Genomic DNA, 57671 nt, shown 5'->3' on the forward strand with positions numbered 1-57671 from the left:
CTCGGGCCGAGATGGATACCATCGCCGCTCGACTCGAGAAACAATATCCCCGGACCAACACGGGCAACCGGGTGACCATGAGCCCTTTGCTCGAGGTGTTTGTAAAGGAGATTCGCCCCCTCTTGTTGGTTCTTCTGGGAGCGGTCGGTTTTGTACTGTTGATTGCCTGCGCCAATGTCGCCAATCTTCAGCTCACGCGCGCGGCTGCACGGCAGAAAGAAATTGCTATTCGCATGGCACTCGGTGAGCCCTGATTACTTTCGGACGATGGGTATCCCGCTGTTGCGCGGACGCACTTTTACGGTTCAAGACACGAAGGATGCCCCCAAGGTGGTTGTCATCGACGAGAGTTTTGCAAAACAATACTGGCCCGGCGAGGATGCCATTGGACGGCATTTGACATTTGGCGGACATGATTCCAAGAGTGTTATGAACACCGTCGTGGGGATTGTAGGCAGGGTCAAAATGGAGGGATTGGATACCGACTCCAACCGCGTCCAGGCCTATCAACCCCTTACTCAAAACACATGGAATGGAATGACCTTTGTCTTGCGGACCACGGCGGACCCTCTGGGGTTGGTCTCTGCGGCGCGAAAGCAAGTCCTCGCGGTCGACCCCGACGAACCCATGTACAATGTAAGGAGCATCGAACAAGTCTGGGAAGAGTCGGTGGCACCACAGCGTTTGAACCGGTTGTTGTTTGGCCTCTTTGCAGGATTGGCCCTACTGCTCTCCGCCGTCGGGATCTATGGGGTGATGGCCTACGCGGTAACGCAACGGACGCATGAGATCGGGATACGAATTGCCCTCGGCGCGGGAGCTGGACAAGTGGTTCGATTGGTCGTCGGGCATGGAATGTTGCTGGCGCTGACTGGAATTGCGATCGGATTGACAGCAGCATTGGCGCTGACCCGCCTCATGTCGACCTTTCTTTTTGGGGTCAGAGCCTTCGACCCGTTGACCTTTGTGGTTATTTCATTCTTGCTGGGAACTGTGGGCCTCGTCTCGAGCTATATTCCGGCGCGCAAGGCCACGAAAGTCGATCCCATCATTGCGCTCAGGTATGAGTAAGTGTCGGGTGTCAGGTGTCGGGTGTCAGAAAGACCCACTCGATTACTTTGAAACTGAAGGCGAGGCCAGAAATCGGAAGCCAGAAATCAGAAAATACATTCTTATTCCTCCTGGCATCGCTGGGGTGCCCTTTCCCTGACACCCGGCACCTGACACCCGACACCTCAAATCCAATGGAGGAAAGCACATGAAACAAAGTACTCGCTGGTATTCAATCTTTGTTGTGACGCTACTGCTCCTCGCCGTGGCTCCTTTGCTGGCCCGAGACAGTGCCGAAGGTTCATTCAACCGCACTTTGAAGGTCGAGGGGCCAGTGGACCTCACTGTGGAGACCGGTTCGGGCCACATCAATATTCGGGCCGGGGGCGGGACCGCCGTCGTAGTTACCGGCACAATCAAGGCGCAGGACTCGGCTGGAAGCCGCGCCGAGGAGCGGGTTCGGCAATTGGAATCGAATCCCCCCATCGAACAGACCGGAAATATCATCCACATCGGCCGCATCACGGACCACGACTTGCGGCAGAACATCTCCATTAGCTACGAGGTGGTGGTTCCGGCTGACACCCGCGTCCATGCCTCCACGGGTTCCGGCAGTCAGACCATCGAAGGAATCCGCGGACCCTTAAGTGTAAGCTCGGGTTCGGGCAGCCTCAAGATCCTGAATATCGGAGGCGAGGTGCGGGCAGAAGCGGGTTCTGGAAGTATCGGACTGGATGCGATCAAGGGCAGCGTCCATGCCCGTGCCGGCAGCGGCTCAATTCACGCCTCGGACATTGCAGGCGGATTCACGGCAAACACCGGCAGTGGGAGCGTGGTCGTCAGTTTGAGCGCCATAGGCGATGTAAATGTGGAAACAGGCTCCGGCAGTGTGGAGGTCAATGGAATTCGCGGCTTGCTGGGGGCACGCACCGGCAGCGGGCGGATCCGGGTTGAGGGGGCCCCCACGGGAAACTGGAAGTTGCATACCGGGTCCGGAGGCATCGACGTGAAGCTGCCTCCGGACGCGGCGTTTGATCTGTACGCCCATACCGGCTCGGGCCGTGTTACTACCAGCCACCCCATCACCGTCCAGGGTACCCTTCGCCCCAGCGAGATCCAGGGCAAGGTGCGCGGGGGAGGCTTTCTGCTGGATGTTCACACTGGCTCAGGCAACATTCAGATCAATTGACCCCACCCACAGCGGTTTTCAGGCAGGGCGATCCACCGTGACCGATCGCCCTGCAAGCGGCACCTCCCCTGACCCCCTTCTTTTCCATTGAAAACAAAAACTTTCTTCCTTGAAGTTCGTACTATAATCTTGAGTGCGCGACCATTCACAATGAAAACTCCCGACTCAGCCACGCCTCGCATCCTTATTGCAGACGACCAGCCCGATGTGCGTGAAGCGCTTCGTCTCATGCTCAAGGGTGAGGAATATGCAATTGAAGCGGTTCCTTCACCGGAGCGGGTTCTCGCCGCTCTGGAAGAACAGGATTTCGATGTCCTATTGATGGATCTCAATTACACGCGCGACACCACTTCAGGAGAGGAGGGCCTCGAGTTGTTGTCGCAAGTCCAGAAACTGGACAGCATGCTCCCGGTGGTCGTGATGACGGCGTGGGGAAGTGTTGAGTTGGCCGTGCAGGCAATGCGACGGGGGGCGCGGGACTTTATTCAGAAGCCTTGGGAGAATGCCCGCCTGCTAACGATTCTACGAACGCAGATCGAGTTGGGTCAGGCGCTTCGCCGAGAGCAGCGGCTGGAAGCAGAGAACCGTCTCCTGCGGGCCCAGGGCAGCCCCACCTTAATCGCTAAGTCCGCAGTCATGCAGCCCATCCTCCAGCTTATTGCGCGGGTGGGTCCCTCGGACGCCAATGTGCTTATTACCGGTGAGCACGGGACGGGAAAGGAGGTCATCGCCCGAACACTGCATGCCCTCTCCCCCCGCGCCTCCACCCCAATGGTCATCGTCAACGCAGGTGGACTCTCCGAAGGAGTGTTTGAGAGTGAACTCTTCGGCCATGTCAAAGGGGCCTTCACGGATGCCAAAATGGACCGGGTCGGCCGCTTTGAGTTGGCGGACAAAGGGACCCTCTTTCTGGATGAGATTGCCAATGTCCCTCTCAACCAGCAGGCGAAACTTTTGCGCGTGCTGGAAACCGGCGAAATGGAGCGGGTGGGATCTTCGAAGACCCGTCGTGTGGATGTCCGTCTCATTTCGGCGACGAATGCAGATATCGTCGCGGAGGTTTCCTCAGGCCGATTTCGTGAAGACTTGCTCTTCCGATTGAATACGGTCGAGATCCATCTCCCACCTCTCCGGGAGCGCCGCGAGGACATTCCTTTGTTAGCCATGCATTTTCTCCGGCAGTATTCCGAGCGTTACCGCAAGACCGTCAATGGTTTTGATGGAGCAGCCCTGCAAGTCATCAAGGACCACCCTTGGCCGGGAAATGTGAGGGAGATGGATCATGCGGTGGAACGGTCAGTGCTGCTCGCCCAGGGAAATCTGGTCAAAGCGAGTGATCTGGGCCTCCGCCAAATCCGCGAAAGCACCTCTCGCCTGGAGGAAATGAGTTTGGAAGAAGTGGAGTGTCTGCTGATCCGGAAGGCCCTGAGCCGATTCGACGGGAACGTGAGTCAGGCCGCACAGGCATTGGGTTTGAGCCGGAGCGGATTGTACCGGAGACTCCAGAAGTATGGATTGTGAAGAGAGGAGTTGTCGGTTGCCAGTTCCCAGTTTCCAGTGAACACGGATTCCTCGGATGGTCTTTTATTGCAGGCCCGGGCACGGCTATTTCGCAAATGCCCTCGATCGGCATGGGTATCCGAATCTGGTGAAAATCGAAAGTCCGGTGTCATCCACTGGCAACTGGGAACTGGCAACTGAGAACTGACAACTCTTTTCTGAAAGCTGATAGCTGCTTTTCAGGTACCTCCATGAGTTCACCCCCACGATTCCGCGATCGATTCCGATTGAGCCTGGAACAGCGCCTCTTCGTCATGGCGTTGATGGCCGGATTCCCGGCGGCCCTGGTCTCGCTCATCCTCCTCTGGAAGGGAGATTACACCTCGAAGGTCCAATGGACTCTGATGGTGGTAATCCTCGGATTCTGGTGGGGCTTCGCCTATGCGCTCCGGGGGCGTGTTGTCATTCCATTGCAGACTCTTTCAAATTTACTGGCAGCCCTGCGTGAAGGAGATTACTCCATTCGGGCGCGCAGCTCGAAGCACGAGGACAGCCTGGGAGAAGTCATCCTGGAAGTAAATTCTCTCGGTGAAACCTTGCGAGAGCAACGTCTCGGGGCTTTGGAGGCCACCACGCTGCTTCGAACCGTGATGGCGGAAATCGACGTCTCCATTTTTGCTTTTGACGAAAGGCAGAGACTGAAGTTGGTGAACCGGGCGGGAGAGCGGCTTCTGGCACAGCCGGCGGAAAGACTCCTGGATCGTACGGCCGAGGAGTTGGGACTGGCCGACTGCCTCCAGGGCGAGGACATTCAAACGCTTCAAAAGTCGTTCCCGGGTGGCGAAGGCCGATGGGGAGTCCGTCGTAACGCCATCCGTGAGAAAGGGCTGCCCAATCACCTGCTGGTGATTTCGGATTTAAGCCGTGCCTTGCGCGAGGAAGAGCGGCAGGCGTGGCAACGCCTTGTGCGGGTCCTGGGTCATGAACTGAATAACTCCCTGGCGCCCATTAAGTCAATGGCTGGAACGCTTGAGAATCTGATCCTTCGGGATCCACTCCCGCAGGACTGGCAGGAAGACACACGGAGAGGCCTCAGCGTGATCGGCTCGCGAGCCGAGGCGTTGAGCCGCTTCATGGGAAGCTATGCCCGTCTGGCCCGGCTTCCTCCACCGAAGTTTCAGCCGGTGGAGGTAGGCCCCTGGATACGAAGGGTCGTCGGGCTGGAAACCCGCCTCAATGTCACCCTTCAACCCGGGCCCGAATTGACCATCCAGGCTGACAGCGATCAACTGGAGCAGTTGATGATCAATCTCGTCCGGAATGCCGTTGACGCATCCCTGGAAACAGGGGGAGGAGTCCAGGCGGGCTGGAAGAAGAAGGGGAATTACATCGAGGTGTGGGTCGTCGATGAAGGCCCTGGCCTCTCGAATACGGCGAATCTGTTCGTCCCCTTCTTTACAACCAAGCCCGGAGGTTCAGGAATCGGACTGGTTTTGAGCCGTCAGATCGCTGAGGCTCACGACGGCAGCCTTACTCTCCGGAACCGCCCCGCGAGTCGTGGTTGCGAGGCTCGGCTTCTTTTGCCACGATGATGTCCATAGTACGTTATAATGGCTCGACTAATCATGGAGGTTCAGGATGAAAAAGGCCCTGGTGGCTGGTGTTGTGTTGTGTCTGGGAATTGCCGTGGCTGTGCCGGCTGTGGCGAAAGAAGGTGAAAAGGAAGAGGATCGACTGGAGGAATGCGGTCAGGTGTTGAAGGAGGTTTTAGATGTCCCTGAGGATATCCCCCAGGATCTTCTCGACAAGGCGGAATGCGTGGTGATTGTCCCTTCCACCAAGAAGTTGGCAATTGGAATTGGCGGCAGCTACGGTCGCGGGGCCATGTCATGCCGCACCGGATCGAATTTCACGGGCCCTTGGAGTCCGCCGGCCCTCTATGCGTTGGAGGGTGGGAGCATCGGCTTCCAGCTGGGCGGGCAGGAAACTGACTTTGTACTGCTGATCATGAACCCTCGCGGCGTGTCGTCCCTTTTGAGAAGCAAGGTGAAAATCGGCGCGGACGCCTCTGCAGCGGCAGGTCCAAAAGGACGCAACGCGACCGCCGATACCGACGTCGCCCTGCGTGCGGAAATTCTGACGTATTCGCGTTCACGCGGCCTGTTCGCGGGTATCTCACTCGCGGGCTCCACATTGAGGCAGGATAGCACCGCCAACCTCCGGGTCTATCAAAAAGACGTCAGCGCGCGGGACATCGTTCGCAAGGGAGTCGTCAAGACGCCTCAGGCCGGGCAATTGATGGTCGATGTGTTGAACAAGCGCTCTCCCAAGAACCTATCTGACCCGAATTCGCTCAAAGAATAATGGCGGGATAAGTGTTCCAGAGGGGAAGGCGTAATCCCGGGCGTGAAAAGTTATCAGGCCGGATTAACCTTCCTTTTTTGGAGATCCGGGGCGCTGCTTCGACGCGTTGCTTCATGGCCGATGCCACAGGAAGACCCTGATCCCGATCGGAGATGTTTTACTGAACCTTTCTGGTTCCCCATCGTAGTATTAGAGGTACATAACGGGAGAGGGTGAACTTATGATCAAGTTCTTGCTCTGGTGCATTCTGCTGGTGCTGTGCTGGCCCCTTGCCCTACTTGCCTTGATTCTGTATCCCTTGGTGTGGCTGTTGCTGCTTCCCTTCCGGCTTCTGGGCATCGCTGTCGAAGGGGTCCTCGATTTGATTTGGGCCCTATTTACATTTCCCGCACGGGTCCTGGGTGGCTCTCCCCACCGGTAGCCTGTCCTCTTATCCAAACGTCGCCTGGTATTGAGGGTGACGTTTATCCTGCCATCAATTTTCGCCGACAAATCAAATTCAATTCACGGGGTCAAGAGTCAAAACTCACCACCGGAAGGTAGTGGATCGTTCAGATCCTGCCTACCCACCGACGCATCCTGAACTGAGAATCCCCCCAGCAGGAGCTGGTGGATTGTTCAGGTCCTGTCTCCCGTCAAGGTAAGACTTGAACCATCCCCTCCGCCCGGGCGGACCGTCGGGGGGATTCGAATATGAATAGGGAAGTGCTGGGTAGGTCGAACCTGAAGGATCCCCCAACTCCCGTTAGGGGAATTGACTTAACGTGAGCTGCTCCCACCCTGTCGTCAGAACCTTACGGTATCCGCTTAACCGATGTGGGGGGGTGGCTCAATCCCCCATCACCTGCACAACGATGTTGCGCTGCCTTCTTCGATTGTCAAAATCGATGAAAACCACTTGCTGCCAGGTTCCCAACGCGAGACTCCCTTGGCTCAACGGAATTGAAAGCGAAGGCTTCATCAGGGCCGCCCTGACATGGGAAAAACCGTTGTCGTCGCCCCATCGTTTGTTGTGGTCATAGGGAATATCGGAAGGGACGATCCGCTCCAGGGCACGCTTTAAGTCCTCCAGGACCCCCGATTCGAATTCAATGGTAGTGATGGAACCCGTGGAGCCAGGGCAAAAGACCGTGACCAGCCCCTCTTTCATCGCCGACCGGTTCACAATCGCGACCACCTGGCCGGTGATATCCAGGATATCGTTAAGTCCTTTGGTATTCAGCGAAAGAGTCTCGGAGTAGATCATAGGGATTCCATGGAGGAGACTGACGTAAACTGGCGCGGGCCTCCCGATCGTCGGATCCCGAGCTTTTGCATGCGGGAGTTCAGGGTCGTCCGGTTGATCCCCAGGCGTCGAGCGGCTCCGTGGGGCCCGCCGATCACTCCACCGGTCTCCTCCAGGGTACGGAGAATGTGCTCGCGTTCGAAATCCTCCAGTGTTCTCGCCTTCGTGGGTACCCCCTCGGCAATGGACAGGGCCGTGGCGACATGCTTCAATTCCAGGGTATCCCCCTCGCACAAGATCACTCCCCGTTCAATGACGTTTTCCAACTCGCGGATATTTCCTGGCCAAGGATATTGCTGGAGGGCCTCGATGGCTTTCGCCGAGATCTTTGTGATGTCTTTGTTGAATCTCAACGAGTGCCGATGTACAAAGTAGTGAACCAGGGGAACGATGTCATCCCGGCGATCTCTGAGGGGCGGCAGGTGCAGCGGAAAGATGTTCAAACGGTAGTACAGGTCCTGGCGGAATTCGCCGCTTTGAACCATGGCCGTCAAATCCCGGTTTGTGGCCGCGACGATGCGTACATCCACCTTGAGGGTCTTTATGCCCCCGACGCGTTCGAACTCGTGCTCCTGCAAAACTCGCAGCAGCTTGGACTGAACGTCCTTGGGAACTTCCCCGATCTCATCCAGAAAAATTGACCCCCCGTCCGCTAACTCGAAGCGGCCATTCTTGCGGGTGATGGCGCCCGTAAAGGCCCCTTTCTCATGTCCGAACAGCTCGCTCTCGATCAATCCCATCGGGATGGCGGCGCAATTGACCCGCACAAAGGCACGCTCCTTCCGCGGGCTGAGGTCATGGATCGCCCGCGCAATGAGTTCCTTGCCGGTTCCCGTTTCCCCTGTGATCAGGACGGTGGAATCCGTCTTCGCGACGCGTTCGACGCCGCGGAGGATCTTGCGAAGCTGGCGGCTTTGCCCCACAATTTCTTCAAAATTCTGCTCCGTCTTGATCTCCTCCTGCAAATATACATTTTCCTCTTTGAGCTGATTCTTCAACCGCGTGATTTCCTCGTAAGCCAACACGTTGCGGAGGGCGACGGCGACCTGCTTGGCCACCTGCCTTAAGAAGCCCCGATCCGTATTGTCAAAATGGTGGGCCTCCCGACTGGCAAGATTGAATCCCCCGAGTAGTTTTTCCTGGACAATCAGCGGGACAATGAGAACGGAGAGAAACCCTTCCTTCAAATAGATGTCCGTAAACCACTTGAATCGTGGGCCGGTCCGCAGGTCACTGATCAGGACAATGTCCTTGTGCTGCATCAGGTATTGACCCAGGGTATCATCTTCTAAAGGGAATTCCAGTTGAGGTTCAAACACATTGAAGTCATCCGCCTCGGTAGGCGGGTGGTGGACTCCCCCCAACTGGATGTGCCTGGGCTCGTCAGCGGAAAGCACCACAAACAACCGGACCACTTGTTTGGCCTCCTCCACCAGCACTACCGAAGCGGCATCAAACGAGACATAGCGGTGCAAGGCACGAAACAGGGAGCGAAACAACTCTTCCCGGTTGAGGTGTGACGCGATCGCATTGTTGACCTCGAGAATCAGCTGGTGCTGTCGTTCGAGGCGCACTTTTTCCTGCAAGGCAAAATTGTCTTGCTCGAGTTTTCGTGACACCCGTTTCAACTGCTCATAAGTGGTCGCGTTGTCGTAGGCCAGGGCCACGATCCGAGACACCTCTTCAAACAACGTCCGGTCTTCAGGGGAATACGCATTCACACGACGGCTGGCAATCGAAAGGATGCCCGCGACACGGTCCCTGACCACCAGGGGGACCGCACATCCCGAACGCAATCCGCCCTGCATCAGCTTCGTTGCACTCAGCGTGAACTGCTCGGCTTTCCCAAAATCGGGGATCACTATGGATTCGCGGTGGTCATAAACCCAGCCGGCAATGCTCCCCTTGCGCGGGACCTTCACGTATCTGGTCAACACCGCGCTAGGGGCATCGATCTCCAACATCTGAATCTGAAAGCCGTCTTCATCGGGATCCGGGATGAGCACCGCCGCATAATTGAGATCCACGAGGCGACGCAGCGATTTGACCGCAGCATGAAACACGCCGTCCGGATCAAGTTTTGACACGGTGGCCGTTGTCATTTCGAGAAAAGCCCGGTATTTTTGTTCTACTGAACTCATATCATTCTGGTGACTGAAGATTGTTTCCCTGATTAAACCTGAAGGCAATCTCCACAAGCTTCCTTTGCGATCCTTGCACCTTCGTTGCGGCCTTTGCGGTTACCTTTTCGTCCTCGGAAAATTCCCGAGCACCCTCAATCGAGAATCCTCTCCCCTATTTTCTGCTCCAGTGCCCTCTCATAGACTGTCGCGCCGACGGCAAGATCTTCCAGCGCGATCCCGAGGGACTTAAAGAATGTAATCTCACCATTCGTTTCCCGGCCCTTTGATCTCCCGGTCACGACCCAGCCCAGTTCCCCCACCTTCTCCCAGTACATCAGACCGCGTTCCACGCATCTTTGGAATTCTCCTGCTTCCATTTTGGCCTGATCGAGGGAATCAACGACAATCCGGTCCGATCGCAGGACCGTGGTTGTATCCACCTCAGCGCGAAGCGGGGAATTTCCCCCGATCACATTGAGATGCGCCCCCTCGCCGAGCCAGTCCCCGTCGAAGAGCGGTTCTGTTGCCATTGTGGCAGTAATGATGATGTCCGAACCCTCGACGACAGACCTCGCCTCAGTAACAGGCTGGACTTCAATTTTCAGCGCTGCCTCCATCGTCTTGCAGAAAGCCTGCCTTCGATCGGTCTTTCGGGAGAACGCCCTGACACGTCTGATTTTTCTTACAGCACATACGGCCTGCAATTGGGTTTGGGCCTGGTATCCCGTCCCGAAAATCCCGACGTTGGCGGCCTCTTCCCGTGCCATCCATTTCGTGGCAATCCCGCTGGCCGCGCCGGTCCGCATCTGCCCCATGCGGTCTGCCTCGATAATCGCCAGCAACTCACCGGTTTCTGAATGGTAGAGGTTGACCAGGAACTTTGAACCAGAAGTGAACCAGGTGTATGCCTTGAAACCGATGACTCCGAACGCGGGAAGTCCAGCCACCATCAGATTCAACCCGCCATGTTTTTGATGGATGCGGGCGCGGGGCAGATTCATGGCGCGGCCATGCCCCAACTCCACAAAGGCACGCTCCACCGAGGCCAGGGCCGTCGGCATGTCCAGCAATCGCTCCACATCGGATTCCCGCAAAAGCAGCGCCACAGTTTACCTGTCCCTGAAAATTGTTAAACTTGATACAACCACAGTGGTATAAAATGTGTCAATGCGAAACGAGCTTCGGCTCGTACTACGAAAATTCACGATTGATGGGAAGGTCAGGGAGAGACACCTTTTCTTAGAACCTCTCGCGGGAATGTTAACAAAGCAGGTGTCTGTCCCTTTTTCCCGAAAATTCACAGTTAATGGGAGATCCTATGGGAGAAGGCTTATTTCAGCCGATGCATTTGCTGGTTATCCTGGTCATTGCGATCTTCGTCTTTGGCCCCAAGAAATTACCGGAGTTGGGAAAGAGCCTGGGAGAAGGGATTAAGGGCTTCAAAGATGCAATGAACGGAGGGCTTTCCGCTGAAGATACGAAATACAAGGAAGCCCCCAAGCAGATTGAAGAGAAGTCGTCGGCGGAGAAATAGGGATTCGGGTGTCGGGTCCCATCTCCCCGAAGGATGTTGAAGGTTGCAATCTTATAGCTCCGCTAGGAGTGGCATATTTATAGGGGAAGGGGTCCTAAACGGCATTTGTCGAGCTCCAGCGGAGCGACATCGTACCTGGGGGAAATCGGGATAGAGGCCTTGGCTATAAGCATATCGCTCCTCTCGGAGACTTACTGAGAAATACGTGACTCTCACTATATTTCATTTGCCGATAAGGCGTCCAAAGTCTCGAATCATCATGTCGATAGTATCTTCGCCAACAAGGATAAATCGCTCTGGAGATCGAAATGTGCACGTGCGACGGATGAATGGAGGAAGGAGTTTGCCCAAAAAAAACATAAATGAAAATCCCAAAAATATGAACTTGTAGCGCCAGTAATTGCTGAGCTTCCCACCGTACGGAATGAAAACTGACGTCCAAAACTTTTCGGCTGGGACGATGCTCACCCAAACAGCCGCATCACTTGGAAAGTTGACCTCGCCGAGAAGATACAAGCGCAGTTCCTCTTCATACCGCGATCCAAGGCTTGGGGTGAGAAGCAGATCTTTTCCTGACTTCCAAGCATGCGCTGAACCCCGCCACAAAACACTCGCCACGAAGTAAGTGAGCTTCCCGACGTCTATTTCAGCGATATTCGCCGAGGAATAAACCTTGAGCCGATTGCTAAGCAGAGGCTGAGTTCGATCGATCAGAGCTTTCAACTTGAACCCTTCGCCAACTCTGGAACAATAATCGAGAACCCATCGCTCCCCGTTCACATCGAATCGTTCTTCGCATTCCATGCAGAGCACGTAGTCTGTAATCTGCTCATTCTTTTGTATGATAACCGCTGGCTTGATAACCACAGGTGGGGCACCTTCGGATTGCTGTATGAGCTTGTACGCTGCCTTTGGTATAAAGTGGCTCCTGCATAGATCGCGATTCAAGTGACAGAGTTTGCATCTTCGGACTGGACCCATTGTTAATCCTGCATCCTTAGGTAACTTAGAGGATTTTATTCAACATGGCTCCGCAACTTGCCTTTCCTCTTCATCCTCCTCGCGGGCATACTGGACAAGATCTCAATCGTTGCGCCGAAATTCAATTGTCACAAAAGTTCCCCCTGAAGCGGGGATGTGATTACCCCATCTTAAACCATCAATCGATGGTGCCTGGTCTCAACAATCAACGAATCACCTTGTTGAATTTTGAAACCTACCCCCTATTTCTTTCTGCCCTAATTCTTTCGGTAATATAATAGTGAAGTGAAGCCAATCAACTTCGCCCGATACTCTCCGTATGATTGATCCAGGCGGTCAGCGCATCAAGGCAGAACCACCTTCTGAAAGAACTTGTCGGCCGTCTTGGGATCGAGGGTTTTCAGCTTCTCGTAAACCTTGACGACATCCGATCGCTGGCCATTCTGATTGTAATAGAGGCCCAAGTTGTACCACGCCTCTGCATCGTCCGGTTTCAGCCGGATGGCGTCCTGAGTTGCGCTGATCGCCTTGTCGAATTGTCCAAGGCGGCGGTAGGCGGTACCCAAGTTCACCCATGCGTCTGCATGGTCTGGTTTCAACCGGATGGCTTCCCGCAAGGCGCTAACCTCCTTGTCGTATTGTCCATGGCTGCCGTAGGCAGTGCCCAAGTTGTACCACGTGTCTGCATGGTCCGGTTTCAACCGGATGGCTTCCTGCAAGGCGCTAACCTCCTCGTCGTATTGTCCAAGACTGCTGTAGAAAGTGCCCAGGTTGACCCACGGGTCTGCATCGTCCGGTTTCAGCCGGATGGCTTCCTGCAAGGCGCTGATCGCCTTCTCATATTGTCCAAGACTGCCGTAGAAAGTGCCCAGGTTGTACCACGCCTCTGCATGGTCCGATTTTAACCGGATGGCTTCCTGCAAGGCATCAATTGCCTTGTCGTATTGTCTAAGGCGGCCGTAGGTAGTGCCCAAGTTGTACCACGCGTCTGCATCGCCCGGTCTCAGGCGAATGGCTTCCTGCAAGGCGCTAATCGCCTTCTCATATTGTCCAAGGTTAAAGTAAGATACTCCCAAGTTATACCATTCCACTGCAAAGTCCGGTTTCAGTCGGATGGCTTCTCGGTAAGCGCTGACCGCCTCCTCGTATTTGCCCGCCTTTTGGGCTTCGTACCCCTTCACGAGCCACACGAAGCACTGGAAGGCGGGACTGTTACCGCGAGCGGCGGGCGCGGCGGTTGCAGGTTGGCGGTCGAGCGCCAGCGTCCACTCGCCCGGCAGGGCAAAATTCAAGCTCTGGCCCTCTTTAAGATAAAACGTGGTAATGCCTACCAGCTGTCCTTCAGCGTCAAACAGTCCGCCGCCACTTGATCCGGGGGAAATGGCGGCTGAAGTCTGAATCACCCGGTCTTTATCGAAATCTCGCAAGCCGGAAATCAGACCTTCTGAAATGGTCAGCTCCAGACCCTGCGGCGCGCCAATAGCATAAACCTTCTCACCCACAGCGAGCGTAGAAGAATCACGAACTTGAACAGCAGGGGCAGCGAGCCCAGCGACGGAAAGCTCCGCCAGGTCATGGTCGGCATCAACCTTCACGAGCCGGGCAGGCCACGTCTTTCCGGCATGACCGACCCTGAAGCTCACGCCATTCTCGATAACATGGCGGTTCGTCACAACGCGCCCCGTCGCGATAATCACTCCGCTGCCGAAGGCCGCGACTGAACCCTTCGCTTCGAGCGACTCAACCACCATCACGGAAGGGGAGACACGCTTGAAGATTTCCTGCGGCGAGAGCGGCACAAGAGGACGCTGGCCTAGAGGCGTCTTAATACCTCGCACTTCGGGGACGTCTTGGTTGCGAACCTCCTGTGCTTGGAGAAAAACGACAAAAAGGAAGGATAAAATTGAGACTGTTACCAAAGAAGGTGAGAATCGACGCATCATAATAGCCTCCATCGTGATGACTTCAAAAACGATGGTGCCTAGTCTCAACAATCAACGAGTCAGCTTGTTGAATTGTGAAACCTGCCCGTCAGAAAATTTGATCAAGTGTCAAGAAAGTCGCTTGGAAAATTTGTCAATCCACGAAGGGCGAAGCCCTATAAATCTTCCGGGCTCGAACCGGTTGCCTTTGCCAACCGTGTCAGCAGACGAGGAACTATCTCTTTAATTCAGGGGAAATTTCATCACGCTCAAGCCGGTCAGCCACCACGCGAAGGGCCAGGGCTTGCACTTTCGCACGAGCCTCTTGTGGAGTCCCACCATAGGCCAAGACGCCAGGGAGTTCTGCAACCTCTGCTATCCAGCGTCCATCTTCCTCTTGTTCCAGCTCAACCAAAAAAGTCATGCAATACTCCGCTTGTCCTATCTCCTGCGAATCGATTCTATCATAGTCCCTCCGAGTGAAAGAATTCCGCCTCAGACCTTACTAATTTCCAATCCAGGAAAAGAGCGGGTGCCGCAGACATGTCCGCCTGGGCGGACATGTCTGCGAAGAGTGATCCATGACGCCTCTACTCTCCCCGGCAAGGCCACCGGCAAATCCCCCAAGGGCCACGACCAGCCGCGGCCTTCAGGATTCTGGCAGACGCAGGCATGCACACAACGCATGCCTGCGGCACCCCGGCAACCCTATTCTTTTTCCTCAGGATTAGGCCGTGAATCACCCCTAACGCCAGAATTCTCATCCCACTACCGGGAGGTGGTGGATCATTCAGATTCAGCCTACCTACGGACCGCGTCCGACTGGAAAATCCCTCCCGCGGAAGCTGGTGGATCGTTCAAATCCCGACTTTCACTAGGGCGGGGACTGACAACTTCCCCTGCTTTCCTGCCGTCGACTCAGAAATGGCCGTGATCCCTGGCAATGGAGTCACCAAGCTACTTCAGAAAGCATGGTGGTTTTGTTTTGATGGTAGGACTTGAATCATCCCCCAACCCCCGTTGGGGGAATTAAGATTTTCAGGTCCGACCTCTCCCACGGTAAAATGCTCGCCATTTTTTCATCGGCGCCTTCGCACTTCCTCGAGAGTGCGGCGCAGGAGGCCTAAAACTGCCTTGTCCTTGTCGCGGGCAAATTCGGCTTTCATCTCGATCAGTTTCTCGAGGGTCAGAACGCGCACCTTCAGCCCGTTTGGGAGATTCAGTTCAGACGTGGCATTCAGCAGTTCTGCATACCCACGATCCAGATTCTTTCCAATCGCCCCGAGAAGGTCGAGTGGCCCATACTGCGTCATCAAAAGTTGATGTCCCGGGGACGACAGATGAGATCGGACGGGTTTGCTTCGACGAATCCCCTGTTCGCGGAAGTATGCTTTAAGGGATTTCAAGGCGGCCATAAGCCGTTCAACGTTTTCGGGGTCCCGCGAATGCACCAGATCCAAATCAAAGGTGGAGATCGGCGCGCCATGCAAAACAGCACAAACACCCCCGACGATGATGAAATCAACCTTGTGCTTTCGAAGGGTCTGGAGAATGGAAAGGAAATCAGCCTTTGAAATTGTTTTCACTGCGCAACCTCATCATTGCGCGCACATGATTTTGTAGAGTCTCGAGACGCTCGGCAGGGGTCAATGAAAGCATCCATCGAATGAGTGACACGTCGATCCCATCTTCGTTGTATGTCTCCCTCTTCCCGAAGGACTGGATCAGATCTTTCCCTGTTTTTCGACTGGCCACTGGTGTCATTCGCCGCTTCATTTCAACTCCCCCACATGATGCAGTCTACCCGAAGGAATCAATAGAGGCCCACGGTCTGCCTCTTGACAGGCAGTAAGTTTTCAGCTGTTCAGGATCACATATTATTCTTTTTCCAGGTGGCAGGTAAGAAAATCTACCCCTGTGTGAGTCCCCCTGCGCCTTTTCATGCCCGGAACGCTCAGGCATGTTCCGCTGTTCTTAAAGATTCAGATCGGCACTCCTGATGCGTTCACAATTTTCGTATCAGACCCTTCCAATCGGATGACATCCCTCATTGGTGAACGTTCGACAGCGGTTGAATGCGCCGCACATGGATTTGGTTCTCGCGTTTACGGGTTTGAGCGATGTCGTAAGAGGCTTGCATTCGCATGAGCGTGTCCATCTTCACTCCAAAGGCTTTCTCGATACGGAGTGCCATGTTCCCGGAAAGGTCAGCCTTGGCGTTGAGCAGGCTGGAGAGCGCGGGCCGGGAAACATGAAGCGCGGCCGCCGCCGCCGTCACCGAAAGCCCCGCGGGCTCGATAATCTCCGTCCGAATGAAATCTCCGGGATGGGGCGGGTTCTTCATAGGCATGGCGTTTACTCCTCTTATCTTAGTGATAGTCTTCCAAATTCAAGTCGCAGATTTCGCGTTCTGCAATGTCGATCCGGAACGTTAAGCGGCGATTGCGGGTGACGCTGAGGCTCCATGTGTCCTTGCGGTCACCAGTAAGAGTGTGCACCTTCCACGCCGGCAGCGAGCGTAATTCCTGGGGGTCTTGCATGTCATCGAGAAACGCCAGCATCTTGCGAAGCTTTTCCACCGTATCGGTTGGAACGCTCCTGGCGCTGTCTTCCGCGTAGAGCCTCTTCAGGCCCTTATGGACAAAGTTCCGTATTTTCACCAGACCGACTGTAGCCCGTCGCTTAACACTTGTCAAGTGGGGTCCCTGAGTGCGCTGCACACCCCCCGGTGCAGCCACCCGCAAATTCCCCTAGGATAACGCCGTCGGCGGTCTTCAGGACTCTGGCAGACGCAGGCATGCACAAGACGCATGCCTGCGGCACCCGGGAAAAACAGTGAGTCTTGGGACCCTTTCGATTGCCACTCAAGGACGGTCACGAATGCCGCAGACATGGGCTTTTTGCATTGCTGCGAAGGGCGGTACCTGGAGCCGCTACTCCCCCGAAGGAGGGCGCCCGCAGATCTTCAAAGGGGCGGGCCGACCGGCACTCTTCGAGACTCTGGCAGACGCAGGCATGCAAAAAATGCATGCCTGCGGCCCCCCGGGTACCTGCTCCCGTTTGACTCTCTAGTCTCCTCTGCCTATAATTGCCGTTACTTATTTACCGCCTCTTTCACGCATTCGCCCTCTCTCAGGGCAAGGAGTCATTCATGAGCTCTGACGAACTTGCGCCCGTCATCATTTCAGGTGTCCGGACGCCCATCGGGCGATTCTTGGGCGGGTTGAAACCGCTCTCGGCAGTCGCGCTGGGCGCCATTGCTGTCAAGGCGGCAGTAGAGCGGGCGGGATTTGAACCCAAACAAATTGATGAGTGCATCATGGGGAATGTGGTGCAAGCCGGGCTCGGTCAAAATCCAGCACGCCAAGCCGCCCTCGGCGGCGGGCTGCTCCCCCAGGTCGGGGCCTTTACAGTCAACAAGGTTTGCGGCTCCGGACTGAAAGCGGTGGGACTTGCAGCGCAGGCCATCCAGTGCGAGGACCAGGAGATCGTCGTTGCGGGCGGGATGGAATCGATGTCCAACGCCCCTTACCTTATCCGCAAGCTTCGCGAGGGCTACCGGCTGGGAAACGGTGAGGTCATTGATTCCATGATCCACGATGGGCTGTGGGATGCCTACGAGGACTACCACATGGGATTGACGGGCGAACTCGTCGCAGAAAAACACAAGGTCTCTCGCGAGGAAATGGACGAGTACGCGCTGAATTCCCATCAAAAGGCGATCCGGGCCATCAAAGAGTGCCATTTCGAATCCCAGGTTGTTCCTGTTGAAATTGCCTCCAGGAAGGGGACAACGGTCATCAAGGTTGACGAAGGACCGCGCGAAGATTCTTCGTTGGAGGCCCTGCGTGCACTCAAACCCGTATTCAAGAAGGACGGCACCGTCACTGCCGGCAACGCCCCCGGAATGAACGATGGGGCTGCGGCGCTGGTCGTCACTTCCCGTAAGAAGGCCGACGCGCTCGGCAAAAAGTCCCTGGCGCACATCGTCGGCCAAGCCACGGCCGGACTCGAACCGAAATGGGTCATGATGACCCCGGTGCCCGCAGTGCAAAAACTCTTGCCCAAGATCGGTTGGAAAAAGGAAGATGTCGATCTCTGGGAATTGAACGAGGCGTTCGCGGTGCAATCGGTCGCCGTCGTCCGCGAGCTGGGGCTCGACCCCGAAAAGGTCAACGTGAATGGCGGAGCAGTGGCCCTGGGTCACCCCATCGGCGCGAGCGGCGCCCGGATCCTGGTGACCTTGCTCCACGAGATGATTCGACGGGACTTGCACCGTGGCGTGGCCGCCCTTTGCATGGGCGGTGGCAACGGAATGGCCCTGGCCATCGAACGATGAAAATGGACTTCTGGCGGCGGTCTTTGGATCTCCCATTCGGCAAACATAAAGGAGCAATTGACATGAATATGAATCGTCGGATCCTGGCGGCAAAGCACCTCCTCGGAGTGACGATAGCCGCTCTTTTCCTGTGTTCAAGTGTCTTGGTTGCTGCGGATGTCAAAGGGGAAATGATCTCTTATAAGAGCGGCAACGAAACGATCAACGGCTATCTCGCCACTCCTTCCGGGGCCGGCCTTCATCCCGGCCTCGTTGTGATCCAGGAATGGTGGGGCCTGAATGACTGGATCAAGGAACAGGCCCGCAGTTTTGCCGCACAAGGTTATGTGGCCCTGGCGCCGGACCTGTACCGCGGCAAGGTCGCGACGGAACCGTCCATGGCTCACGAATTGAGCCGGGGCTTGCCCGACGATCGTGCGCTGCGCGACCTGAAAGCCTCTTTTGACTATCTGCAGTCACGAAAGGATGTCAAGAAATCCGCCATTGGCTCGGTGGGCTGGTGCATGGGCGGCGGACTCTCTCTCAAGCTGGCTCTCAATCAGCCCGAACTCAGGGCCTGCGTTGTGAACTACGGTGCCCTCCCCTCGGATGCCGCCACCATTGCCAAAATCACAGCCCCCGTGCTGGGAAATTTCGGGGCCGAGGATCAGGGCATCCCCCCGGCCGCGGTGAACGCATTCGAAAAGGAGATGAGAACCCAGAAGAAATGGATCGATGTGAAGATTTATGCCGGTGCGGGCCATGCCTTTGAGAATCCGAATAACACTGCCGGTTACCGCCAGGAGGCCGCCAAAGACGCCTGGGAACGTATGATTAAGTTCCTCAATGAGAATCTAAAGTAAACGTTCCTGAAGAGTCCCAAGTCCAAGGTCCCAAGTCCCAAGTCCAAAGTCCAAGGTCCCAAGTCGAGGGTTCCAAGTTCAGAGTTTCAAGTTCAAAGTTGAGAGCCCTCGAATCCACATTCAGAGATAATCCTCACCTTGTATCCGACGTCCGGTTCCTGAATTCGGACTTCTGACCTCGGACTTCTGACTTCCGGCTCTCGACGTCCAGCACGCGACTTCCGCCCTCCGGCCTCTGGCTTCTCCCTCCCGGCTTCCCCTCCCCTCAACTATTCTCCCTCATTCTCTCTTGAACCCTCCTTCCCACGCAGGTATCCTACCCTCGCACGTTCTTCACTCCACTGACCGGAGGCTTTTTATGTCACATCCCATTGAGACGATCGGCGTTATCGGGGCTGGAACCATGGGAAATGGGATTGCCCAGGTGAGCGCCATCGCAGGGCTGCACGTTGTCCTCAAAGACATCAAAGACGAATTGTTGGACCGCGGTTTGAAAACCATTGAGAAATCCCTCGCAAAATTCGTTGAGAAAGGAAAGCTGACTTCGGAACAAAGAGCGGCCGCCCTCAAGAACATCGGCACGACGCTGACTCCTCAAGCGCTTGCCCGCTGCGATTTTGTCATTGAAGCCGCCAGCGAAAACTATGAAGTCAAGAAGAAGATCCTTGAAGAGATGGACGCCATCTGCCCCCCGGAGGTGATCTTTGCAACCAATACCTCGTCCATTTCAATCACACGGCTCGCCGCTGAGACCCACCGCCCCGATAAATTCATTGGAATGCACTTTATGAATCCGGTTCCTCTGATGGTCCTGGTCGAAATCATTCGCGGGATTGCGACCAGCGATGCCACCTTCGAGGCCACCCAACTGCTTTCGGAGAAGGTCGGAAAGGTCCCCTGCGAAGTGAACGACTATCCGGGATTTGTGTCCAACCGTGTGCTCATGCCGATGATCAATGAGGCGATATACTGCGTGATGGAAGGCGTGGGAAAGCCCGAATCGATCGACACCGTCATGAAGCTGGGGATGAACCATCCCATGGGCCCCCTGGCGCTGGCTGACCTGATCGGCCTGGATGTCTGTCTCGACATCATGGAGGTGCTTTACAGCGGGTTTGCGGACTCGAAATACCGACCCTGTCCGCTCTTGAAGAAAATGGTCGCCGCCGGGAGGCTGGGGCGAAAAAGCGGGCAAGGGTTTTATAGTTATTCGTGACCCCCGGAAGAGACTGAAGAGACCAACAATTTTGTTGCTTGGGTCGGGCGCGTCCTATATTATTTGATTGTTCGATCGTTGAACGCTGAGTGTGGGTAGTTTGACTTATGATCCTTTGTCAAAAATGTGCCGCTGTGAACCAATTCGGGCAGGAGTTGTGTACCAAGTGCGGGACACGGCTGATGATCACGGCACCGCAGTACGAGCAGGAACGGCCTTCGGTCCAGCCCCTCGAAGAACATCTCCTCGAACGCATTTCGACCTTGGAATATGAACATACCAAGCTGGGCGAGCGCATCGCTCAACTCACCGAAGTCGTCAACAAGCTGGTTTCGGGAAACTTCTACGATCACAAGATGATCGAAGCCATTTCCGTGGCGTTGCAGAAGGCGCGCGTCGTGGCGGGAAAGACCCTGGAAAACCTGTGGCGCGAGCGCGTACTCGATTACCGCGAAGAGAGCGCCCGCCGGGATCACTTTTCCGCGCGGAAACCGCGGATCCTGCAACTCAGTCCTGAGAAGCATCGCCCCCGCGTCAAGATCAAGCTCAACGAAGCGGAGTCTCTGCTCTTTGGAGCGAACCACTCCAAGGAAGGCCTGCGATTGCTCAGGGGACTGATGCGCCGGGAACCGGAGAATTATGAGCTGGCTTTCCTCCTGAGTGAATATTTCTACTCCATGAATCGCTTTGGCGAGGCGGCGCAGTATCTGAAAAAGGCGTTAACGACCAATCCTCAGCATTTCGACTCCATTCTTCTCTGGGGGGTGATGCTAACCAACGGAGGACGTTACGCGGAGGCTGAGGATGTGTTGCGGACAGCGCTGGGATTGCGCGCGGATTCGCACATCGCCCACCTGACCCTGGGCGCGGTGTGCGCTTCCCAGGGACAACCGCAGAAAGCAAAACATCATCTCTCGAAAGCGGTAGGATTGGCCCCCTCTTCTTCCATGTATTTTACCGCCGGGGAGATTTCCGCCAACTTTGGTTGGCAAAAAGACGCGATCCACTTCTACAAGAAGGCCATCCAGATCGACCCGACGTTCGATGAGGCCTTCTACAAACTCGGTTTGATCTATCTCAAGAACCACCGCACGCGCGTCGCTGAGAAGTATTTGAGAACGGCCTATCAACTCAACCCCCAGGAATCGCGTTACCGGGATGCTCTGAAGGCGCATTCAAAGCGGCAGGCACGGCAGCAATCGTGAGTGTTGAGCCGTCAGCAGCTCTCTCCCCAGTTTCCTCCCCAATCCGCCCGAGGCGAACGGACGGGTGAACAAAAACTGAAAGGGCGCGGCCACATTCAACCAGACACGATCAGGGTGAGAAGGAGTCATTATGGCAGAGGAGCGAAATGAAGTTCGAGAAAACCGCGATCGGGCAATTGAGGTCGCTCTCACTCAAATCGAGAAGCAGTTCGGAAAAGGCTCCATCATGCGCCTGGGAGTGAAAGAGGCGCTGGTGTCAGTCCCCGCCATCCCGACCGGATGCCTCTCCTTTGATGCCGCCCTGGGTGTGGGTGGCTTCCCCCGCGGACGCGTCATTGAAGTGTTTGGCCCGGAATCCAGTGGCAAGACGACCGTCGCGCTGCACGTGGTCGCGGAAGCTCAGAAACGGGGCGGGATGGCCGCCTTCATCGATGCTGAGCACGCCATGGATGCCAAATACGCAAAGAGACTCGGGGTGGATGTTGACAATCTCCTCGTGTCCCAGCCCGACTCCGGGGAACAGGCCCTGGAGATTGCCGAGGTGTTGATTCGCAGCAGCGCGGTGGACGTCGTTGTCGTCGATTCCGTCGCCGCCCTGGTTCCCCGGGCCGAACTTGAAGGGGAAATGGGAGATGCCCAGATGGGACTGCAGGCCCGCCTGATGTCACAAGCCATGCGGAAGCTCAAGGGGATCGTTTCCAAGTCGAAGACCTGCCTGATTTTCATCAACCAGCTACGGGAAAAGATTGGTGTCATGTTCGGCAACCCGGAGACCACCACGGGTGGCCGCGCCCTCAAGTTCTATGCCGATATCCGGGTCGATATCCGGCGAGTCGGAGCCATCAAGGACGGCGATAACGTCGTGGGGAACCGCACCCGCGTCAAGATTGTGAAGAACAAGCTGGCTTCCCCCTTCCGGGAAGCCGAATTTGACATCCTTTACGGCGAAGGCATTTCGCGCGAGGGTGACCTGATCGATCTTGCCGTTGAGAAAAACATCCTCGAAAAGAGCGGCGCCTGGTTCTCCTATCAAGGGGAGCGGATGGGCCAGGGACGTGAAAACGTAAAAGTGTTCCTCAAGGAGAATGCAGACATTACCAGCAAGATCGAAAGCGCCGTGAGGAAGGCCGTCGGCCTGGAGACGAAAACAGAGCCCTCACCCGCGCCGGCAACCCCGGCCGCCGGAACAGCGGCCGCCGCACCCGCTCGAGGTAAATCGGCGCGTTCTTAGTCCTGAGCAGCCGCCGGGTTTCACCGGTCCGAGTAAAAAACCTGACTTTTGTGACCTTAGACACATCACAAGCGCTTGTTTTTGTGTTACATGATTGACCTGACCTTGTGTTATGATTCCGCCGCCTTTGGTGAAGTTGCGACAGCAAGGCGCCAACGAAAAATGAAGGAGAGGTTCCACGAGCTATGAATCTAAAACTCGCGAGATATTTTTTCGGAGGACTTGTTGCCTTATGCTTGTTGTTTGAGCCTTTGTTAATGAGCTTCTCTGCAATCCGTACTACCCCTTCCACTTCCCCGACCACGAAACGCAAATCAAAAGCCAAACGTAAAACCTTGAAAAAGACCTTGGCCTCGACCGCAAAAGCGTCCAAAAAGACGGTTGCCAAGGGCCGCCGGGGCAGGATCCGGATGGTCGACCCAACCATCGGCGACACCGTGGAGGGTGAGGACCTCGCTGTGCGTCGCGCCTCCGTGGAGGCATTGGGACATATTGATGGCAGTGTGGTCGTGGCGGACCCCTCAAATGGGAGGATTCTCTCCATTGTGAACCAAAAGCTGGCCCTGACTGCTGCCTATCAGCCTTGCTCAACCTTCAAACTGCTCGTCTCCCTGGCCGGTCTGTCGGAAGGGGTTTTCAGCAAAGACTCGGAGTTCAAGTGCCCCACCCACCACCGTGGGTATCTCAATCTGACTGATGCGCTGGCGTATTCGTGTAACGAATATTTCCAGAATGTGGGCGAGCGCCTCGGGTTTGATCGGGTCAAGCGATACGCCCAGCAATTTGGATTCGGTGAGCTTGCCGGCCTCGATATCCAGGGGGAACGGCCCGGATTCTTCCCCAGTGAGATCGATGAGGAATGGGTCAGAAAGCTTTCCAGCCATGGCCAATTCATTGGGGCGACCCCGTTGGAAATGGCTGCCTTTGTATCCTCCCTGGCCAACGGCGGCACCCTCTATTACCTGCAATACCCACGCACCCCTGAAGAAATTGCCAGTTTTGAACCTAAAGTAAAGAGACAATTGGACATTTCCAACTTGTTGCCGGACCTGAAGGAAGGGATGAGCGGATCGGTGACTTACGGTTCGGGCAAGCACGCCTACGACCCACTGGATCCGGTGTACGGCAAGACCGGCAGCTGCAGTGGACAGGGAACCCACCTGGGATGGTTTGTTTCCTATGCCGGCGATTCTGAACGCCAGCTCGTCATCGTGGTGTTGACTCGAGGGTCACTCCGCACGGAAGGACCCTTTGCCGCTGGAGTGGCTGGAAAGATTTATCGAGAACTCTCTCAGCAGAATTATTTCGCAAGACGGGAAGAAAAGTCGAACCCCACGGGCGTTGCCAACGACAATCTTTCTCCTAATAGCCGCATCAACGAGCGCTGACGGAGGGTAGTTACAAACCGAATCGAATCAGAAACCGCCCTGAGAATCCGAGGTGATGAACCCGGGTCTCTCGGGGCGTTTTTGTTTGAAGCGGGGTTTATAAACCAAATTCCCATTCCATGAATCTGGTGACGCCTTTGGAGTGCGCAAGCTTGCTTGCACTTTGGCCCGGCCGCTTGCTGCGGCGGGGAAAGCCCCCGAAGCGAACTTCGCCCCGTGAAGGCGGCAGCAAGCTGCCGCACTCAAAAGGAGAAGCCCACAATTCCATGTTTTGGGGAACAGTTTTGCGGGTGTCAAATCCAACAACGAATTCCTCGGAGCCGAGGCTTCCGCTGGCTCACAAGGCCTCCACCCTGATTTTTCTAGGATTTTGGCTTTGCAGGCTCCTGACCTTGATGCTCAGCGCACCACTTTGAATTGATCTCAATGTACTTCTGATGTTGCTCCGGCAGTTCATCCAGTGGAAAAATGGCCTGGGGCGGGCACACCGGCTGACACGCCCCACAATCGATGCACTCGTCGGGATGAATCACCAACTGCTCTCCGGCATCGTAGAAGCACTCCACAGGGCATACGGCCACGCAGGCGGTATCTTTCACCCCAATGCATGGCTCCGCTACAATATACGCCATAGACTCTCTCCTTTGAAATTAAGTGGAGCGGGCTATCACACGCTCCCAGAAGCTCCCTCACGCGAAACTGTTAGATTAATTTCGCATCGAGCGGTTGTCAAGCTCTATGACTCAAGTCACTTGCAGCTAAGCGGCCGGACGATGCAGCCTGCTGACCAATCGCCAGCTGCCCGGCAAAAGCATCGCTGCCAGGACGATCTTATAGAGGTCCCCGATTAAAAATGGCCACATTCCCAATGTGACAGCCTGCCCCCAGTCCACTTGCATCACCCATTTCAGCCAAGGGACACCCACTGCTAAGATGGCGAGGTTACCCGAAAGGACCATCACTAAAGCGGAACCCAGTCGCTTTCCATAACCCCGGTCGGCCATCCATCCGACAATAGCGGCCGCCGCAACAAATCCCGCCAAATACCCTCCCGTGGGTCCGAGCAGCCGGGCGAACCCCCAGGTGGCTCCCGGGGCGAATACCGGCAGTCCCGCCAATCCCTGGGCGAGATAGAGCAGTTGAACTGAAATTGCCATCCGCATCCCGAGGAGTCCTGAAAGCAGGAGAACCGCCAGGGTCTGGCCCGTCACTGGAACCGGCGTAAATGGCAGCGGCAAGGACAACCGGGATGACAGGGCCATCAACCCGCTGCAGCCGAGTACGAGGAGCCCCTTCGTCAGTAAATTGACCTCTGGAAATACAAATTCGAAGAAGTTATTTCGCCGCAAAGTCAAGGTGGGGGTCATGAGAACCTCAAAGAATATCGCGAGACTTCGATTATCAACCATCCATTGAGACAAACTCGAAATTTTGCCACTCTGTGGTGAGCTAGCCCTCTTCACCCTTCAAGGAAGGAATCCGGATGATAGACCGAGGTCCTTGAATTTGCAACGGCTTTTCGGAGAAGCAGATGTCAGTGACCAGTGGCCAGTGGCTCATCTGAAACTTTGAACCTTGAACTTGGAACTTTGAACTCTTTCCTCTTACAAGAAGATCTTCAACGCTGTCTCCCGCAGGATCTTTCTCTTGGCTTCGACAGATATGGGCAGTTGCTTGAACTGGTCCAGCACAACCTTCATCGATGGGACGCCCGGGCCGGGCCAGTCGCTGCCATAGACCGTCTTGTTCGCAATTTCTTCAAGGCGTGGAAAATATTCCAGCAACTTCAACGGAGGGATTCCGGATACCTCCAGGAAAACGTTTTCAAACCGGCGCACCAGGAAAAAGGCTTCGTTCATATAGAGGGGCCGGCCTCCATGGGCAAGCAGGATCTTGAGCCGGGGAAAATCGTTGGCCACATCGTCGATATCCATCGGATTGGAGTATTTGTTCCGGGCCCCGGGAAAGATGGAAGTTCCCGTATGAATGGTGACGGGGACGCCAAAGGCCTCTGCTTTAGCGTAGATTGTCCGGAGCCTGTCCCCCTCACGAGCGTAGTCATTGGCATGCATCAGCTGGTGCGGCGGATGGATTTTAATGGCGCGCACTCCCAGTTTCCCGCAGACATAATCCATCTCCGCGGCAACATTCTCGGTGAAGCGCGGATGAACGGAACCGAACGGAATGAGGCGGTCGGGAAAACCCCGGCAATAACTGGCAACCCACTCATTGACCTCCCGGGTGAATCCCAGCAGATCAGGACTGACATAATTGATCAGACCCGCCTTCTCAATCCCGGCCTCATCCATCAGTTCAATGAATCGGCGGGGCTCACGACAGCAGGCCAGGGCCTCGTCAAATCCCTTCTGGGTCCGCCGCATGGTCTCGAGCATCTCCGGCTTCAGCATGCGCCAATCGGTGATGTGGACGTGAAGGTCAATAGCGAGTAAATCCATAATTTTCAACTTCCTTTAACAATCAAAACTCCAAATCCCAATATCCAAAATCCAAATAAATTCCAAATTCCAGTGTCCAAATTCCAAACAAGCTCCCAGTGCCAAGCGCCAATGAGCCCAGCGAGTTTCTTTCTTGGAATTTGGTCTTTGGAGTTTATTTGGATTTTGGATATTGGAATTTGGGGTTTTCTTATCAAGAGTGCTCATTTGCTCGAAAATGCCACGGCCAACCGATCGGCGAGGCGTGGGGCGAGGTGTTGAACGGCAGCGAGGAGCCATCCGGCCCGGGGAATGACGATCTCCCTTTTGTGTGTCCAGACCCCCCGAACGACCGCCCGGGCGACGTCGTCAGGCGACAGGGCTCCCGCCGACCAGGACGAGTTTTGAACCGCTTTGTATTTAATGGCGTTGGGTTGGAACTCCGTCCGGACGCGGCCGGGACATACCGTGAGCACATCCACATGCTTCTCTTTCAACTCCATGCGCAGGGCATTCGAAATTGAATTCAATGCGTGTTTGGTGGCGCAATAAGCGCCCATCCACGGAAAATCCACCTTTCCCAAAATCGAAGAGATGTTGACAATGACTCCTCTCCCCTGTCTCTCGAAATGCGGCATCGCGGATTGAACGGCCCATACCGGGGCCCAGAAATTGAGATTCATGACCTGCTCAAAGTCCTCGGTGGGGACGGTCGCCAGCGGAGCATAGAGGCCCCGCCCCGCGTTGTTCACCAGCACATCCAGGCGTCTAAAATGTGATGCCGTAGTGTCGACCGCCGCTTTCAAGGCCTCTCGTTGGGTGATGTCGCACGGCAGCGCAAGGGCCTCCACGCCGAGATCGCGCAGTTGTCCGGACAGCGCAGTCAACCGAGGGGCATCGCGCGCGACGGCAGCGACGTGGGCCCCTTCCCTTGCGAATTCGATCGCAAGCGCGCGTCCGATCCCGGACGAAGCGCCAGTGATGAATACCACTTTATTCTTAAACTTCATCGTAGGATCTCCTCATCGGATCGCACCACGCGGTTCGTCCGATCCCCGGCTTCCCGGCCCCGGTGGAAGGTTTGCAGACCTCTATCCGCAGCACGAGTGGGAGATTGAATGGGGTATCGTATGAAATCTTCAGGGGATTTGAAAGGAAAACCTGTGCACGGCTTCCTGTGAATTTCGCGCCTTCATGCGAGCTCAACAGAGTCGCCGTGCAGACTGAAATCGGGCCTAGCCCTCCACCTCTTTCGGTGAGGTCTGTTTCTTCGCCTTGGGCTTTTTGTTGACAGCGCCGAAGCTGGCAAGGGCCGCCTCTTCGTTATCAAAAACTTCAAAGACCTTGTCCAGCCGGGTGATCTTCAACACCTCGTACACGCGGGGGTTCGGCTTGAGGAGCTTGAAGGAGCCTCCCTCCTTGGACACGCCTGCCTGACTGCTGACCAAAAACCCGATCCCCGTGGAATCGACAAAGGGGACCTTGCTCATGTCCACCAGGATATTCCCCATCCCCATATTGAGGACGTCTTTCACTTTATCCTTCAAATAGACCGATTCGCCGCCCACTATAAACTTTCCCTCCAGCCGCAATACACAAATCTCTCCCACCACCTGCAAAGTAATCTTCAAAGGTCGGTCCTCCGAGAAAAATCGTTCAAGACGTCAGACGGGATAACCAAATTACTCTGCCCACCCGTCCCCGGTCAAGTATTTCCTGCAATAAGACAAGCCCTGCCTCAAGCCCGCCCCGAAAGTCAAGGTGGAATGGCCCCCGGACTCGCCGGAGCACAGGCCGGATACACCTCCCTCCCAGCGGACTTGCCGGAAGTCACCTCGGGGTTCCATTCCTCAGAGGGGATTTGGGACTCATTGTCGCTCCCCCCTCATTTCTCTCGCCCTCAACTCAAAGGTCCTTCCGAGTCTCATTTTTTCTTAAACTGCTTCATCATGGCATCGCAGTCTTTCTTCAGTTGAGCAGCTGCGTCGATCTTCTTCTTATCCCCTTTGGCTTTGAGCAGGTCGAGGCTTTCGGTGACCGTCGTATTGGTCCGATCGCAGAACATTCTAAAATTGGTCAGTTCATTCAACTGGAGCCGGTCAAACAAGACATCCTGCTCATGGAGAATCTTCGCGATGGCCAACAGGAATTCCCCTGTATCGACGGAGATCGGGCCCGCGGCAAACAGCGTTTTGGCTTTGGCCCGATCATCCGCCACTCCGGCCAGTTGCGTCAGCACGGTGAGCACCCCGTTCTTCAACTCCTCTTCCTCGTCCTTGCTTCGGTCCTCCTCGGCGATCGGCAGACCCTTTTTTACCTTTTCCAGGAAGATACGCGGCCCCGCCTCGATCTGCGGATAAACCCCCTGGTAGGATACGGGTTTGGTCTTATCCATTTTCTTGGAATAGGCATCGAACCCTTCCACGAAATTCAGGATATAGGCTTTCTGCCGCCGGTAGTAGTCAAAGGCGGTATTTCGAAAGTCATTCTTAATCCGCACATCGCGTGTCATCATTCTGCCGTCAGCGTAGGTCTTTCCAAGCTGGCGGCAGCCTTCCGCCAACCCTCCATATATGGTCATCTGCATCAACGCCGCGCTGCCGGCGAGTTCATGGTTGGGAGTGTCGCGCAGGATTTTCGCGGTGTATTCAAGGGCTTTGTCATATTTTGCTATTGAGAAATTCTGTTTCGCCAGTTCAAATCGTCCTTCTGGCGTGGCTGGATTCGGCTGATTCGAAGTACCGGAACATGAAATTAAAAAGACAATGAACAATAGATTGATTACCAGGATGCATGCCCGCTTCTCGGCAAAAGGTTTCTCCAATTTCATCTTCGCCTCCAAAACACTTCGCGTTTGTCCTCAAGGTTGAAAATGCTTTTCCAGATAGCATGGGATTGACGATCTAGGCAACCGCTCCAGCCAATCGGATGCAGGGATTAGACGGAGGGTTCAAATCCTGTTTCCGGCCTGTTCATTCCATCCAAGGCAATCGAGGTGGAGTCCTTCAGAGACTTGTGTCGATTGACTCCACCAACCTCTTGGCCTGAGCCCCTTTGGTATCCTTCAAATGACTGATGTACTTGTCAATTCGCTCGAGGGCACTGCGGACAGCCGCCTCGTCCTCCGCGGCCGCGAGTTGCTTGTAGTGATCCCCAATCTCACTCAACGAACCGGAAAGCAGGTTGAGATAGGTCAGGGCCTCCTTGTCATGATAGTGCTTCTCGAACTCCTCGAGACTTTCCCCCTTCACCGTTTTCAAAAGTGCCTGCATGGATTCCTGGTAAGACTTCAAAATCTGGAAGTGAGTGGGACAGCATTCGTTCTTAACCGCTGAATAGAGTTGGAGCGAGAAACAAAGCAGAGCACAGACACCGATGAAAAGGACCAATCGTTTCATGGATACCTCCAGGTGGGACTCGCGCATTCAGGAGTGCCTCCGCACTCGCTCTCCCAAGACGTGGTCTTATTATGAACTTTTCCGCAAGGAAAGTCGAGTGGAGGATAGGTGTCAGGTTCCTGGTGTCAGGTGTCAGGAAAGGCCATTAAAGACTCGCGATGTGACCAGGAAATGCTTCCTTTCTCTGACTTCAGGCCTCGCCATCAGTTCCAAGGTATCCGAATTCGTCTTTCCGACACCTGAAACCCGACACCTGGCACCTCTCATAGCTTAAACGGATCGTACCGATAGGCGGGACATTGTTCCGCGCGCGTTTTGCCCCCACAGACGTGAAATTTCTGACGCTCTTCGATGGAAATCTCGACCGCATTACAAAAATCCGGCTCCTTGCCCAGATAAGGGTCGTCTTTGAAATGCCCTCGTCGAAATTCCTTCACGTGATGCGCGCAGTGCTCGCAGGAATACACTTGAGTCGCTACTTCAGCCATGATCAGTCCGACATCCTTTTCCAGAAGAATTGATCCTTAGCAGGAACAGAAAAGACCATATCCCTACACCAATTAAACCGCCTTCCTCTCCGGAATCTCCAATCGCCAGGGATCCATGGAGGGGCAAACAGTCTAGCAGAATTGCGCAGTGCTCCGCATGAATTATTTGGGTCTTCCGGGAATCTGCGGGCGTCAGTGAAGGCAAAGTGTGTGCGAGGTGTTGTCCGCGGGCGCTGCTCTGAGCTATTGCGGGCCGACCTTCACGCGAAATGGCTCCTCGCAACTCCGCGGCTGCCATCGAGATTTCAAAGTGGGCCTCCGGGGTTTAAGGACGGTTGGGCTCGCCCTAAAATCAAGCCTGCCCAGGAACGACTCAGACCGTCCCCTGCCGATCCGAACCTCGCATTTCAGCCCTTGGGATCTCTTACCATTACTTTCCATTGCTCCTCATCGAAGCCGAGATACAACTTCTTTCCGATCTGCACAATCGGACGCCTAATGAGATTGGGTTCCTGGACCATTAATTTCAGCGCCTCGTCAAATGCAGGCGGGGCGGTCTTCATATTCATCTTTCGAAACAACTCGTTCCTCGGATTCAGAAACAGCCGGTAATCCCGCTCGCCGATCAGTTCCCGCAGCTCTTCTGTGGAGAGCGGCTGTTTCCCCAAGTCGCGTTCAACCCTTTGCGCCTTCCTGTTTTGCAAGAAACTTCTTGCTTTTCGGCAGGTGGTTCAAGTCGACTTGAAGTAGAAGGTCATCTTTGCCATCGCATCCTCCAGGTCCGCGTGATTGAATGGTCGCCGACCTTGACCAGCCCCTCATGGTAGGCGAATTCATCCCCGGGGGCAAGTGAGGGCGGCCGGATCCCTTGGACTCTCCCCGCTCCGGCCGAATCGATTCTCATTTTCAAACCTCAATAAACTGTGTTAAATTTCTAGCCCTTTACGCGAAGCAGGGCTGGCATGAGCACCCGAGCGACTCAGGCATCCACCACAAAAAACCGCCGCCTTTACATCGATTGGATGCGGGGCCTGGCCTGCCTGTTGATGTTTCAAACCCACGTCTATGATTCCTGGCTCTCGCCTTCAGCGCGCACCGGCATCTTCTTCGGGCTGTCCCAGCGGATCGGCGGCATGCCTGCTCCCATGTTCTTGTTCCTGGCGGGAGTTTCCATGGCCCTGCTCACGCAGTCCTTACGAAAGAAGGGACTGACCGTTGGAGCGAAGATGGAAACCACGCTGAGGCGGGGCTTCAGGATTTTCCTGCTCGGCCTTGCGTTCCGGGCCCAGGAATTCATCCTCGGACTTCCCTGGGCGCCGTGGAAGGACTTGCTCCGCGTCGATATCCTCAACACCATCGGATTGTCGCTCATGCTGATGGGGCTGGTGATTTCCATCTCCAGCACACGGAAGCAGGACTACTTATTGACCGGCCTGGCGACGCTGGCAGTGGCGCTGGCCACTCCCCTGATCTGGTATGGCTCCTATCCCTCCTGGATCCCTTCTCTCTTCACAGACTATTTGCACGGGGGGCGCCGTCCGTGGTTCTTCCCGGTCTTTCCCTGGGTGGGATTTGCCTTCGCGGGGCTCTTTGTCGGGACCCTGATTATTTCCACCAATGAGAAATTCAAGGAATCGACGCTGACTCTCTGGTTCACGGCGGGCGGAGTGGTTTCGATCGCGGCGGGGATGATCATGGACCGTCTGCCGGTCCAACTTTATCCGGTGTACGACTACTGGCACACTTCACCCAATTTCTTTGCGGTGAAGTTTGGGGTCTTGTTGTTGATGGTGGCGTTTTCCTACTGGTGGTGTGAATGGGTGGGGCACCGTGGGTTCAGTTGGGTCGCCCAAATCGGTCAAACTTCATTGCTCGTGTATTGGGTGCACATCCCCTTTGTTTATGGAAGGTTCAAGTACTTCTCTCACGACCTCTCCATCGGGGCAGCGAGCGTCGGCCTGGCGGCTGTCGCTGCATCCATGCTGCTGCTTTCGGTCCTGAAGACGCGTTACCGCGACACCGCCAGGAGCTGGGTCACGGCCACCAGGGCAAGACTAGGTGTCGCAATTCTTTAAATTCCTTTTGCTCCTTTTCGCTTGGCGGCTTCAGTTCCGCTTTTCCGGTCAGAAAGGCGCTCTCATATCCCAGCGCCATGTAATAAATCGCCTTGTCGAAAAACTGGCTGACTCGATCGATTAATTCCAGGGCCTGAAACAGCTCGATGGCGTTGTCCCCAATCCCAGACCCTTTCACCTCTTTCCAAAGGTTCTCCTTCACCAGGATCAATGCGAAAATCACCTCATGCAGAGGCACTCCCTGTTCTGCGCGGCGCTCTCCAATGCCAAAGTTCTTCTTTCGGATTTCATCATCAGTCTTTTGCATGATGCAGTCGGAGAGATGTCGATAGATTTCATAGGCCCGGTCGTGCAACTCTTCCCGGGGGATGTTCTTGCAGAAAATCTGCGTGCGGGGATGTTCGTTAACAGCCTTAAGAAGACGGTCGGCCAGGACGTCAGCATTCTTCTCAATCAGACGGACGAGTTTGAGCGCGATCATGGGGCCTCCTTTCGGGAGGGCTCAGCAGGTAATCGTTTCAATGAACAAATTCTCCTTTCTTGGCCTCAATTATAAACCCTTGGGTCAGGCCAAATCAATGCGATGAATTCCAACACTCCTCGCCCCACCGCCTCATCACGTCCTCATTCAATCCGATGGGAGATAGAATTCATCTTCCCGGAGGGCCCCCACGCTTGTTTGCCCAGGTGAACCAGGAGAACTCAAGTCTCAGGTCAAAGAGCCCACCTGCAAGGCCTGGTTCGAACGGTGTGATCAACCGCAGTCCACCCATGAGCGTTGGGACCGGACTCCTCCTCAGTGGTAGGGAACGCACAATTTGAATTCCCCGTCACAGACGAAGGCCACGGACTCGATCGGTTGGTCGCTGCTGAGCACCATGCTCCCTCTCCAATCCTTCTTGTAATCCCCAATCTGAAACTGGGTCGCTTCACCGGGCTGAAGGGTCATTTCATCGGCCGTCCATTTCTTCCCGGAGTAGTCCAGCATGTCGCAGATGACCTTGGCTTCCGCTGTCCCAATATTTCGAATAAAGATTCCAGTCTTGTTGGAGAGGGAGTCCACAACGAACGGATAACGCGCTTTCTCCGTCAGACCAGACGGCTTTATCGGGCCCTCAGTCACGACGAAGACGGGAATATTCGGATTGGCGACGAGCGCCGGGGTGTTGAAGACGTGAACATCGACATAACCTATATCATCCTTGTTCAGGGTGGCTTTGGACAGATCCAGGGCCACCGTGAAGGTCAATTTCATGGGCGTGGGCATCTGTGGAAGAGGGCAGGCAACCTGGTTGTCAATGAACTGGCAGGAGAGGGAGGTAACGCCCGACCAAACGGGATTCACGGTCATGATCGAGACCTTGGTGAGGGGCGGGAAAAGCAACACCATCAGTGCGTTGGATGGGGGAATGAACACGCTGGTCGTCTCGACCTCGATCGGGTCGAGAACCACCACTTGCCCCGCAGTGGCCGCAACACTCGAAGCTCTGACCGTAAACTGGTTCTGGGCGGTCAGGAGACCTGTCAAAAGGAGAAATGCAAGACAAAAATAGAGTCCTCTTTTCATAAAGCGCTCCTTAGGTGAAATGACTGAGTTTAGACCACAAGTTACATCAAATCGGATTTAGGACCTGGAAATTTGGGTGGCACTCCTCACGAAAGCCCCGGCATGGGCTGTGGTCTTCAGCGGGATAAGTCAACCTCACACAAGTTGGATATCAGGATTTGGGGAGCCCGCTTACTAGACACTTTCAACAAGCCTGCCACAAAAAAGGTCCCGGGCGAACAGTTCAACTGCGTATAGTTAACCACTATCGCCCCTCCAAAACAATAGAATTCTTGGAAGCTGTCGAGACTCTTTGATTATGATCTCACTTGGACTCTTTAGAAATGTCCTCTAGAGTAGGGCCTCCGAGGAGTCGATGCGACGGGGCATTTACTGATGAGCGAGAAAGAGCGATGGCAGGCAGTGGAGTTGAAGCAGATGAAAGAGAGGAAGAAATCGATCCTCCGTGGCAGGATGCTCCGCGTTTGCTGCGAGGCGAGAGTGGGGGCAGCGGTGAGAGAAACCGTGATAGCCCCGCTGGCGGGGCACTCTGGTGGGGCCAGGATGGGAACAGAATCAGACCAGGCCCGGAGGGCTCAGAGAATGTAGCCCCACCTGATGCTCCGCGTTCTTTGCGGAGCGAGGGTGGGGTAGCGAGGAGAGAAAATATGAGAGCCCCGCTGGCGGAGCGAAAGAATCCTCCGAGACGGGCAAAATAATTCCCTGCTCTCATCATCTCTCCCGTGTATCCTCTCCGTATCGCCTTTCACAGCTCAATGCCGAATTGGCAACCATGGTGGGACTCTTTCCTTATTTACGTGGTCTTCTCAATTGGTACGCGTATATCTGGGCGTAAGGGGAATCCTGTCGCCCCGCAAGCGGGGCTGGGGTTTCTTCCCCGCATTCTGACCCCACCCTCCCTTCGCAAAGAACGCGAAGGTCAGGTGGGGCTACATTCTTCGGGCCCTCCGGGCCTAACGTACCCCTTTAAATTCGTGAACGAGCTTCTATGAGGGGGATATCCTTTGAATCTGCGTACCGTTATCGGTTGGAAGCTTCCTGGGTATCGGAGGTGTCCCTCTTTTTAGCGCGAAGGTATTTGCCGAAAACACCATTCCAGGGCGGAATCACAATGGACACTGCGCCGTAAGCCTGGGCCTGGCAGGCCAGGCGGATGAGGGGCTTCGGCTCATCGCTATCAATGTATCCGAATTCTCTGATCTGTTTTGATTCCCGGGGACCGACCGCAGAGAGTTTTTCCGCCCCCGCGAGGATTCCGACCCAGCATGATCCACAGGTCGCGGCACGGCACTCGACCGGGATTGGACCTTCATCGGGAACACAGCGGGGATCGAGCGATCGATAGTCCCTCTTGTCGTTGGCTGCCGCCGTGGTAATCTGCTGAGAGGAAATCAATTTGAACTTCGCGCCTTTGTCGTTTTCGTTGAACGTGACGGTATACTCTTTTGCCTCACCGCGGAGAAAACCGAACAAGCCCTGGGAATCATCCCGCGCCCGCGCCTTTAGAATCTTCCCCGGTTTCCTTTTGAGATGCCTCGGGCCGATCTGGACCGCTCCGGGCGCGGCACGGAAGGCGTCCATGCCCACTTGCTGCAAGGTCATGAAAGCGACCGCGGTGATCCCGATGAGGAAAGATTCGTGGACCTTGACGCGTAGCGAAACATCTCGCGCGACATCGATGATCTGGGCCGCCAGTTCCAGGCTCTCGGGGGGTCTGCTGTCCTCGGCAAAGCCTTCCACTGCCTTCTTCACCTGTGGCCAGTATCGGTGGCCATAAAAGAATGCATGGGACGAATCGATCTGGTCTTTCAATTCATTCCGCCCCGCCAACAAAAGCCTCTTGGCCAATTCGCCGGGGTTCTCTGCCTGTTGCATAGCTTGATGCAGCGAGAGCGGAAAAAACCTGAACCAGATCTGGGTGGCGGTTTTGTCGACAGGGTGAATTGAAGGTAGAAGCGCGGAAACAACCTCAGACCACGCCTCTTCATCATGTTGATTCAAGAAGGCATCAAACAAGGGTTCGCTCTGTGTGTTCATGGTTATGGGCCGGATTTTTCTTTTTCGTGTCTCTCCATCTTGAAGCGCGGATTCTCCGCCCCGGGCCTTTACCTTGAGAGCTGCGTTCTCCCCTCGGCCGGGTAAGGGGCCGGAAATATTCCTCAGCGCGCTTTCTTCAACAGGGCAATCTGCCCCGCGTGATAAAGGTTATGTTGGACGGCACCGTGAAGCATAACATAGACGGTGTACCCCTTTCCAGCCACTGTTTCCTCAAGCCGCGCGTCCTCCAATTGGGAGATTTTCTGGCGCAAGCCCTGGTAACTGCCCTCCAGATCTTCGAGACACTTGGTCCATGCCTGTTTGCCGGTATCCCGGACCGCCGGCCAGTCCTCCTCAGGCGGCAGATCGGCGACGACCTCGCCTTCAAGCCGCCGCCGTACGACCTGCATCCAGGCGGATAGATGCAGCACGATTTCCCAGATGCTGTGCAATCCGCGAATAGGTTTGATGGCCGCCTTTTGGGCGGTGACTTCCGAAAGGATTTCTTTGAGCGCCGGCCCGTGCCAGGCATCCCCTTCAAACGCCCGTCTTAATTGATCGTCAATCCTCGATGTCTCAGTCATGCATCCCTCCTGTTTCCACATTCACCACGGCGACACAAATATGGCAGGAGCGTGCTAGGATATGCCAAATTTTCATCCGGAGGCCCTATGACTCTCCCTCGTAGATTGTTGGTTGCGGTGATCGTTTCCATCATATCAGGAATGGTGCCGACTCATGCAAGTGATAATTCAGCGGTCAAGCCGGCCCCCCGGGCAGCCCCTTCCCGGGATGCAAACGTCACCGCGTGGACACTGGCTAACGGTCTCGCGGTTGTTCACATCCGGAAGCCCTCTTCGAAAGTGCTGGCTTCGATTGTCACGATTAACGTCGGCTCCAAGGATGAAAAAAGTGAGACCAGCGGACTCTCGCATCTGCTCGAGCACATGGTCTTCGACGGGACACAGCGGCGCAGCCGGGCTGAGATTAACGAGGGCTCCAAACGCTATGGAGGGTACGTCAACGCCACTACGCGGGCTGGATTCACGTGCTACCTCTCCATCTTCCCGTCCGAGTTCGCGGAGCTGTCACTTGACCTCCAGGGTGACATGCTCTTTCATTCCACGATTCCCTCGCAGGAACTGGAAAAGGAGCGCAAGGTTGTCATCGAGGAAATGAAGAAAGACCGCGATTCACCGGTCACCCGGGCCGCCGAATTCCACGACGAGCTGCTTTTTCAAGGGACAGCCTATGCCCGGCCCGTGCTGGGTTTTGAGCAGACCATCGCGTCGGTCCCCCGGTCGACGGTCCTCACCTACTATCAGCAGCACTATGTTCCCTCACGCATGAAAGCGATGATCATCAGCCCATTCCCGGCCTCCGAAGTCAAAAAGTGGATGGATAAGACATTTGGGACGGCCGGTTCTCCCGGCGCATCCGTGAAAGGAGCATCCCGGTGGACTTTTCCCACAGCCGGGGCGCCGCAGTACAAGGAAGAAGAGGTGCCCGCGGCCTACCTCGAGATATCCCTGCCCGCTCCAGCACTGGGGGACTCCGATTACTTCGCCTATGACCTGCTGTCGCGCTATCTCGCGGAGGGAGGGGCTTCCCCACTCCAACGGGCCCTCCGCATGGTGCGTCCGCCGCTGGTCGATAGCGTGAGCGCGGATTTGAACACGGAGGATACATTCTCAATCTGGAAAATTTCCATGGTCACACAACCCGGCCAGATTCCCGATGTGCTTGAAAGCTTGCGTCGCACCCTGCAAACCCTCGCCACCACCGGAATCCCTGCAGAGGAGATGCCCCGACTCCAGCGCCAGGTGCTTTCACAGGAAGCCATCCTGTCGGAGCAGGCCATGTACTACGGATTCCTCAAGGCGCCTTATATGAATGCCAAAGGGTACTCATTCGTCGCCACCTATCCCGAGCGGCTTCGCGGCGTCACACCTGAGGCGGTGCGAAGAGTGGCAGAAAAATACTTCGCTAACCCGGTCTTCTTCATAACCGCCCTTGTTCCCAAGGGCAAGATTCCTCCTATCGAACCTGCAGGCGACGCCCATGCGTGGAAAAAGGAAACACTGCCCAACGGCGTGACGCTGATTGCGAAAGGGAGTGACGAATCCGATGTTTTTGCGATGAGCCTGTTCACGCGCCAGCGCTCCGCCCTCGAACCGCAGGATCTGGAAGGGATTTCTGATTTCGTTCAGCGCATGCTGCTCAAAGGCACAGCTTCCCGAAGCGAGGAGGCCATTCAAAAGGAACTGGACGATCTTTCGGCCCAAATTCAATTTGTCGACAACCCGTTCATTCCTTATGACGATGCCTGGACCACAAACCGCTTCAACTTCTTCCGCCTGGAAGCGCTGGATGAACTGCGGGGCCGTGCACTGGACTTGATGGGCGATGTGATTGCCAATGCCAACTTTCCCGACGCGCAAGTCGCCAAGGTGCGCGAGGAAATCGTCCGGCTTCAAACGCGGGAGGCCGACAATTCCTCGAAACGAGCCGTCCAGCGCCTCCATAATCTGCTCTTGGCTTCAACCCCGTACAGCCGGACGATTCTTGGAAGCGAGGGATCCATCCGAAAGATCAACCGCGAGTCGCTGATCGAACACTATAGACACATGTACGCCCCCTCCAATCTGGTGGTGATTGCCGCAGGCAAGGGAACTACCGCTGGGGTCCTGCGCGATCTCAGGTCGCGCTTCGAGAGTCTGAAGGGGGACGGTGTAAACCTTTCTGTGACACCTCCGACGCCTCGCACCAACTTTCTCTCGGAGAAAATTACCGTCAACAAGCAGCAGACCCAGATTGCAGCCGGGACGCTGGCGGCCGGTTGGAATTCACCGGATGCGGCTGCCCTGCGCGTGTTGAATTCCGTCCTTTCGGAGCGGCTGGCGGTGGATCTGCGAGAAAAGCAGGGACTGGCTTACTCCGTAGGTTCGGATCTACAGCAGGAACGCGACTACGGTTGGATCGAAGTTCGGATGGGCACGCGTGCCGAGGCCGCTGAACAAGCCCGCGAGGGGTTGCTGGCCGTGGTGCGTAAACTGGCGGGCGGCGAGATCTCGGCCGAGGAGCGCGAGCGGGCGATCAACGGCATGTGGGGCAGCCTCTTGCGCCAACGGTTGTCACGCATCGGCCAGACTTTCTATCGCGGGATCGACGAAGTCCGCGGCTCGGGTTATGACGCCGAAGATCGATTATTGGCGTCATTGAAAGCCGTCACCCTGGAAGACCTGAGACGCGTCGCGGGCGAGGCCTTGAATACCAATCGCTGGGTCATGGTGTCAGTGGGAAAGAATTGAAGCTTTGGTAGCCCCGCCTGCGTTTTTTGCCGGCGGGGGCTCTTGGGCGAGGTTGGCAGAAGAAAACATGATCAAAGAGGTGGGACTCAGACATTGGCAATTTCAAGAATTAAGCATGAAGAAAAACACCTTGGGTTAGACTCGTCGAGGGACCAACTCCGAGACAAAATTTCAAATGAGAAGGTCTGTCACCGCAAATTCTAGACCCCTAGCAATGGAGAAGATGACGAGCTGGATTAAATTCGTGCGGATGCACGGAGCCCGACTCCTGCTGCTTGGCGTTCTTCTCACCGCTTGCTGGTTTATCGCGATCAAAGCGTTTGAAGGGTTGTTTATTTATCTGTTTGCGATTAGCGACTCGGTTAGTCGGACACGGATAATGGTTAATCGTCACCCGAACGTTTTCAGAATTATCCTACGTCCTGGCCTGATGCCGATTGCGTTTGACCAGCGGTTCCAGAGCCTGAGGGCCTAGCAGGAAGTTGTTCAACCGCGTCGTTCCCGGTGTCTAATCCCAGATCAAGGACTGTATGCGCCAAGAAATCCAGTTTCGTAAGGTATTACCCATCGCGCAGACGATTCTGGCCTTGCTCTTTGCCGGGTTGGGTCTTTGGCAGCGGAACCAGATCCTAAGTCACTCATGGTTTGGATGGAACTCCACCGCACGGTTTCACGTTTGGCCATGGCCATTCAAATATGCGGTGGTGTCAAATACACCTGCATTTCTGGCGGGCATGCTCCTTTCCTGGCCCGTCGATTCTTTGTGGCCGAGACTCCCCGAACCGATTCAAATCTCGCTCGCACTCCCCTTCATCCCGATCCTCTGGTATTGGGTCGGTTCGCGACTGGATCGAAAGTGGGGCGCTGTGGAGGGCACGAGGATATCGCGACGCCGTAGCCGATGGGTATTCATTTTGATCTTCACATTAGTCTGCATGATGGGGGCCTATCTCCCATCTCGGTACTTGGGCTACGTGGGGTACCTGTATTACGGCATAGTTGTCTGGGTAGCTACGCCTCTCATCCTGCACCGTTTCTCAACAATTCGCCCGGACGGTTCATTAATAAACTGAAGCTCGCCTGCGTCCTTATGGATGATTGATGTGAAAATAAAAGGGGCCACACCTGGACATAGGACAGAAACGCAGAGAGCGAAGGGCGATTCCCTAAGCCGATTGACAAGAATGTGGAAGGCAACGCTGAAATACAAAATGCAAAGACACGACCCCAAAAAATTATGGATCCCATAAAACAAGCTGATGGAATCATTCAATTCATGAATCAAAACGATTTCCTGATGAGGAATTATGTGGGATTTGTCACTTTAGGAGAAGCCGCGAGCGTTAATCGCTATTTTGATACAGGAAACCAAGTATCTTTCAAGCTTCTGCGCGATGCACACGACAAAGTAGTTGAACGACTCAATACAGTGAGGGCGTACTATATCAATGCCACTGTGAAGGGTAGTGCTGTTGTAGAAGAGGATTCAGAATTGCTTTTGGGTATTCAGGCTGCAGACATTTCGGTAGGAATTGCATCGCGAATTTATGAGAGGCATCCTAAAAGCAGAATCGACGGAGCAAAAGCCGTTAAGGATGTATTCACAAGGGTGTTACTTAATGATCATTGGCTTTAACATGATATTCGCTCGACTTCCCGCAATGCGAAGCATAGCCTTTTTTCTGGTTGCGTTGGCTTTAGATCCTGATCCCCCATCCCTATAGTGAGATGCGCGTAACAGTTCACTGGAAATCTCTTAAGGAAGGCGATGACGGCTGGGGACAGATCCGCTGCCTGTATGCGGTCCTCGGGCGCGGAAAAGAGATCCTCTACATAGGGAAGTGCTGGGGCAAGACTGTCCGCGAGCGGTGGACCCGGTCCGGAAAGCCAGACTTCTGGGATGAGATTGAGCAGGAACGGGGCATAAAAAAGCACGCTCTTCTGGTGGGCACCGTTGAGATGGATCGTTCGAGGAGGCTTACACACTGGCTCTTGATGGACATTGAAAGCCTGCTTATCATCTGCGAGCAGCCGTGGGGAAACAGGCAGAGCAAGAAATCAAGGATTCCAAGGCCGGGGCTAATTGTTAAGTGCGTCGGAACCTGGCCAAGCAAAACAAAGACATATCGGGACATCTGAAAATTTCATCAGGAAGATAAAAGGCGTTACACCTGGGCATAGGACAGAGACGTGGCGAGCGGAGCGGCGATTTCCAAAGCGGATTGATGGCGAGCGCCTTGGCCAAGAAAATCACCGCGGAGAGAGATAGTCCCGTGGGCAAGGGAATCCCTGGTTTTCAGGAACGGACAGACTCAGACCCTGCCCTGCGTGCGCTCTTGCAAAGGGCCAGCTCCACTTTGCCCTATGTCCAGGTGCGAGCCCATGTTCACCATGTTCAAGAACCGTATAAAGGAGAAAGACATGAAATACACGAAGGCATTTATCGCGGCAATTTGGTGCTGCAGTTTTCTCTCTTCCGTTGCTGGGATCATGGCTCAAGACAAACAGCTAGCTACGATTAAGAAGAAAGACGGACAACAAATCGAAGGAGAGATAAAAGGTGTTATCGTCCAAAAGGAGACTATCAAAGAATGGACGGAGGGCTCCAAAAAGCACTACAACGTGCTCTACTACCTTACCAACGGCAGTGACATCCGTGCCATCGATGAGAAGGGTGTCCACGTTCCCGAGGGGACTCAGATCCCAACACGCTTTGTCACGCAGAAAGGCAAGCCTCCAGATGATCTTGAGGTCTTGCAGGTTGCAGAAGACAAGAAGTCTTTAATACCAACAACAAAGGCGGGAGGCCAAGTACTAAGGGCTGGCATGGCAGCGACTGGTGTAAGCGCCGCAATGCTCCTCGGCGAACTGAGGACAAAAGATGGCAAAACAGGTCTAATTGGCGCCTTGGAGATCCAGACTACAAGCGGTCTGATTTCCATTCCGGTTGGCGAAATTATCGACTTCACACAAAAGGAAAAGTGAAGTATGAAAGGGGATAAGCAAGTAGGGTGAGACAATGTCGGTGCCCGACCCAATCAATTGAAATAAAGCCGGACACAAGGAGGCAGACCATGTCACTCAAAAAACTCGCTTTCATCATTCTCATGATTCTCCTGATGACGACAGTTTCCGCGGGCCAGACCGACATTCTTCAGCAACTCGGCCTCGGGAAAAAGCAGTCATTAAGCGATGCCAAGATTGGAGCGGGACTCAAGGAGGCACTTCAGGTCGGCACAGGGAATGCCGTCAAGACCACCGGCCGCCTGGATGGTTACTTCAAGAACGAAGCCATCAAGATTCTGATGCCCAAGCAGCTTCAGACGATGGAAAAAGGATTGCGCATGGTCGGCTACGGGCCGCAGCTGGATGAATTTGTTCTCAGCATGAATCGCGCCGCTGAGGCTGCTGCGCCTCAGGCGAAGGCCATTTTTCTCAATGCCATCCGTAACATGACGCTTACTGATGTCCGGAAAATCTTCACCGGCGGTGACACCGCGGCCACGGAATATTTCAAAGAACAAACCACGGATCAACTGACTACCGCGTTTTCTCCGATCGTCCAAAAGTCCATGAACGAGGTGGGCGTCACCCGGCAGTACAAGGAGTTGATGGGACGATTTCAATCGATCCCCTTCGCCAGGACCCAGGCCTTTGACATTGACAAGTATGTTGTCGGAAAAGCCCTGGACGGACTGTTCTTCGTGGTCGGAGAAGAAGAGCGCAAAATTCGAAAAAATCCCGCTGCCCAGGTGACGAGCCTGTTGCGAGAGGTATTCGGCAGGAAACAGTGATTGATTTGCAGCAAGTGGGTTCAGACCGGGACAGTGGACAAATCCTCGCTTCTTCTGCGAAAAGGAGGATTCGGGTAAAGGTTTCTCACCAACCGTTTAGTTCCGGCGAGGACGAGTGGGGCGGTGACCCACGGACCATGGGTGTCCGTAGCCCGAGCGTGTGAGAATCGTTCAACGTCCCCCACCCTGAGCGGCTTAACCACCTGAAGCCCGTCATTTAATTGTTCGAAGCAAGTTCTCAAATCCGACCCCGGCGCCGGCATAGAGCAGAGAAACGGGTTTTTCGTTTCTGAGAAGATCAATGACATTATGGAAGTCATCGAGATGGTAATACAGCGTGGGCTGGCCGCCCACCAGACCATCCTGAGGGAGCGCTGATCCATTGGGCATGAAGATGGCTTGGCCGATATATTTGCCTGCGGCCTTGAGCGCGATTTTCGGGTGATAGGTGTTCGACGAATAGAATACTTCGTACGCGTCGATCTTCGTCAGTGGCATAAGTTATCTCCTTGGTCTTTGATGAACGAACAGAAGAAACACGGCCAGCCGCGGGGGATCTCAACGACATGGAGAAGGTCCGCGAGCTGTTGACCAAATCAATATGCCAGAAAACGGAATGAAACAGCTACCCAAACCTTCTTCGAGGGGGACGCGGGGTGGAAATGCCCCCGCCATAAAAACGTGCCGGGGCCACCCAAACCTTTCCGAAAAGCAATGTTTTGGTAGCCTCGCCGGCGCTTTCTGCCGGCGGGGGCTCTTCAGGATTGCGGCACCTTTGCTGATTCCTTCCCGACTGCGACCAACTGCCCCCGCCACAAAAACGTGGCGGGGCTACCAAACCTTTTCCGAAGGGCAATGTTTTGGTAGCCTCGCCGGCGCGTTTTGCCGGCGGGGGCTCTTCGGGTTTGCGTGAACCTAATCTGATCTTTGCCTGGTTGCTACGAATTGCCCCCGCCACAAGAACGTGGCGGGGCTACCAAACCTTTTCCGAAGGGCAATGTTTTGGTAGCCTCGCCGGCGCGTTTTGCCGGCGGGGGCTTTTCGGGTTGGCGGGGCTACCAGAGCTTCATCGAGAATGGCCGTGGATAAAAAGAAGAAACATCTCCTTTGGGTGATTGCCTTTGTCGGGGGATTCATCATCCTGACGGGAATTCTGAGTGTCGGCTACATCAAAACAGAAGCCGTCATGAAGCCCCACATGGATGAACTTCTCACCGTTCCTTCGATGAAGGCCAAGCCGGATGAGGAGCCATACATTAAAGGCAAACTTCTCCCCATCGACCGAAGGAAAAAGAAAATCGACAGTTATATTTGGAGCGCGCTCCCCTCAATGCAGCTCGCTCACCGGTATGAAGAGGTCCAGACGGTCATCCTCCTGGAGTACGGAGAATCGCAGGTCGGAACCTACACGAACGGAACCGGCGCCTACGTAAGGACCTGTGCGGTCACGATTATCGACTACTCGCGCGGTGTTGTTCTGGCCGCGAGGATTTTTTCGGGCTCGGCTCCCCCGGCGACAACGTCGAGCCATACCGGGGCGTACGGATCCAATCCCCGCACCGAAGTGGTGCAGTATCTAAAGAAACTGCCCAGGGCGGGATAAGCCATTTTGAAACAACTTTGGGTGGTGTGCCCAGCGGACTTCTGCCGGCCGCGACGGAATGCCCCCGCATTCAGAATGCGGAGAGGCGACCCTCACATCAGGTTCTTGATCGGAGTATTATCGGGAAGGAAAACCGGATGAGGGGTTTGTCTGGGAACCATTTCTTTGGAAGTCAGACCCATGAAAATTGACTATAAGAAAGTGATCCCCTTCACCGGATGGGTAAGCGTTCTGCTTATCTTGTGTATCTCCAAGTTTACGTCTGTTACACGGGATGGTTTTGTCCAAAGCACTCTCCTTGCCTGTCCGAGCATTACTTAGCCCATCGGTCGCAAGTAAGCGAGGGATTTTCCACGATTTCGCCCACAATCGCTGATTCCTTCCCAACCTCAACGAAGTGCCCCCGCCACAAAAACGTGGGGGGGCTACCAAACCTTTCCAGAAGGCAAAACTCGGGTGGCCTGCAATGAAATGCCCCCGCCACTAAAACGTGGCGGGGCTACCAAACCTTTCCAGAAGGCAAAACTCGGGTGGCCCGCAACGAAATGCCCCCGCCACTAAACCGTGGCGGGGCTACCAAACCTTTCCAGAAGGCAAAACTCGGGTGGCCTGCAACGAAATGCCCCCGCCACTAAACCGTGGCGGGGCTACCAGACCTTTCCAGAGGGCAAAACTCGGGTGGCCTGCAAAATTCACGGGGCCAAATTTTTTCAATTTTCATTGTGAGGATTCCCACCCCTCGCCAGAACCGGCCGAAAGGATGGGGCACTCGCTCTAGTGGAATGTCACAGTGGTGCGCTGTTCGGCGCTCTTGTAGCCTGGGCCGTTGGCCACGGAGAGGGTGAACTCGCAGGTCCCCGAGGCATGCGACCCTACCTGCGAAACGGTGGTGCGGATAATCGCGGTCTGGGGGTCCATCTGCTTGCTGACCCGCGTAAACTGTGCCCCGCGGACGCCGCCTCCGCCACAATCCAGCCCGTAGTTCACGCTCACCGGATCCCCGGGACCCAGCTTGCCGCCCTCATCCAGAACGACCAATTCGAGTTCCACCGCCGCGCCCGAGCTTGTCGCCGAGAGGATCTTGAAACTCTTGATCACAGGCACATAGGGAACCAGGACAATGGTCTCCGTCTTGGAATCGCCACCAGGCGTTTTCAGCAAGACGGAGCGCTCGCCGGCCGGGGTCCCTGGAGCCACCGTGAGCTGGAACTCCCACAGTTTGGCCCCTTTTCGGATCCGGCGGCCGGGTTCGAGAGCCTTCTCTCGAATGCCTTCGACCGTGAGGCCATCGGCAGGAGTAATGACAACACTCTGAAGAGGGCCGTGCGCGCCGAGCACTTCCAGGGGCGTCGTCTTGCCAATCACGGCCTGGGGCTTGTACCCGAAGAACGAAAGATCGTTGGAAGCAGCGGCGGCGCTTGCCGCCAGCAACCCCATCGCGATCCATATCGAGGTAAACCAGAGGCCGAGCCGGGAGGGTCCTTGTTTCACGGCTTCATGACCCATTTGGGGGTGATGGGAAAGCGCAAGAATCTTCATTGGAATCTCCTTCTTGAGATTTGCTTCGTTCGTATCGCCCGTGACCAATTTCCACGCGCCAAAACTCCACTCCGAACAAACGAATGAGTAATGCCGTGCCATCTTGGCAATTGCCGCCTTTCGAGATGAACTACCTTCCCAAGCGCAACGAAGTGCCCCCGCCACTAAAACGTGGCGGGGCTACCAAACCTTTCTAGAAGGCCAAACTCCGGTGGCCTGCAACGAAGTGCCCCCGCCACTAAAACGTGGCGGGGCTACCAAACCTTTCTAGAAGGCCAAACTCCGGCGGCCTGCAACGAAGTGCCCCCGCCACTAAAACGTGGCGGGGCTACCAAACCTTTCCGAAAGGTAATGCTAGGGTAACTTCTCCGGCGCGAACTCAACGGGCACGGTGAGTTTGTTGCTTTCCGAAGTACTTCCCCCCTGATCATCATGGATCAGAAAAACCTCCAGGATGCATGTCCCGCTTGCGGAGACTTTCTGCAATTGACTTGAAAAGCTCTGCGTTGCATAGAAGACACTATTCTTGGGATCCTTCATGACAACCTTGTCCGGCTCGTGAAAACCGACTCCGTGACCGTCCCCGCATTGCAAGTGGTAATTACACAGGGCAGCTTTTGGAGAGGTGATGTCACCCGCCGGGTCAAAGACTGAGAAACGAATCTTCAATCGCGCATCGACTGGTTCGGCTGAAAGAACAGTGAGGTTGCTGATGCGGGGAACATGGTCGGGAATATAGAGGGCCTTCGGATTCGAGCTTCCATCCGGGGTGATCACGGCAATTGACCGTTTCCCGGTATGAGCCCTCGGTTCGGCAAAGACCCGTACGGACCAGACCTTGATTCCCTCGCCCTGCTGTCTGCGATCATCGGGATCCGGTGTGCTCTCCTTGACATCACGAACGGAAACACCTTCGGCAGGAGAGACTTCAACGGATGTCACTTGAAGATTTTTCCCAAAGCACTTGAACTCAGTCGTTTGTCCCCGTATCACCTGCAGATCGGAGTAGCCCGAGAATTGGACGTCAATTTTCTCGGCCTTCTGAACTCCTGTGATGAAAATCAATACGGCGATGGCCCACCCTACCCTTCTCATGGTGACACCTCCTTGACCGTCGGTTCCGAAGAAAAGGAACCGGATCGGGACTGCAGACAATTTCTAGGGTGCCCGTGCAAGGAACAAGGCCAGGGGGTGACCTTCTTTGAATTCTCCTATCTCGGCAGTCGAATCACTCGTCCATCCGGCGTCGTGACCGTGCCTTTTCCCCGGAGGTAAATATACCCCTTGTCTTTGTCGACCCTGAAGACCAGCGGCCAGCCGGGATCGCCCTCGAAGATGTGATCCTGGACCGTATGCCTTCCAATCCAGGTATGCTTCACGCCGTGAGCCCAAAGCACCGGACGCAGTTGTCCATCGGGCCCCATACGAAAGGTGACGTTTCCTTCCAGGCGCGATCCGCCCCCAGGAATCGAACTGATCTGAATCTCTCCACGGTCAGGCTCAAGGTAACGGTCGATCAGCCGTTCATCCTGTAGCGCAAAACTCGGCTTCATTAAGACCGGAAGAAGCGCCGCCAACTGATGGGCGGTCTTTTGAGCGATTGTGCTCTGTGAGAGATTCACAAACATGAATAGAGCAAGCCACACCCCCAACACGGAGAAAAGCCCCCATTTCAGGGAGCGTATCACATTCGAATGCTGCGGTCGTGACTTCTCCGCCTTCCCTTCAGCCAGTTGCTGTGCTTGTCGCTGGAGCGCCAGTTTCTCTTCGTTCGGCAGCGCATCGAAACAGATCGTGCAGATTAACGGACTCAGGTATCCATCTTCCTGAAAGTAGTAAATCGAAGGATAAACAGTGCCGCATCGCTCGCATTTCATACTTCGCCTCCTCCAGGGAAACGAGCACTACGGGTCTTCACATTTCAGTCCTACCCCAATCTTCACCAGGCAACACGGCCGTTTCAATCCGAGACCACCGGTGGATTCGAACCGCTCCGAACCGCAAGGCTCCCCTCTTGCATTCCGGGTGACGCCCTGGGCGGTTGCCGCAGTGAGGATTCAAATCTTCTACTCTTCCTGTTTTTCTTGACCCTCTCGAGCCGCAGGTGGCGGGCCGGTGTAACGGAACGCCTCCGACTTAACATAGAGCAGCTTGAACTCACCGCTGTGGGAGACGGTTTGACGGATCACCATCGCTCCATCTGCTCCCACGCGGCAGGCCTGCTTCTTCAATTCAGGCAAGGCCTCCTCAAAAACACCTTGTCGCCCGCGGGTTACCTTGTTCCGCCGCACGTAAACATCAATTTGTGCCACAATCTCAAAAGGGCGTTCGGGCTTGACTTCCTGCAAGACTTCGATCTGGCAATCAGGAGGTTTGGCGGGCAGCGCGGGTCCGACCACCTTCACTTCACTTCGAACACCCGAAAAAAGTCCTCCCATCAGGAAGGCGAGATTGAGGAAGCCCGCGGCGAAGAAGAGCGTTGGGTTCCGATTAATAGAGGGGATCATTTTCCACCCTTTAAAATGCATTCTGCCTGGTCCAGGACGGCATTGCTCCAGCTCTTCTGCCCGGCCCGCCCTACAAACCCCTTCTTGGTCTCTGCCGTGACCTTGGTGCCAGCCACATCACCATTCTTGGCCTCTTCCAGTTGAGCCACGACCGTCTCTCCGCCGGAACCCACGAACATCCCCATGTGATGCTTGCGGCTGGCTTCGATCGTTTTCCCGTCGTCTTTTTTGACCTCAAACTCAATGCCCTTCATGCCGTCGATCAGGGCTGCCTTGACCTTATCGATGGGATAAGGAAAAAAGCGCTCCTGTTTTCCTTTCTCCTTGCCTGCCTTGACTTCCAGGTTCTTACAGTCCAGCGGTCCGGCCGGCTGAGTCTTTTCGACCTTGCTTTTGTCCTTGTCCTTTCCAGCGCTGAAACTCCGGGTATTGCTGATCCCGGCGAGTCCGGCCATCAAAACAAACGTAAGAGCGAGAAATGATAAACGACGTCCCATAGCGTTTCTCCTTTTATGAGGTTGGTTGTGTTGACGCGCAGTTGTCCCGCTCTCGGGCACCACGCGAGCAAGATCTTCACTATCCCGGGATCGAACCCTCTCCTAATTCTTGGAGGCGGTCCAACTCGAGCTCCCCGAACCGCAGGGTGGATTTCCCGGGCTTCCATTGAGGATAAAATTCGCCGTTCCGCTGGCTTCAGAATTTGAACTGAACGATCCACTCAGCGAGAAGCTGACGGCAAACGGGGCGCTACTCGGACTGTTGACTGAAAAAGAGTTCCCTGAGATCGCGGCGCTCATCGAGCTCATCGTCACGGTAAATTCGCCCGAACATCCGCCACCCGAGACTGCTCCGCCAAAGCCCAACGAGGTGATCCGATTGCCTGAAACCGTGAATGAAATCGACTTCCCCTGGCTCGTACTTCCCGACCAGCTTCCGTCCTTGGAGGTCCCTCCCGAATCGGTGATCGAGAAACTGAGCGTGTTGGAAGTCCCCGCCGGCGTAGTGACCGAGACCTGGCGACTCCCCGTCGAGGCGCCCGAAGCAATCGTCAGAAGGGCGGTGACCTGGGTTGCTGTCGACTGCAGATTGCTGAGGGAGAGTCCACTGGAAGGACTGAAATTGATGGCGCTGGTGTTACTCAGGTTTGAACCGAGGATGGTCAAACTGATCGCACCGCCCCGCTGACCATTATCCGGATCGACCACTGTTATCTGTGGCTGGCTGGGGGGGGCTGAACTGGTTGGAGCGCGGACATGGAGACGGTAGCTATATGCGGAACCCCCATCATGCCAGTAGTCCGCGACTCGAAGGTAGTAGGTCCCGTCTGCCGGCAGGACCACTTGAAGGAAAGAGTCGTTCTGCCAGATCAGTCCGTTCTGGTCGTTCTCCGTAATGATCGTTCCATCGGCCTTTTCCAACCGCAGGACGGAATCCAGAGGGGAAGAACTGGACTGGGTATCGAGGAGAGCCGTCACGGTATCCCCTTGCCGCCCTGTAAACTTGAAATAGTCGACGTCGCCCGCCGCCCCAATCGATCCGGCCACAACGTTCGGACCGCTGAGGAAGAAGGCCAGACCGGTCGAATCATTAGGTTCGGATTCAGAGATCGGACCCTGGTTCAAATAGAAGGGGGCCAAGACGGGCCCTTGATCGACGGAGACCGTGCCATAAACACTTTGATCCACCCGCAAGGCCACCACTCCGATGCTGGTAGCCGCTGAAACACTCACGGTCCCGCTGAAATTGTCCAAGCCGGGAAACAACTTGGACTCGTTCAAGAACTGCGCCATATGCCCTCCCGCAGGCAACGAGACCACGACGGTGTTCTGGAGGGTCCCATCGTTCCGGATCAGGTTCACCACAACTTTTTGCCCGGTGGTGGGGGGCGCATCAAAGGTGGGATTGGCGAAGGCGATCCCCGTGTTGATTCCAGCCGCGGTGTTCACCTCGGCGGGAAAGGAGAAGTGAAGGAAGGGGAATTGTTGCGCCACGCCCATTTCGGTCACCACCGAGTTGCCCTGGGCATAACGGAAAACTTCCGACCCCCGGAGCGAGATCGCGTTGGGAGCGTGGAGGAGCGCATAACCCGCTCTCAGAGATCCCGTTGAGGCGACCCGCACAGTCTGAGTCCCGCCGGGATTTAAGTTGAAACTGAAGCTCGAACCGGTCCCCAGATTGGTCTCCACACTCAGCGGAGAACCATCGTCGCTGAAAAACGACAGGGTAATGTTGCCGGCTGCGCTCGTTCCCTGGTTCGTGATGAAAAGATCACTCGACCAGCCGCCACCGCCGGTGAATTGAGGGAAAACCGCATGCCATTCGGCATGAATCGGGAATGCGATCGCCAGCAGGGCAACGCAAAAAAAGGCGACCATGGGCCACATAAAACCTTTTTCCCTGCCATTCGCTCCAGCCCTCGGCCTAAAATGTGAGATTTGATATTTGATATTCATAGAGCCCCCTTTGACCTCCTTAAATGACAATAGTCATACATAGAATTGATTTGCCGCTCTTTGGGGATGTCAAGCCACGCGGCTTAAAGCATCTGTGGTACAGGCAACATCCCGGCCAAAGCTGAGACTTTCACTGAACACCAAGCATCGCCCTTGAATTCAATGAAATGCATAGTTAAGGAGGGAGAACGGAGGGAGTCAACCCGTAGCAAGTCCCGCTACAGGACAAGGGCACAACTAAACCCACTACACGGCTCGAAACCCAAGCAATCACGTGGACTGAGGACTATTTTCAATGGGGGTTCTGAGGCAAGAGTGTAGTTAGAGGTGCAACGCTCTGGGGACTGGGATGGTGGGATAAAGCTGAAGAGGAAGACCTTCTCGAATCTTCATACCGCATTTCGTTTTGACGATTTCTGGATGATGCGATGCAGTGTAACGCGGTGCATCCCGAGTCGCCGGGCCGCCTCGGATAGGTTGCCGCCGGCCTCTTTAATCACCCGCTCGGTGTATTGACGTTCCAACTCGGCGAATCTTCGCTTGGCTTGGCGCTTTCGATTCCGCAGGTCCTCAAGATCGACGACGGGCGTTTGCAGGACGTGATGGAAAACGTCCTTGGCCAGGCTGATCCGTTGCGAAGAGATTTGCAGGATCTCTCGAGGCAAGTCCTCCGCCGCAAGCGTGTCTGCAGTGGCGAGGGCGACCATGCGATGAATCATGTTCTCGAGTTCCCTCACATTGCCCGGAAAGGGATACTCCCGCAGCCAGTCGTAGACTTCCCTTTCGACGCTCATCGACCGGCCGTAGAGGCGAGAGAATTTTTCAAGGAAATAATCAACGAGCAACGGGATATCGTCCCGGCGCTGACGCAGGGCGGGGACATGAACGGGAATGACATTCAGGCGGTAATAGAGAGCGTCCTGGAAGTTCCCCTTCTCCACCATCTCTTTCAAGTCCTTGCTGGTCGCGGCCACCATACGCACATCCACTCGAAGGGTCTCTTTCCCGCCCAGCCTTTGAAGTTCGCTGGATTGCAGGAAGCGCAGCAACTTGGCTTGGAGTGGATACGCCAGTTCGCCCACCTCATCGAGAAAGATCGTGCCCCCTTCCGCTTGTTCGATTCGACCGATGTATTGTTCGGAAGCCCCGGTGAAAGCCCCCTTCTCATGGCCAAACAACTCCGACTCCATCAGATTTTCAGGGATGGCCGCACAACAAATCGCGGAAAAAGGACGATCCCGGCGCGCGCTTCGATAATGAAGGGCCCGGGCCACCAGTTCCTTTCCCGACCCGCTTTCCCCCTCAATCAGGATGGTGGCCGGAGAATCCGCCAGCCGCTCAATTACTTCTAAAAGCTTCAGAATCGATGGATCCCTGCCGACGATTTCCTTCGAGGCCCTCGCATCATCAAAGAAGACTCGGGAACTGGATTTGAAGAGAATGGGCAGAAGGCGGTAATGCCGCAGATAGGACAGTGCCAATCGGCTGACCGGCTCGAGCAAATCCAAGTCCTCCTGATCGAAGGCGCAAGGCACGGTATTGTTTTCCAGGTAAATGGCTCCGATGGCCCGGTGGTCCTCGATGAGGGGGGCAGCCAAGACCGATTTGAGGTGGAGCCCTGCGATGCTCTCCTCTTTGGCGAAATCCGGGTGATGAGATGCATCTTCAAGAAGCAATGGCCTCGCCCGCTCAAATACCTCCCGAAGCAGGGTGCGGCTGAAGCGGTACTCCCGGAGCGCGAGGTGGGTGGTATCGAAGTGGCGCGCCGCAATAACATCGGCTTCCGTGGATTCGGGAGAATAAAAGAGGATGAACCCGCGTTCGGCGCCGACCGCCTCAATGACCCGGTCAAGCAACAGCTCACAGAACGCGCCCAAAGATGTGGCGGAAGCATCGAGCAATGCCGTCAGCAATGTCGCGAGTCGGCTTCCGGCTTGATCGCTCCTCAACATTTCCGCTTCCTGCCGGAGAGGCTTCAGAAAATCCCGATGCGCCAGCTCTTCGAGCAGGGCAAGGCGCTGATGGAGTTTCTTGAGCTGACCACTGAGGCTCTGCAACCGGCGATCCGCCGTATCTCCCTGCAGGGTTCTCACCGATTCCAGCAGTGCAGAAACCGAGTGTTGACAGGATCGCGTTTCCTGCTCGAGCAGTGCCCTAAATGTCTCAGTGAGATTTATGATCCGATCGGCTTGGGAGTTCATGGGTGGTCAAGAGCTTCTCAGCGGTCAGCTATCAGCGGGCAGCCATCAACAATTGCAATTCGGAAATCTCAGACCTCTTAATTGAACCCGAAATGACCTAGCCTCCTTCAATTACCACCAAACTATAACAATATGTTTACACTCCGTTGAATGCTAATTGCTGACCGCTGACAGCTCCTTTCTAATCCAGCCGATATCCCCACAGGGTGCGGTGTCGCGTGTAGAGGCGTAATGATTTGTCGTGTCCCCCCGCGGCCAATTGCCGACCGTCGGGGGAGAAGGCCACTGAAAGTACCGGGGCTGAATGGGTCCCGATTTGTGCTATCAGATGTCGCCGCTTTACATCCCACAGGGAAATGGATTGGTCGTCGCCCGCGGAGGCCACTTGCCGACCATCTGGGGAGATTGCGATCGACTTGATGCGCGCCCCGTGCTGCCCCAGGATGCCGACCTGACGTAGCGGCCGGGTCTCCCAAAGCCGCACAAATCCCTGATCTTCTCCCGTCACCAGCCATTTCCCGTCCGGGGAGAAGCGTGCAGATATCAATTGAATGCCCTTGAGATCCTCTTTTGCGACGATCTGCCAGCTTGTCGTATCCCAGATGACAAGGTACCCACGATCCGTGACGCACAGCAGCCAGCGTCCATCCTTGGAAAAATCCTCCCCGTAAATGTGGCCCAAATTCTCGGAGAAGAACAGCCTGTTTAAATCGATGACCAGCCGACCGTCGTTGGAATCGAAGACCGCCGATGAACCGCTCACCCAATGTCCGTCGGGAGAAACCTCGACGCAGTAACCGGGGAGACCGATTTCGGACTGATGTTTCAACGCCCGAAGTGGTTGGCCGCTATCGAGGCCCCAGAGAATGATGCCTCCATCCTGATCACTGGAGGCGACCCACTTCCCGTCCGGCGAAAAGGTGACCCCATCCACGCGTGTGTTATGCCCAACCAGTACGGCGACTTTCCCCCGTCTCCTGGCGTCCCAGATGATCACCGATCGGTCATCACTGGCGGAGGCGATCTGATTCCCGTCAGGCGAGAAGGCGACAGCGCGGACCGCGGCGCTGTGCTCATTCAAGTTGGCGACCCGTTCGTGCTCTGCCACATCCCACAGCAGAATCGCACCATCCCCATGCGTGGAGACCAGCCATCGTCCGTCGGGGGAAAAGGCAAGACTCCAAACGATCGCCGTGTGTTCAAAACGGGTGAGCTTTTTGTGCGTTAATGCGTCCCACAACACGATGTCTTCCGCCCCTGAGGCGACCCATCGTCCGTCGGGGGAGTACGCCACGGCGCGCCCATGATCATCGTGAACGTCCTCGAGGGCGACAAGCTTTCGGTGGGTCAAATCTCCTGTCAGACTCAATTCGTAAAAGGCAACCTCCCCAAGGCTCGTTACTGTGACCGCATGTCGGGCGTCGGGGGATAGCGCCGCCCAGTTTCCCGCGCGTTCGGGATGAAAACCGCTGGCCATGGGTTGACCCGTGAGGACGTCGAAAACCTCTCCCGAGGCGGCCATAAGTTGCCGGCTATCCGGCGAAAAAATCAGGGTGCCGTAACTCTGCTGCAAAGGTAACTCGCGGATCTTTTGCCACGGTCCGACGCTCCAGAGAATGGTCTGCTCTCCCGAACTCGCCAGCCATCTGCCATCGGGGGAAAAGGCAACCCCCTGCACCGGCCCGGTGTGTCCATGCAAGACAGCCGCTTTCTGAAGGCGGGTCGAGTCCCAGACCATGACGGTCTTATCAGCCCCCCCGGTGGCGAACCAGCGTCCGTCCGGAGAGAATGCGACTGAAGTCACCCAGCCGGAATGATCCGTTAGCGTCGCAATCCGCAGTCGACGCGCAAAGTCCCAGACAATGACCTTGGAATCCTCACCACAGGAAACCAGCAAGCGTCCGTCCGGAGAAAAAGCAGCGCATCGGGCCGCCGCCTCATGACCATCCCTCATCCGGAAGCCGTCCCACTCTTCCCGCACGGAAAGCGCCGCCGCCCCCAAAGTCGCACTCACGGCCAGAGTCACGGCCAGGACGCTCGACTTGAAAAGTCCCAGGCGCAAGCTCCTCCGCAATAGCTCGCCTTCCCGTTTGCCCCGCTCCAGATCGGAGTGACGGCGAATGAGCAGTAGCTTGCTCAAGGGGATGCGCGTGTTTCGATCGACCGAGTAGTTGGAGAGATACTGCCGGAACAAACGGTTGGCTCGTTGTGTCGCGTCCATCACCTTGCCGGTCAACTGATTGATCTTGTCAATGAGGTACTCGTGGGTCAACTCATACCTCCGGGAATCCTCATCCTGGATTTCACAGATCAGTCGCGACTCAACAAAGAGATTCAACAACGGATCGACAATTCCCCGGCTCCGCTGGGTTCTTTTGACGATCTCATCGTGCGGGAGGTTCAAACGGGTGTTCTCGTCGGAAATCAAGCTGCGTAAGATGAGCGTGGCAGTCTGGTGGTCCCCCGAGGCCGCAATGACATCCTCCAGAAAGCTGAAGACCAGGGCCTCTTTTCTGCCCGCACGCCGATATTCCTCCAATGTGAAAATACGCCGGCGTTGCAACTGCTCGCCGACGATTTGGAGCTCGGAGGGTAAAACGTCGCCGTCCACGGCCAGGTCGTGCGCGATCTGCCGGCTCAACCCGGTTTCGAAGGGCAGGTTGGCGTGTTCCACACAGGAGCTGATAATCTTTTCGGCCCGTGCCTCGTCAAAAGTGTGCAGGTGATAGAGCCTTCCACTCAATAACGGATTAGGAATACGATCGGCAAACTCCTCATTGATCCAATGGAGGAAATCGCTTCGCATGGAAAAGAGGAACTTCACGGGGAGATCGGCCGAGTGGTAGCACTCAGTAACGAAGGAGAGGAATGGCTCCCGATCCTTTTTCGCCCGGAAGTTAATGAAAAACTCTTCAAATTGATCGCAAATGATCAGGATCCCGGTGTCGAGCTCTCCAGCGATCCGGCGCAAGTAAGGGAGCGGCGGCTCAGTGGAATGGGGGGAGAGCTGGCTTCTCTTGCGGCACTCCTCCATCAGCGTCGTCAACGGGTCCTTGTAGGAACGACAGTAGATGGGAAATTGGCCTTCCTCCCACAGCTTTGGAATCAGCCCGGCTCTCAAGACCGATGTCTTCCCGCAACCGGAGTCTCCGAACAATACTCCAAAGCGAAATTCGGGCTGCGAGACCCGCTCAAACAACGCGGCGGTATCCACCTCCCGACCGTGGAAGCGATCACGATCCGCCTCCTGGAACGGTAACAATCCTCTGAATGCGGCTCCCCTGGGAAGTGAAAGGATTGGCTTTCGAACCCGCCGTCGAAGGACAAGGTAGCCAATCAAGCCCAACGACGCCAAAAACAAGAACCCAAGGGCACGCCACGGCCCGTTCCGTTGAGGTTGAAAAATGAGCCAATCGATCCCCGGTGCCAGGGCCATCAGAACGGAAAGAACCAGCAGCCCTCTGCGGGCCAAGCCTGAGAATCTTTCTTGAGCGTATGCATGCGTGCGGGGACCTTCCGCCGCAAAGTCTTCTGAAACGATATCAGCCAGCGGGTTTTCCAGCCCTGTCTCTTGTTGGAGCTGTTGTCTCAACTTCTTCAGGTCGAACAGCATTTCCTCGGCGGAACGGTACCGTTGGTCTCGATCTTTACTCATCGCCTTTCTGACGATGCTCTCCAACTCCAAGGGAACGTCCCTCCGAAAGGTGCTGAGCGGGGGGGCTTCCCGGGTGAGAATCGCATGCAGGATTTCAGATGCATTTTCCCCTTCAAACGGCCTTCGGGCACTGACCGCCTGATAGATTACAACTCCCAGGGAGTAAATGTCGGTCCAGGTATTGGGTCGCTCGCCACGCGCCTGCTCCGGAGACATGAAACTGATTGTTCCGGAAATTCCATCGGCTTTGGGGGGAGGAACATCCGGTCGGGACTCGGCAGGGCGGACATCCTTCGAGGCTGCTCCGCGATTTTCCCCCTTCATCCCCGCTGGCAGGGGCGCGGTGAGCATTGCCAGTCCGAAATCAAGGACCTTTACCCGATCCTCTCCTCCAAGCATGATGTTGGAGCTCTTCAGGTCGCAATGAACCATGCCGACG

53 protein-coding genes (2 of these 53 cut by a window edge) are annotated in these 57671 nt (G+C 55.5%); 22 read left to right on the plus strand and 31 right to left on the minus strand.

Translation table 11 applies throughout. From position 1 onward, the window contains the following. From LAO21_11340 to LAO21_11370, 7 genes are all read left to right on the plus strand, one after another. Window positions 1-254, plus strand: the 3' portion of a protein-coding gene (locus LAO21_11340) for a hypothetical protein (protein MBZ5553305.1). Its footprint begins 100 nt before the window's first position; only the last 254 of its 354 coding nucleotides appear in the window; its start codon lies beyond the left edge, outside the window; the stop codon is at window positions 252-254. After that, entirely contained in the window at window positions 244-1071 is an 828-nt protein-coding gene (locus tag LAO21_11345) for an ABC transporter permease (protein MBZ5553306.1), read from the plus strand. The genes LAO21_11340 and LAO21_11345 overlap by 11 nt, the downstream gene beginning before the upstream one ends. A gap of 187 nt (window positions 1072-1258) precedes the next feature. Further along, entirely contained in the window at window positions 1259-2239 is a 981-nt protein-coding gene (locus LAO21_11350) for a DUF4097 domain-containing protein (GenBank protein MBZ5553307.1), read from the plus strand. 150 nt (window positions 2240-2389) lie between these two features. Beyond that, window positions 2390-3760, plus strand: coding sequence for a sigma-54 dependent transcriptional regulator (locus LAO21_11355; GenBank protein MBZ5553308.1), 1371 nt, complete (start codon window positions 2390-2392; stop codon window positions 3758-3760). 230 nt (window positions 3761-3990) lie between these two features. Then, complete coding sequence (locus LAO21_11360) at window positions 3991-5331, plus strand: PAS domain-containing sensor histidine kinase (GenBank protein MBZ5553309.1); 1341 nt, start codon at window positions 3991-3993, stop codon at window positions 5329-5331. A gap of 46 nt (window positions 5332-5377) precedes the next feature. Further along, the gene (locus LAO21_11365) at window positions 5378-6103 is read left to right on the plus strand and encodes a lipid-binding SYLF domain-containing protein (GenBank protein ID MBZ5553310.1); all 726 of its coding nucleotides are present in this window, start codon (window positions 5378-5380) and stop codon (window positions 6101-6103) included. A 220-nt stretch (window positions 6104-6323) separates the two neighbouring features. Further along, on the plus strand, window positions 6324-6524 hold the full coding sequence (locus LAO21_11370; GenBank protein MBZ5553311.1) for a hypothetical protein: 201 nt from the start codon (window positions 6324-6326) through the stop codon (window positions 6522-6524). A 408-nt stretch (window positions 6525-6932) separates the two neighbouring features. Here LAO21_11370 and LAO21_11375 read toward each other — a convergent pair whose 3' ends face one another. The 3 genes from LAO21_11375 to LAO21_11385 all read right to left on the minus strand — a co-directional run bounded on the left by LAO21_11375 (window position 6933) and on the right by LAO21_11385 (window position 10617). Further along, window positions 6933-7349 carry a secondary thiamine-phosphate synthase enzyme YjbQ gene (locus tag LAO21_11375; GenBank protein ID MBZ5553312.1) on the minus strand — a complete coding sequence of 139 codons (417 nt, stop codon included), beginning with the start codon at window positions 7347-7349 and terminating at the stop codon, window positions 6933-6935. Further along, window positions 7346-9529 carry a sigma 54-interacting transcriptional regulator gene (locus LAO21_11380; GenBank protein ID MBZ5553313.1) on the minus strand — a complete coding sequence of 728 codons (2184 nt, stop codon included), beginning with the start codon at window positions 9527-9529 and terminating at the stop codon, window positions 7346-7348. The genes LAO21_11375 and LAO21_11380 overlap by 4 nt, the downstream gene beginning before the upstream one ends. A gap of 134 nt (window positions 9530-9663) precedes the next feature. Continuing rightward, a complete protein-coding gene (locus LAO21_11385) occupies window positions 9664-10617 on the minus strand; it encodes an ornithine cyclodeaminase family protein (GenBank protein ID MBZ5553314.1) in 954 nt (317 codons plus the stop codon). A 212-nt stretch (window positions 10618-10829) separates the two neighbouring features. Between LAO21_11385 and LAO21_11390 the strand changes: the two genes are divergently transcribed. Beyond that, window positions 10830-11045 carry a twin-arginine translocase TatA/TatE family subunit gene (locus LAO21_11390; protein MBZ5553315.1) on the plus strand — a complete coding sequence of 72 codons (216 nt, stop codon included), beginning with the start codon at window positions 10830-10832 and terminating at the stop codon, window positions 11043-11045. A 222-nt stretch (window positions 11046-11267) separates the two neighbouring features. On the opposite strand, the gene LAO21_11395 is transcribed toward LAO21_11390, so the two are convergent. From LAO21_11395 to LAO21_11420, 6 genes are all read right to left on the minus strand, one after another. Then, window positions 11268-11993 carry a hypothetical protein gene (locus LAO21_11395; protein ID MBZ5553316.1) on the minus strand — a complete coding sequence of 242 codons (726 nt, stop codon included), beginning with the start codon at window positions 11991-11993 and terminating at the stop codon, window positions 11268-11270. 377 nt (window positions 11994-12370) lie between these two features. Next, on the minus strand, window positions 12371-13969 hold the full coding sequence (locus tag LAO21_11400; GenBank protein ID MBZ5553317.1) for a tetratricopeptide repeat protein: 1599 nt from the start codon (window positions 13967-13969) through the stop codon (window positions 12371-12373). Between the two features lie 214 nt (window positions 13970-14183). Further along, window positions 14184-14372: a type II toxin-antitoxin system HicB family antitoxin gene (locus LAO21_11405; protein ID MBZ5553318.1), complete on the minus strand. Its 189-nt coding sequence runs from the start codon at window positions 14370-14372 to the stop codon at window positions 14184-14186. 655 nt (window positions 14373-15027) lie between these two features. Continuing rightward, window positions 15028-15534, minus strand: a complete 507-nt coding sequence (locus LAO21_11410) for a hypothetical protein (protein MBZ5553319.1) — start codon at window positions 15532-15534, stop codon at window positions 15028-15030. Between the two features lie 461 nt (window positions 15535-15995). Beyond that, on the minus strand, window positions 15996-16298 hold the full coding sequence (locus LAO21_11415) for a HigA family addiction module antidote protein (GenBank protein MBZ5553320.1): 303 nt from the start codon (window positions 16296-16298) through the stop codon (window positions 15996-15998). 19 nt (window positions 16299-16317) lie between these two features. Then, on the minus strand, window positions 16318-16608 hold the full coding sequence (locus LAO21_11420) for a type II toxin-antitoxin system RelE/ParE family toxin (protein ID MBZ5553321.1): 291 nt from the start codon (window positions 16606-16608) through the stop codon (window positions 16318-16320). Window positions 16609-17099: 491 nt separating this feature from the next. Here LAO21_11420 and LAO21_11425 point away from each other — a divergent pair, with 491 nt between their 5' ends. The 6 genes from LAO21_11425 to LAO21_11450 all read left to right on the plus strand — a co-directional run bounded on the left by LAO21_11425 (window position 17100) and on the right by LAO21_11450 (window position 24169). Next, a complete protein-coding gene (locus tag LAO21_11425) occupies window positions 17100-18287 on the plus strand; it encodes an acetyl-CoA C-acetyltransferase (GenBank protein ID MBZ5553322.1) in 1188 nt (395 codons plus the stop codon). A 68-nt stretch (window positions 18288-18355) separates the two neighbouring features. Continuing rightward, window positions 18356-19129 (plus strand): dienelactone hydrolase family protein, encoded by a 774-nt coding sequence (locus LAO21_11430; protein ID MBZ5553323.1) that lies wholly within the window; start codon window positions 18356-18358, stop codon window positions 19127-19129. 358 nt (window positions 19130-19487) lie between these two features. Next, window positions 19488-20345, plus strand: a complete 858-nt coding sequence (locus LAO21_11435; protein MBZ5553324.1) for a 3-hydroxybutyryl-CoA dehydrogenase — start codon at window positions 19488-19490, stop codon at window positions 20343-20345. 107 nt (window positions 20346-20452) lie between these two features. Beyond that, entirely contained in the window at window positions 20453-21550 is a 1098-nt protein-coding gene (locus tag LAO21_11440) for a tetratricopeptide repeat protein (GenBank protein MBZ5553325.1), read from the plus strand. A gap of 130 nt (window positions 21551-21680) precedes the next feature. After that, window positions 21681-22781: a recombinase RecA gene (recA, locus tag LAO21_11445; GenBank protein ID MBZ5553326.1), complete on the plus strand. Its 1101-nt coding sequence runs from the start codon at window positions 21681-21683 to the stop codon at window positions 22779-22781. Window positions 22782-23116: 335 nt separating this feature from the next. Continuing rightward, window positions 23117-24169 (plus strand): penicillin-binding protein, encoded by a 1053-nt coding sequence (locus tag LAO21_11450; GenBank protein ID MBZ5553327.1) that lies wholly within the window; start codon window positions 23117-23119, stop codon window positions 24167-24169. 362 nt (window positions 24170-24531) lie between these two features. Here LAO21_11450 and LAO21_11455 read toward each other — a convergent pair whose 3' ends face one another. The 9 genes from LAO21_11455 to LAO21_11495 form a co-directional block, all read right to left on the minus strand. Then, entirely contained in the window at window positions 24532-24801 is a 270-nt protein-coding gene (locus LAO21_11455; protein MBZ5553328.1) for a ferredoxin family protein, read from the minus strand. A gap of 126 nt (window positions 24802-24927) precedes the next feature. Then, window positions 24928-25536, minus strand: a complete 609-nt coding sequence (locus LAO21_11460; GenBank protein ID MBZ5553329.1) for a biotin transporter BioY — start codon at window positions 25534-25536, stop codon at window positions 24928-24930. Between the two features lie 237 nt (window positions 25537-25773). Further along, window positions 25774-26625: an amidohydrolase family protein gene (locus LAO21_11465; GenBank protein ID MBZ5553330.1), complete on the minus strand. Its 852-nt coding sequence runs from the start codon at window positions 26623-26625 to the stop codon at window positions 25774-25776. A gap of 203 nt (window positions 26626-26828) precedes the next feature. Further along, on the minus strand, window positions 26829-27614 hold the full coding sequence (locus tag LAO21_11470) for an SDR family oxidoreductase (GenBank protein MBZ5553331.1): 786 nt from the start codon (window positions 27612-27614) through the stop codon (window positions 26829-26831). Window positions 27615-27839: 225 nt separating this feature from the next. Further along, on the minus strand, window positions 27840-28235 hold the full coding sequence (locus LAO21_11475) for an STAS domain-containing protein (protein MBZ5553332.1): 396 nt from the start codon (window positions 28233-28235) through the stop codon (window positions 27840-27842). A gap of 293 nt (window positions 28236-28528) precedes the next feature. After that, window positions 28529-29434 carry a hypothetical protein gene (locus LAO21_11480; protein MBZ5553333.1) on the minus strand — a complete coding sequence of 302 codons (906 nt, stop codon included), beginning with the start codon at window positions 29432-29434 and terminating at the stop codon, window positions 28529-28531. Between the two features lie 175 nt (window positions 29435-29609). After that, the gene (locus LAO21_11485; GenBank protein ID MBZ5553334.1) at window positions 29610-30002 is read right to left on the minus strand and encodes a hypothetical protein; all 393 of its coding nucleotides are present in this window, start codon (window positions 30000-30002) and stop codon (window positions 29610-29612) included. A gap of 263 nt (window positions 30003-30265) precedes the next feature. Continuing rightward, complete coding sequence (locus tag LAO21_11490; protein ID MBZ5553335.1) at window positions 30266-30490, minus strand: hypothetical protein; 225 nt, start codon at window positions 30488-30490, stop codon at window positions 30266-30268. 407 nt (window positions 30491-30897) lie between these two features. Beyond that, entirely contained in the window at window positions 30898-31194 is a 297-nt protein-coding gene (locus LAO21_11495) for a hypothetical protein (protein MBZ5553336.1), read from the minus strand. 258 nt (window positions 31195-31452) lie between these two features. Here LAO21_11495 and LAO21_11500 point away from each other — a divergent pair, with 258 nt between their 5' ends. Next, a complete protein-coding gene (locus tag LAO21_11500; GenBank protein ID MBZ5553337.1) occupies window positions 31453-32565 on the plus strand; it encodes a DUF1624 domain-containing protein in 1113 nt (370 codons plus the stop codon). Here LAO21_11500 and LAO21_11505 read toward each other — a convergent pair. The 4 genes from LAO21_11505 to LAO21_11520 all read right to left on the minus strand — a co-directional run bounded on the left by LAO21_11505 (window position 32525) and on the right by LAO21_11520 (window position 36753). Beyond that, window positions 32525-33046, minus strand: coding sequence for a hypothetical protein (locus LAO21_11505; GenBank protein ID MBZ5553338.1), 522 nt, complete (start codon window positions 33044-33046; stop codon window positions 32525-32527). The genes LAO21_11500 and LAO21_11505 overlap by 41 nt on opposite strands. Window positions 33047-33361: 315 nt before the next feature. After that, window positions 33362-34132, minus strand: coding sequence for a hypothetical protein (locus LAO21_11510; protein MBZ5553339.1), 771 nt, complete (start codon window positions 34130-34132; stop codon window positions 33362-33364). Between the two features lie 1020 nt (window positions 34133-35152). Then, window positions 35153-36169 carry a 2Fe-2S iron-sulfur cluster binding domain-containing protein gene (locus tag LAO21_11515; protein MBZ5553340.1) on the minus strand — a complete coding sequence of 339 codons (1017 nt, stop codon included), beginning with the start codon at window positions 36167-36169 and terminating at the stop codon, window positions 35153-35155. A 122-nt stretch (window positions 36170-36291) separates the two neighbouring features. Then, on the minus strand, window positions 36292-36753 hold the full coding sequence (locus tag LAO21_11520) for a DinB family protein (protein MBZ5553341.1): 462 nt from the start codon (window positions 36751-36753) through the stop codon (window positions 36292-36294). Window positions 36754-36840: 87 nt separating this feature from the next. Here LAO21_11520 and LAO21_11525 point away from each other — a divergent pair, with 87 nt between their 5' ends. The 6 genes from LAO21_11525 (at window position 36841) to LAO21_11550 (ending at window position 43274) form a co-directional block, all read left to right on the plus strand. Then, window positions 36841-39480, plus strand: coding sequence for an insulinase family protein (locus tag LAO21_11525; GenBank protein MBZ5553342.1), 2640 nt, complete (start codon window positions 36841-36843; stop codon window positions 39478-39480). A gap of 530 nt (window positions 39481-40010) precedes the next feature. Beyond that, the gene (locus tag LAO21_11530) at window positions 40011-40553 is read left to right on the plus strand and encodes a hypothetical protein (protein ID MBZ5553343.1); all 543 of its coding nucleotides are present in this window, start codon (window positions 40011-40013) and stop codon (window positions 40551-40553) included. Window positions 40554-40756: 203 nt separating this feature from the next. Beyond that, a complete protein-coding gene (locus LAO21_11535; protein MBZ5553344.1) occupies window positions 40757-41116 on the plus strand; it encodes a hypothetical protein in 360 nt (119 codons plus the stop codon). 92 nt (window positions 41117-41208) lie between these two features. Next, complete coding sequence (locus tag LAO21_11540) at window positions 41209-41619, plus strand: hypothetical protein (GenBank protein MBZ5553345.1); 411 nt, start codon at window positions 41209-41211, stop codon at window positions 41617-41619. Between the two features lie 282 nt (window positions 41620-41901). Continuing rightward, on the plus strand, window positions 41902-42465 hold the full coding sequence (locus tag LAO21_11545) for a hypothetical protein (GenBank protein MBZ5553346.1): 564 nt from the start codon (window positions 41902-41904) through the stop codon (window positions 42463-42465). A gap of 89 nt (window positions 42466-42554) precedes the next feature. Next, window positions 42555-43274: a DUF4197 domain-containing protein gene (locus LAO21_11550; GenBank protein ID MBZ5553347.1), complete on the plus strand. Its 720-nt coding sequence runs from the start codon at window positions 42555-42557 to the stop codon at window positions 43272-43274. A 213-nt stretch (window positions 43275-43487) separates the two neighbouring features. Here the strand turns inward: LAO21_11550 and LAO21_11555 are convergent, their stop codons facing one another. Further along, complete coding sequence (locus tag LAO21_11555) at window positions 43488-43772, minus strand: hypothetical protein (protein MBZ5553348.1); 285 nt, start codon at window positions 43770-43772, stop codon at window positions 43488-43490. Window positions 43773-44349: 577 nt separating this feature from the next. On the opposite strand from LAO21_11555, the gene LAO21_11560 reads away from it, so the two are divergent. Continuing rightward, complete coding sequence (locus tag LAO21_11560) at window positions 44350-44877, plus strand: hypothetical protein (protein ID MBZ5553349.1); 528 nt, start codon at window positions 44350-44352, stop codon at window positions 44875-44877. A 774-nt stretch (window positions 44878-45651) separates the two neighbouring features. On the opposite strand, the gene LAO21_11565 is transcribed toward LAO21_11560, so the two are convergent. The 8 genes from LAO21_11565 to LAO21_11600 form a co-directional block, all read right to left on the minus strand. Then, on the minus strand, window positions 45652-46416 hold the full coding sequence (locus tag LAO21_11565) for a hypothetical protein (protein MBZ5553350.1): 765 nt from the start codon (window positions 46414-46416) through the stop codon (window positions 45652-45654). A 354-nt stretch (window positions 46417-46770) separates the two neighbouring features. Further along, window positions 46771-47511 carry a hypothetical protein gene (locus LAO21_11570; GenBank protein MBZ5553351.1) on the minus strand — a complete coding sequence of 247 codons (741 nt, stop codon included), beginning with the start codon at window positions 47509-47511 and terminating at the stop codon, window positions 46771-46773. Window positions 47512-47627: 116 nt separating this feature from the next. Beyond that, the gene (locus LAO21_11575) at window positions 47628-48293 is read right to left on the minus strand and encodes a hypothetical protein (protein ID MBZ5553352.1); all 666 of its coding nucleotides are present in this window, start codon (window positions 48291-48293) and stop codon (window positions 47628-47630) included. 189 nt (window positions 48294-48482) lie between these two features. Then, on the minus strand, window positions 48483-48923 hold the full coding sequence (locus tag LAO21_11580) for a hypothetical protein (GenBank protein MBZ5553353.1): 441 nt from the start codon (window positions 48921-48923) through the stop codon (window positions 48483-48485). Next, window positions 48920-49420: a hypothetical protein gene (locus LAO21_11585; protein MBZ5553354.1), complete on the minus strand. Its 501-nt coding sequence runs from the start codon at window positions 49418-49420 to the stop codon at window positions 48920-48922. The genes LAO21_11580 and LAO21_11585 overlap by 4 nt, the downstream gene beginning before the upstream one ends. Window positions 49421-49522: 102 nt before the next feature. Then, complete coding sequence (locus LAO21_11590; GenBank protein ID MBZ5553355.1) at window positions 49523-51376, minus strand: pre-peptidase C-terminal domain-containing protein; 1854 nt, start codon at window positions 51374-51376, stop codon at window positions 49523-49525. A gap of 389 nt (window positions 51377-51765) precedes the next feature. Next, window positions 51766-53577, minus strand: a complete 1812-nt coding sequence (locus LAO21_11595; GenBank protein ID MBZ5553356.1) for a sigma 54-interacting transcriptional regulator — start codon at window positions 53575-53577, stop codon at window positions 51766-51768. Between the two features lie 181 nt (window positions 53578-53758). Continuing rightward, window positions 53759-57671 carry the 3' portion of a protein kinase gene (locus tag LAO21_11600; GenBank protein ID MBZ5553357.1) on the minus strand. It continues 374 nt past the right edge of the window, so only the last 3913 of its 4287 coding nucleotides appear in the window; its start codon lies off the right edge, out of view; the stop codon is at window positions 53759-53761.

This window comes from Terriglobia bacterium (genome assembly GCA_020073085.1).
Classification (GTDB): Bacteria; Acidobacteriota; Terriglobia; order JAIQFV01; family JAIQFV01; genus JAIQFV01.

Coding starts and splice junctions, on each gene's coding strand:
- LAO21_11350 (MBZ5553307.1), top strand. CDS start 1,259: ATGAAACAAAGTACTCGCTGGTATTCAATCTTTGTTGTGACGCTACTG.
- LAO21_11355 (MBZ5553308.1), top strand. CDS start 2,390: ATGAAAACTCCCGACTCAGCCACGCCTCGCATCCTTATTGCAGACGAC.
- LAO21_11360 (MBZ5553309.1), top strand. CDS start 3,991: ATGAGTTCACCCCCACGATTCCGCGATCGATTCCGATTGAGCCTGGAA.
- LAO21_11365 (MBZ5553310.1), top strand. CDS start 5,378: ATGAAAAAGGCCCTGGTGGCTGGTGTTGTGTTGTGTCTGGGAATTGCC.
- LAO21_11370 (MBZ5553311.1), top strand. CDS start 6,324: ATGATCAAGTTCTTGCTCTGGTGCATTCTGCTGGTGCTGTGCTGGCCC.
- LAO21_11375 (MBZ5553312.1), bottom strand. CDS start 7,349: ATGATCTACTCCGAGACTCTTTCGCTGAATACCAAAGGACTTAACGAT.
- LAO21_11380 (MBZ5553313.1), bottom strand. CDS start 9,529: ATGAGTTCAGTAGAACAAAAATACCGGGCTTTTCTCGAAATGACAACG.
- LAO21_11390 (MBZ5553315.1), top strand. CDS start 10,830: ATGGGAGAAGGCTTATTTCAGCCGATGCATTTGCTGGTTATCCTGGTC.
- LAO21_11400 (MBZ5553317.1), bottom strand. CDS start 13,969: ATGATGCGTCGATTCTCACCTTCTTTGGTAACAGTCTCAATTTTATCC.
- LAO21_11405 (MBZ5553318.1), bottom strand. CDS start 14,372: ATGACTTTTTTGGTTGAGCTGGAACAAGAGGAAGATGGACGCTGGATA.
- LAO21_11415 (MBZ5553320.1), bottom strand. CDS start 16,298: ATGCCTATGAAGAACCCGCCCCATCCCGGAGATTTCATTCGGACGGAG.
- LAO21_11425 (MBZ5553322.1), top strand. CDS start 17,100: ATGAGCTCTGACGAACTTGCGCCCGTCATCATTTCAGGTGTCCGGACG.
- LAO21_11430 (MBZ5553323.1), top strand. CDS start 18,356: ATGAATCGTCGGATCCTGGCGGCAAAGCACCTCCTCGGAGTGACGATA.
- LAO21_11435 (MBZ5553324.1), top strand. CDS start 19,488: ATGTCACATCCCATTGAGACGATCGGCGTTATCGGGGCTGGAACCATG.
- LAO21_11440 (MBZ5553325.1), top strand. CDS start 20,453: ATGATCCTTTGTCAAAAATGTGCCGCTGTGAACCAATTCGGGCAGGAG.
- recA (MBZ5553326.1), top strand. CDS start 21,681: ATGGCAGAGGAGCGAAATGAAGTTCGAGAAAACCGCGATCGGGCAATT.
- LAO21_11455 (MBZ5553328.1), bottom strand. CDS start 24,801: ATGGCGTATATTGTAGCGGAGCCATGCATTGGGGTGAAAGATACCGCC.
- LAO21_11460 (MBZ5553329.1), bottom strand. CDS start 25,536: ATGACCCCCACCTTGACTTTGCGGCGAAATAACTTCTTCGAATTTGTA.
- LAO21_11465 (MBZ5553330.1), bottom strand. CDS start 26,625: ATGGATTTACTCGCTATTGACCTTCACGTCCACATCACCGATTGGCGC.
- LAO21_11470 (MBZ5553331.1), bottom strand. CDS start 27,614: ATGAAGTTTAAGAATAAAGTGGTATTCATCACTGGCGCTTCGTCCGGG.
- LAO21_11480 (MBZ5553333.1), bottom strand. CDS start 29,434: ATGAAATTGGAGAAACCTTTTGCCGAGAAGCGGGCATGCATCCTGGTA.
- LAO21_11485 (MBZ5553334.1), bottom strand. CDS start 30,002: ATGAAACGATTGGTCCTTTTCATCGGTGTCTGTGCTCTGCTTTGTTTC.
- LAO21_11490 (MBZ5553335.1), bottom strand. CDS start 30,490: ATGGCTGAAGTAGCGACTCAAGTGTATTCCTGCGAGCACTGCGCGCAT.
- LAO21_11500 (MBZ5553337.1), top strand. CDS start 31,453: ATGAGCACCCGAGCGACTCAGGCATCCACCACAAAAAACCGCCGCCTT.
- LAO21_11505 (MBZ5553338.1), bottom strand. CDS start 33,046: ATGATCGCGCTCAAACTCGTCCGTCTGATTGAGAAGAATGCTGACGTC.
- LAO21_11510 (MBZ5553339.1), bottom strand. CDS start 34,132: ATGAAAAGAGGACTCTATTTTTGTCTTGCATTTCTCCTTTTGACAGGT.
- LAO21_11515 (MBZ5553340.1), bottom strand. CDS start 36,169: ATGAACACACAGAGCGAACCCTTGTTTGATGCCTTCTTGAATCAACAT.
- LAO21_11520 (MBZ5553341.1), bottom strand. CDS start 36,753: ATGACTGAGACATCGAGGATTGACGATCAATTAAGACGGGCGTTTGAA.
- LAO21_11525 (MBZ5553342.1), top strand. CDS start 36,841: ATGACTCTCCCTCGTAGATTGTTGGTTGCGGTGATCGTTTCCATCATA.
- LAO21_11530 (MBZ5553343.1), top strand. CDS start 40,011: ATGCGCCAAGAAATCCAGTTTCGTAAGGTATTACCCATCGCGCAGACG.
- LAO21_11535 (MBZ5553344.1), top strand. CDS start 40,757: ATGAATCAAAACGATTTCCTGATGAGGAATTATGTGGGATTTGTCACT.
- LAO21_11540 (MBZ5553345.1), top strand. CDS start 41,209: ATGCGCGTAACAGTTCACTGGAAATCTCTTAAGGAAGGCGATGACGGC.
- LAO21_11545 (MBZ5553346.1), top strand. CDS start 41,902: ATGAAATACACGAAGGCATTTATCGCGGCAATTTGGTGCTGCAGTTTT.
- LAO21_11550 (MBZ5553347.1), top strand. CDS start 42,555: ATGTCACTCAAAAAACTCGCTTTCATCATTCTCATGATTCTCCTGATG.
- LAO21_11555 (MBZ5553348.1), bottom strand. CDS start 43,772: ATGCCACTGACGAAGATCGACGCGTACGAAGTATTCTATTCGTCGAAC.
- LAO21_11560 (MBZ5553349.1), top strand. CDS start 44,350: ATGGCCGTGGATAAAAAGAAGAAACATCTCCTTTGGGTGATTGCCTTT.
- LAO21_11565 (MBZ5553350.1), bottom strand. CDS start 46,416: ATGAAGATTCTTGCGCTTTCCCATCACCCCCAAATGGGTCATGAAGCC.
- LAO21_11570 (MBZ5553351.1), bottom strand. CDS start 47,511: ATGAGAAGGGTAGGGTGGGCCATCGCCGTATTGATTTTCATCACAGGA.
- LAO21_11575 (MBZ5553352.1), bottom strand. CDS start 48,293: ATGAAATGCGAGCGATGCGGCACTGTTTATCCTTCGATTTACTACTTT.
- LAO21_11580 (MBZ5553353.1), bottom strand. CDS start 48,923: ATGATCCCCTCTATTAATCGGAACCCAACGCTCTTCTTCGCCGCGGGC.
- LAO21_11585 (MBZ5553354.1), bottom strand. CDS start 49,420: ATGGGACGTCGTTTATCATTTCTCGCTCTTACGTTTGTTTTGATGGCC.
- LAO21_11590 (MBZ5553355.1), bottom strand. CDS start 51,376: ATGAATATCAAATATCAAATCTCACATTTTAGGCCGAGGGCTGGAGCG.
- LAO21_11595 (MBZ5553356.1), bottom strand. CDS start 53,577: ATGAACTCCCAAGCCGATCGGATCATAAATCTCACTGAGACATTTAGG.